59 protein-coding genes and 1 pseudogene (1 of these 60 running past the window's edge) are annotated in these 55810 nt (G+C 59.2%); 26 read left to right on the top strand and 34 right to left on the bottom strand.

What is annotated here, in order from left to right; all coding sequences use genetic code 11:
• Positions 1–433: electron transfer flavoprotein subunit alpha/FixB family protein (locus A3C3_RS0129060; RefSeq protein ID WP_022718093.1), on the top strand; the 433-nt coding region annotated here is incomplete at its 5' end.
• 149 nt (positions 434–582) lie between these two features.
• A complete protein-coding gene (locus A3C3_RS0129055) occupies positions 583–1464 on the top strand; it encodes a 3-hydroxybutyryl-CoA dehydrogenase (RefSeq protein ID WP_022718092.1) in 882 nt (293 codons plus the stop codon).
• Positions 1465–1466: 2 nt separating this feature from the next.
• Here A3C3_RS0129055 and tlpA read toward each other — a convergent pair whose 3' ends face one another.
• On the bottom strand, positions 1467–2129 hold the full coding sequence (gene tlpA, locus A3C3_RS0129050) for a thiol:disulfide interchange protein TlpA (RefSeq protein ID WP_022718091.1): 663 nt from the start codon (positions 2127–2129) through the stop codon (positions 1467–1469).
• A 41-nt stretch (positions 2130–2170) separates the two neighbouring features.
• Between tlpA and argH the strand changes: the two genes are divergently transcribed.
• The 4 genes from argH to A3C3_RS0129030 all read left to right on the top strand — a co-directional run bounded on the left by argH (position 2171) and on the right by A3C3_RS0129030 (position 7942).
• Positions 2171–3574: an argininosuccinate lyase gene (gene argH / locus A3C3_RS0129045; protein WP_022718090.1), complete on the top strand. Its 1404-nt coding sequence runs from the start codon at positions 2171–2173 to the stop codon at positions 3572–3574.
• Positions 3575–3650: 76 nt separating this feature from the next.
• Positions 3651–3845, top strand: coding sequence for an LPS translocon maturation chaperone LptM (lptM, locus tag A3C3_RS0129040; RefSeq protein ID WP_028740103.1), 195 nt, complete (start codon positions 3651–3653; stop codon positions 3843–3845).
• A gap of 12 nt (positions 3846–3857) precedes the next feature.
• On the top strand, positions 3858–5126 hold the full coding sequence (gene lysA / locus A3C3_RS0129035; protein WP_022718088.1) for a diaminopimelate decarboxylase: 1269 nt from the start codon (positions 3858–3860) through the stop codon (positions 5124–5126).
• Positions 5127–5275: 149 nt separating this feature from the next.
• Positions 5276–7942 (top strand): TIGR02302 family protein, encoded by a 2667-nt coding sequence (locus A3C3_RS0129030; protein WP_033419861.1) that lies wholly within the window; start codon positions 5276–5278, stop codon positions 7940–7942.
• Between the two features lie 149 nt (positions 7943–8091).
• On the opposite strand, the gene A3C3_RS0129025 is transcribed toward A3C3_RS0129030, so the two are convergent.
• From A3C3_RS0129025 to A3C3_RS0129015, 3 genes are all read right to left on the bottom strand, one after another.
• Entirely contained in the window at positions 8092–8451 is a 360-nt protein-coding gene (locus tag A3C3_RS0129025) for a response regulator (RefSeq protein WP_028740102.1), read from the bottom strand.
• Between the two features lie 120 nt (positions 8452–8571).
• A complete protein-coding gene (hpt, locus tag A3C3_RS0129020) occupies positions 8572–9114 on the bottom strand; it encodes a hypoxanthine phosphoribosyltransferase (RefSeq protein WP_022718085.1) in 543 nt (180 codons plus the stop codon).
• A 59-nt stretch (positions 9115–9173) separates the two neighbouring features.
• Entirely contained in the window at positions 9174–9830 is a 657-nt protein-coding gene (locus tag A3C3_RS0129015) for a membrane protein (RefSeq protein ID WP_033419872.1), read from the bottom strand.
• Between the two features lie 206 nt (positions 9831–10036).
• Between A3C3_RS0129015 and ftsE the strand changes: the two genes are divergently transcribed.
• From ftsE to A3C3_RS0128995, 4 genes are all read left to right on the top strand, one after another.
• Positions 10037–10696: a cell division ATP-binding protein FtsE gene (gene ftsE / locus A3C3_RS0129010; protein ID WP_022718083.1), complete on the top strand. Its 660-nt coding sequence runs from the start codon at positions 10037–10039 to the stop codon at positions 10694–10696.
• Positions 10689–11702 carry a cell division protein FtsX gene (locus tag A3C3_RS0129005; RefSeq protein ID WP_022718082.1) on the top strand — a complete coding sequence of 338 codons (1014 nt, stop codon included), beginning with the start codon at positions 10689–10691 and terminating at the stop codon, positions 11700–11702. The genes ftsE and A3C3_RS0129005 overlap by 8 nt, the downstream gene beginning before the upstream one ends.
• 66 nt (positions 11703–11768) lie before the next feature.
• Positions 11769–12485, top strand: a complete 717-nt coding sequence (locus A3C3_RS0129000) for a YdcF family protein (RefSeq protein ID WP_028740100.1) — start codon at positions 11769–11771, stop codon at positions 12483–12485.
• An 87-nt stretch (positions 12486–12572) separates the two neighbouring features.
• Positions 12573–13370, top strand: coding sequence for a lysophospholipid acyltransferase family protein (locus A3C3_RS0128995; protein ID WP_022718080.1), 798 nt, complete (start codon positions 12573–12575; stop codon positions 13368–13370).
• Here the strand turns inward: A3C3_RS0128995 and A3C3_RS0128990 are convergent.
• The gene (locus A3C3_RS0128990) at positions 13367–13897 is read right to left on the bottom strand and encodes a gamma-glutamylcyclotransferase (RefSeq protein WP_022718079.1); all 531 of its coding nucleotides are present in this window, start codon (positions 13895–13897) and stop codon (positions 13367–13369) included. The two genes, A3C3_RS0128995 and A3C3_RS0128990, sit on opposite strands and share 4 nt — an antisense overlap.
• A 52-nt stretch (positions 13898–13949) precedes the next feature.
• Between A3C3_RS0128990 and A3C3_RS0128985 the strand changes: the two genes are divergently transcribed.
• Entirely contained in the window at positions 13950–14951 is a 1002-nt protein-coding gene (locus A3C3_RS0128985) for a DUF2125 domain-containing protein (protein WP_022718078.1), read from the top strand.
• Between the two features lie 3 nt (positions 14952–14954).
• On the opposite strand, the gene A3C3_RS0128980 is transcribed toward A3C3_RS0128985, so the two are convergent.
• The 3 genes from A3C3_RS0128980 to A3C3_RS0128970 all read right to left on the bottom strand — a co-directional run bounded on the left by A3C3_RS0128980 (position 14955) and on the right by A3C3_RS0128970 (position 17857).
• Entirely contained in the window at positions 14955–15887 is a 933-nt protein-coding gene (locus A3C3_RS0128980; protein WP_022718077.1) for a prephenate/arogenate dehydrogenase family protein, read from the bottom strand.
• Positions 15884–16993 (bottom strand): histidinol-phosphate transaminase, encoded by a 1110-nt coding sequence (gene hisC / locus A3C3_RS0128975; RefSeq protein ID WP_022718076.1) that lies wholly within the window; start codon positions 16991–16993, stop codon positions 15884–15886. Before hisC ends, A3C3_RS0128980 begins: the two co-directional genes overlap by 4 nt.
• 87 nt (positions 16994–17080) lie before the next feature.
• Entirely contained in the window at positions 17081–17857 is a 777-nt protein-coding gene (locus A3C3_RS0128970; protein ID WP_028740099.1) for a class I SAM-dependent methyltransferase, read from the bottom strand.
• Positions 17858–17910: 53 nt separating this feature from the next.
• Here A3C3_RS0128970 and gloB point away from each other — a divergent pair, with 53 nt between their 5' ends.
• Positions 17911–18681, top strand: coding sequence for a hydroxyacylglutathione hydrolase (gloB, locus tag A3C3_RS0128965; RefSeq protein WP_022718074.1), 771 nt, complete (start codon positions 17911–17913; stop codon positions 18679–18681).
• Positions 18681–19103, top strand: coding sequence for a cupin domain-containing protein (locus A3C3_RS0128960; RefSeq protein WP_022718073.1), 423 nt, complete (start codon positions 18681–18683; stop codon positions 19101–19103). Before gloB ends, A3C3_RS0128960 begins: the two co-directional genes overlap by 1 nt.
• A gap of 3 nt (positions 19104–19106) precedes the next feature.
• Here the strand turns inward: A3C3_RS0128960 and yddG are convergent, their stop codons facing one another.
• Entirely contained in the window at positions 19107–20000 is an 894-nt protein-coding gene (gene yddG, locus A3C3_RS0128955) for an aromatic amino acid exporter YddG (RefSeq protein WP_022718072.1), read from the bottom strand.
• 28 nt (positions 20001–20028) lie between these two features.
• The gene (locus A3C3_RS0128950) at positions 20029–20805 is read right to left on the bottom strand and encodes a DUF3108 domain-containing protein (protein ID WP_022718071.1); all 777 of its coding nucleotides are present in this window, start codon (positions 20803–20805) and stop codon (positions 20029–20031) included.
• Between the two features lie 239 nt (positions 20806–21044).
• On the opposite strand from A3C3_RS0128950, the gene rpmB reads away from it, so the two are divergent.
• A complete protein-coding gene (gene rpmB / locus A3C3_RS0128940; protein ID WP_022718069.1) occupies positions 21045–21335 on the top strand; it encodes a 50S ribosomal protein L28 in 291 nt (96 codons plus the stop codon).
• A gap of 112 nt (positions 21336–21447) precedes the next feature.
• Positions 21448–22083: a queuosine precursor transporter gene (locus A3C3_RS0128935; protein WP_022718068.1), complete on the top strand. Its 636-nt coding sequence runs from the start codon at positions 21448–21450 to the stop codon at positions 22081–22083.
• Positions 22084–22113: 30 nt separating this feature from the next.
• Here the strand turns inward: A3C3_RS0128935 and A3C3_RS0128930 are convergent, their stop codons facing one another.
• The 4 genes from A3C3_RS0128930 to A3C3_RS0128915 all read right to left on the bottom strand — a co-directional run bounded on the left by A3C3_RS0128930 (position 22114) and on the right by A3C3_RS0128915 (position 26960).
• Positions 22114–23106, bottom strand: coding sequence for an esterase-like activity of phytase family protein (locus A3C3_RS0128930; protein WP_022718067.1), 993 nt, complete (start codon positions 23104–23106; stop codon positions 22114–22116).
• Positions 23107–23128: 22 nt separating this feature from the next.
• Positions 23129–25030 (bottom strand): cobaltochelatase subunit CobT, encoded by a 1902-nt coding sequence (gene cobT, locus A3C3_RS0128925; RefSeq protein WP_022718066.1) that lies wholly within the window; start codon positions 25028–25030, stop codon positions 23129–23131.
• A 12-nt stretch (positions 25031–25042) separates the two neighbouring features.
• Positions 25043–26035 carry a cobaltochelatase subunit CobS gene (gene cobS, locus A3C3_RS0128920; RefSeq protein WP_022718065.1) on the bottom strand — a complete coding sequence of 331 codons (993 nt, stop codon included), beginning with the start codon at positions 26033–26035 and terminating at the stop codon, positions 25043–25045.
• Between the two features lie 310 nt (positions 26036–26345).
• Positions 26346–26960, bottom strand: coding sequence for a J domain-containing protein (locus tag A3C3_RS0128915; protein WP_028740098.1), 615 nt, complete (start codon positions 26958–26960; stop codon positions 26346–26348).
• A gap of 104 nt (positions 26961–27064) precedes the next feature.
• Between A3C3_RS0128915 and A3C3_RS0128910 the strand changes: the two genes are divergently transcribed.
• Positions 27065–27349 carry a BolA family protein gene (locus A3C3_RS0128910; RefSeq protein WP_028740097.1) on the top strand — a complete coding sequence of 95 codons (285 nt, stop codon included), beginning with the start codon at positions 27065–27067 and terminating at the stop codon, positions 27347–27349.
• Positions 27350–27405: 56 nt separating this feature from the next.
• The gene (locus A3C3_RS0128905) at positions 27406–27777 is read left to right on the top strand and encodes a hypothetical protein (protein WP_022718063.1); all 372 of its coding nucleotides are present in this window, start codon (positions 27406–27408) and stop codon (positions 27775–27777) included.
• Here the strand turns inward: A3C3_RS0128905 and A3C3_RS0128900 are convergent.
• Genes A3C3_RS0128900 through A3C3_RS0128890 form a run of 3 tightly spaced genes read right to left on the bottom strand, consistent with a single transcriptional unit; the run spans position 27733 to position 30757 of the window.
• On the bottom strand, positions 27733–29043 hold the full coding sequence (locus A3C3_RS0128900; protein ID WP_022718062.1) for an HlyC/CorC family transporter: 1311 nt from the start codon (positions 29041–29043) through the stop codon (positions 27733–27735). The two genes, A3C3_RS0128905 and A3C3_RS0128900, sit on opposite strands and share 45 nt — an antisense overlap.
• On the bottom strand, positions 29040–30170 hold the full coding sequence (gene aroB / locus A3C3_RS0128895; protein WP_022718061.1) for a 3-dehydroquinate synthase: 1131 nt from the start codon (positions 30168–30170) through the stop codon (positions 29040–29042). The genes A3C3_RS0128900 and aroB overlap by 4 nt, the downstream gene beginning before the upstream one ends.
• Entirely contained in the window at positions 30167–30757 is a 591-nt protein-coding gene (locus A3C3_RS0128890; protein ID WP_022718060.1) for a shikimate kinase, read from the bottom strand. The genes aroB and A3C3_RS0128890 overlap by 4 nt, the downstream gene beginning before the upstream one ends.
• Positions 30758–30903: 146 nt before the next feature.
• Here A3C3_RS0128890 and A3C3_RS46260 point away from each other — a divergent pair, with 146 nt between their 5' ends.
• The 5 genes from A3C3_RS46260 to A3C3_RS0128865 all read left to right on the top strand — a co-directional run bounded on the left by A3C3_RS46260 (position 30904) and on the right by A3C3_RS0128865 (position 34724).
• Positions 30904–31080, top strand: coding sequence for a hypothetical protein (locus tag A3C3_RS46260; protein WP_022718059.1), 177 nt, complete (start codon positions 30904–30906; stop codon positions 31078–31080).
• 4 nt (positions 31081–31084) lie between these two features.
• Positions 31085–32038 carry a site-specific tyrosine recombinase XerD gene (xerD, locus tag A3C3_RS0128880; protein WP_022718058.1) on the top strand — a complete coding sequence of 318 codons (954 nt, stop codon included), beginning with the start codon at positions 31085–31087 and terminating at the stop codon, positions 32036–32038.
• A gap of 62 nt (positions 32039–32100) precedes the next feature.
• Positions 32101–33057 carry an acetyl-CoA carboxylase carboxyltransferase subunit alpha gene (locus tag A3C3_RS0128875; RefSeq protein WP_022718057.1) on the top strand — a complete coding sequence of 319 codons (957 nt, stop codon included), beginning with the start codon at positions 32101–32103 and terminating at the stop codon, positions 33055–33057.
• 198 nt (positions 33058–33255) lie between these two features.
• Positions 33256–34494 carry a L,D-transpeptidase family protein gene (locus A3C3_RS0128870; protein WP_022718056.1) on the top strand — a complete coding sequence of 413 codons (1239 nt, stop codon included), beginning with the start codon at positions 33256–33258 and terminating at the stop codon, positions 34492–34494.
• A 5-nt stretch (positions 34495–34499) separates the two neighbouring features.
• Complete coding sequence (locus A3C3_RS0128865) at positions 34500–34724, top strand: sulfurtransferase TusA family protein (protein ID WP_022718055.1); 225 nt, start codon at positions 34500–34502, stop codon at positions 34722–34724.
• Between the two features lie 2 nt (positions 34725–34726).
• Here A3C3_RS0128865 and A3C3_RS0128860 read toward each other — a convergent pair whose 3' ends face one another.
• A complete protein-coding gene (locus A3C3_RS0128860) occupies positions 34727–35866 on the bottom strand; it encodes a CobW family GTP-binding protein (protein WP_022718054.1) in 1140 nt (379 codons plus the stop codon).
• 11 nt (positions 35867–35877) lie between these two features.
• Entirely contained in the window at positions 35878–36981 is a 1104-nt protein-coding gene (locus tag A3C3_RS0128855) for a D-alanyl-D-alanine carboxypeptidase family protein (protein ID WP_028740096.1), read from the bottom strand.
• 151 nt (positions 36982–37132) lie between these two features.
• Here A3C3_RS0128855 and A3C3_RS0128850 point away from each other — a divergent pair, with 151 nt between their 5' ends.
• Complete coding sequence (locus A3C3_RS0128850) at positions 37133–38296, top strand: M20 aminoacylase family protein (RefSeq protein ID WP_022718052.1); 1164 nt, start codon at positions 37133–37135, stop codon at positions 38294–38296.
• A 59-nt stretch (positions 38297–38355) separates the two neighbouring features.
• Positions 38356–38583, top strand: coding sequence for an SEC-C metal-binding domain-containing protein (locus tag A3C3_RS48680; protein WP_084797060.1), 228 nt, complete (start codon positions 38356–38358; stop codon positions 38581–38583).
• Positions 38584–39061: 478 nt separating this feature from the next.
• On the opposite strand, the gene A3C3_RS47980 is transcribed toward A3C3_RS48680, so the two are convergent.
• The 14 genes and pseudogenes from A3C3_RS47980 to A3C3_RS0128780 form a co-directional block, all read right to left on the bottom strand.
• A complete protein-coding gene (locus A3C3_RS47980; protein WP_028740095.1) occupies positions 39062–39382 on the bottom strand; it encodes a GntR family transcriptional regulator in 321 nt (106 codons plus the stop codon).
• Between the two features lie 9 nt (positions 39383–39391).
• Positions 39392–39684: pseudogene (locus tag A3C3_RS41810) on the bottom strand (antibiotic biosynthesis monooxygenase family protein).
• Positions 39684–40100, bottom strand: a complete 417-nt coding sequence (locus A3C3_RS0128835) for a cupin domain-containing protein (RefSeq protein WP_028740094.1) — start codon at positions 40098–40100, stop codon at positions 39684–39686. Before A3C3_RS0128835 ends, A3C3_RS41810 begins: the two are co-directional and overlap by 1 nt.
• Positions 40101–40114: 14 nt before the next feature.
• A complete protein-coding gene (locus A3C3_RS0128830; RefSeq protein WP_022718049.1) occupies positions 40115–41491 on the bottom strand; it encodes an NAD-dependent succinate-semialdehyde dehydrogenase in 1377 nt (458 codons plus the stop codon).
• Positions 41492–41493: 2 nt separating this feature from the next.
• Positions 41494–42471 carry a class 1 fructose-bisphosphatase gene (locus tag A3C3_RS0128825; RefSeq protein WP_028740093.1) on the bottom strand — a complete coding sequence of 326 codons (978 nt, stop codon included), beginning with the start codon at positions 42469–42471 and terminating at the stop codon, positions 41494–41496.
• Positions 42468–43235: a triose-phosphate isomerase gene (tpiA, locus tag A3C3_RS0128820; RefSeq protein WP_022718048.1), complete on the bottom strand. Its 768-nt coding sequence runs from the start codon at positions 43233–43235 to the stop codon at positions 42468–42470. The genes A3C3_RS0128825 and tpiA overlap by 4 nt, the downstream gene beginning before the upstream one ends.
• Positions 43236–43311: 76 nt before the next feature.
• Positions 43312–43905 carry a 3-oxo-tetronate 4-phosphate decarboxylase gene (gene otnC / locus A3C3_RS41805; protein ID WP_233450667.1) on the bottom strand — a complete coding sequence of 198 codons (594 nt, stop codon included), beginning with the start codon at positions 43903–43905 and terminating at the stop codon, positions 43312–43314.
• A complete protein-coding gene (gene otnK / locus A3C3_RS0128810; protein ID WP_022718047.1) occupies positions 43902–45164 on the bottom strand; it encodes a 3-oxo-tetronate kinase in 1263 nt (420 codons plus the stop codon). The genes otnC and otnK overlap by 4 nt, the downstream gene beginning before the upstream one ends.
• 23 nt (positions 45165–45187) lie before the next feature.
• The gene (locus tag A3C3_RS0128805) at positions 45188–46123 is read right to left on the bottom strand and encodes an amidohydrolase family protein (RefSeq protein WP_022718046.1); all 936 of its coding nucleotides are present in this window, start codon (positions 46121–46123) and stop codon (positions 45188–45190) included.
• A 38-nt stretch (positions 46124–46161) separates the two neighbouring features.
• On the bottom strand, positions 46162–46818 hold the full coding sequence (locus tag A3C3_RS0128800) for an aspartate/glutamate racemase family protein (RefSeq protein ID WP_028740092.1): 657 nt from the start codon (positions 46816–46818) through the stop codon (positions 46162–46164).
• Positions 46819–46887: 69 nt separating this feature from the next.
• On the bottom strand, positions 46888–47964 hold the full coding sequence (locus A3C3_RS0128795; protein ID WP_022718043.1) for an ABC transporter ATP-binding protein: 1077 nt from the start codon (positions 47962–47964) through the stop codon (positions 46888–46890).
• Complete coding sequence (locus tag A3C3_RS0128790) at positions 47957–49642, bottom strand: ABC transporter permease (protein ID WP_022718042.1); 1686 nt, start codon at positions 49640–49642, stop codon at positions 47957–47959. The genes A3C3_RS0128795 and A3C3_RS0128790 overlap by 8 nt, the downstream gene beginning before the upstream one ends.
• 141 nt (positions 49643–49783) lie before the next feature.
• Entirely contained in the window at positions 49784–50884 is a 1101-nt protein-coding gene (locus A3C3_RS0128785; protein WP_022718041.1) for an ABC transporter substrate-binding protein, read from the bottom strand.
• A gap of 116 nt (positions 50885–51000) precedes the next feature.
• Positions 51001–52095, bottom strand: a complete 1095-nt coding sequence (locus A3C3_RS0128780; RefSeq protein WP_022718040.1) for an isocitrate/isopropylmalate dehydrogenase family protein — start codon at positions 52093–52095, stop codon at positions 51001–51003.
• Positions 52096–52401: 306 nt separating this feature from the next.
• Here A3C3_RS0128780 and A3C3_RS39520 point away from each other — a divergent pair, with 306 nt between their 5' ends.
• Positions 52402–54219 carry a methyl-accepting chemotaxis protein gene (locus tag A3C3_RS39520; protein WP_167521955.1) on the top strand — a complete coding sequence of 606 codons (1818 nt, stop codon included), beginning with the start codon at positions 52402–52404 and terminating at the stop codon, positions 54217–54219.
• 102 nt (positions 54220–54321) lie between these two features.
• Entirely contained in the window at positions 54322–55368 is a 1047-nt protein-coding gene (gene fba, locus A3C3_RS0128770) for a class II fructose-bisphosphate aldolase (protein WP_022718038.1), read from the top strand.
• A 5-nt stretch (positions 55369–55373) separates the two neighbouring features.
• On the opposite strand, the gene A3C3_RS39515 is transcribed toward fba, so the two are convergent.
• Positions 55374–55810, bottom strand: the 3' end of a protein-coding gene (locus A3C3_RS39515; RefSeq protein ID WP_233450666.1) for a GntR family transcriptional regulator. It continues 568 nt past the right edge of the window; the window shows 437 of its 1005 coding nt (coding positions 569–1005); its start codon lies off the right edge, out of view; it ends in the stop codon at positions 55374–55376.

Below are 55810 nucleotides of genomic sequence, written 5' to 3'. Positions count from 1 at the left end.
CCCGGCCGTTTCCGATCCGGGTCTTTCGACCTTCGTCAAGGACGCGCTGTCGGCTTCCGACCGTCCGGAGCTGACGTCGGCAAAGATCATCATCTCCGGCGGCCGGGCGCTCGGTTCGGCCGAGAACTTCAAGCAAGTCATCCTGCCGCTCGCCGACAAGCTGGGAGCCGCCGTCGGTGCNNNNCGCGCCGCCGTCGATGCCGGCTATGCGCCGAACGACTGGCAGGTCGGCCAGACCGGCAAGGTCGTCGCCCCTGAACTCTACATCGCCTGCGGCATTTCCGGTGCCATCCAGCACCTTGCCGGCATGAAGGACTCGAAGGTCATCGTCGCCATCAACAAGGACGAGGAAGCCCCGATCTTCCAGGTCGCAGACTACGGCCTCGTCGCCGATCTCTTCGAGGCCCTGCCGGAACTGCAGAAAGCTCTTTAAACGGGCAGAATGCCAGCTTTTCGCACTTGCGAATGACTGGAAAATTATCTCTTATGGGGCTACTACTGCTGCCGGGCGATCATTTTGCCCGGCAGTTTCATTAGAAGAAAAATACGGGCGGAGCGGGCGGCTGCCACGGGGGTTTGGAGATGAGTGCGGTGTTGAAAACGATCGGTATTGTCGGCGCGGGCCAGATGGGCTGCGGCATCGCCCATGTTTCAGCAGCTGCGGGCTATAAGGTCCAGCTCTACGACCTGACGCAGGAGCGCATCGAATCTGGTCTCGCGACGATCAATGGCAACCTTGCCCGGCAGGTAACGAGCGGCAAGATGACGGATGAGGAGCGCAAAGCAACCCTTTCCCGCATCTCCGGCTCCGCCAACCTCAATGACCTTGCTCCCTCCGACCTCGTTATCGAGGCGGCAACCGAGGAGGAAGCTGTAAAGCGCAAGATCTATGCGCAGGTCTGTCCAGTGCTGAAGCCGGGCGCGCTGCTTGCGACGAACACATCCTCGCTCTCCATTACCCGCCTGGCATCGGCAACGGACCGGCCCGAGCACTTCATGGGGATTCATTTCATGAACCCCGTCCCGGTTATGAAACTGGTGGAACTGGTGCGCGGCATCGCAACGGACGAGATCACGTTTTCGACCGCAAAGGAATTCGTCGCCTCGCTGGAAAAGACCGTCACGGTAGCTGAGGATTTTCCGGCCTTCATCGTCAATCGCATCCTGCTGCCGATGATCAATGAGGCGATCTACACGCTCTACGAAGGCGTCGGCACTGTCGATGCCATCGACACGGCGATGAAGCTCGGCGCCAATCACCCGATGGGCCCGCTTCAGCTTGCCGATTTCATCGGCCTCGACACCTGCCTCTCGATCATGCAGGTGCTGCACGACGGCCTAGCCGATTCCAAGTACCGCCCCTGCCCGCTGCTGGTGAAGTATGTCGAAGCCGGCTGGCTCGGCCGCAAGTCGGGCCGCGGCTTCTACGATTATCGCGGCGACACACCCGTCCCGACGCGGTAGCGTCAAGACCCTGTAGCACCCTTGATCAGCGCCTTCGCATCGCCGCTATCCCATGCGGCAGGGCCGTTCATCGCCGAAACCAGGCACCCTTTGTCGTCGATGAGCAACGTCACCGGCAGGCCGAAAGCAAGCCCCTCTTTCTTCAGGCTGTTGAAGACGCCAATCGTATTGTCGCGATAGAACTGCAGGGAATCGACGCCGGTTTCGCTTAGGAAAGCCTTCGGTTTCTCGTCATCTCCGGTGTCGATATTGACCGCGACGACCTGGAATTTGTCACTGCCCATCTCCTTCTCAAGCGCGTTCAAGGCCGGCATTTCCTCGCGACAGGGCACGCACCATGTTGCCCAGAGATTGAGAAGCACGGTCTTGCCCGCGAAATTCTCGAGCGTCACCGGTTTGCCGTCCGGACCGTTGAAGGCGACGGACGTGAGCTTTCGCGGCGCGTTGACAGCAACCATCGCCGCCACCGCGCCTTTGGCGAGCGGCGTAATCTTCTGGACGAGATCCTTGGCCGCGGTGCATTCGGCAGAGGCCGTTTCGCCGCCGGCATTGCCATACCCGGCCTCCTTAATGTAAACCGCTGCCGCACCGGCAATTACGCCTGCGACGGCGGCTACCGCGATCAATTTCAAGGATGGCAGCCCGAACAGCTTTCTTGTCGTCATTTCATTCTCCAGGGCATGCACCCTTAAGACAGGCATCTTTCATGGCCGACGGCACAAAGGACACCAAATCCTCCAACCAGATGTGGGGCGGACGTTTCGCATCCGGCCCCGACGCGATCATGGAGGAGATAAATGCCTCGATCGGTTTCGACAAGAAGCTCTTTGCCCAGGATATCCGTGGATCGATCGCCCACGCGACGATGCTTGCCCATCAGGGCATCATTTCCGCCGAAGATAAGGACAAGATCGTTCACGGACTAAGCACGATCCTGTCAGAAATCGAAAGCGGCAATTTCGAATTCTCCCGCCAGCTCGAAGATATTCACATGAATATCGAAGCCCGCCTTGCCGCGCTGATCGGCCAGGCCGCCGGCCGCCTGCACACCGCCCGTTCACGCAATGACCAGGTCGCGCTCGACTTCCGCCTCTGGGTGAAGGAAGAGCTGCAGAAGACTGAAGCGATGCTGACGAACCTCATCGCAGCCTTCCTCGACCGCGCTGAAGAACATGCCGAAAGCGTCATGCCGGGCTTTACGCATCTGCAGACAGCTCAACCCGTCACCTTCGGCCACCATTGCATGGCCTATGTCGAAATGTTCGGCCGCGACCGTTCGCGCGTACGCCACGCCATCGAGCATCTGGACGAAAGCCCCATTGGCGCCGCAGCGCTGGCCGGGACCGGCTACCCGATCGACCGCCACATGACGGCAAAGGCGCTCGGCTTCCGGGAACCTACGCGCAACTCGATCGATACCGTCTCCGACCGCGACTTCGCCATCGAGTTCCTGTCGATCGCCGCGATCTGCGGCATGCATCTGTCACGCTTGGCCGAAGAGATCGTCATCTGGTCGACGCCGCAATTTGGTTTCGTGCGGCTTTCCGATGCATTCTCGACCGGCTCTTCGATCATGCCACAGAAGAAGAATCCCGACGCCGCCGAACTCGTGCGTGCCAAGACCGGCCGCATCAACGGCTCGCTGATTGCGCTGCTGACGATCATGAAGGGCCTGCCGCTCGCCTATTCCAAGGACATGCAGGAAGACAAAGAACAGGTGTTCGACGCGGCCGAGAGCCTGGAACTTGCGATCGCCGCCATGACCGGCATGGTCCGCGACATGACGGTCAATACGGAGCGCATGAAGGCCGCAGCCGGTTCCGGCTATTCGACGGCCACCGATCTCGCCGACTGGCTGGTGCGCGAGGCGGGACTTCCGTTCCGCGACGCACATCATGTGACCGGGCGTGCCGTGGCGCTTGCCGAAAGCAAGGGCTGCGACCTCGCCGAACTGCCGCTTGCCGATCTCCAAACCATCAATCCGGCTATCACCGGCAAGGTCTACGACGTCTTGACTGTCGAGGCTTCGGTTGCAAGCCGCAAGAGCTTCGGCGGCACTGCACCCTCCGAAGTGAGGAAGCAGATCGCCTTTTGGCGGGCTCGCAACTGAGAAAACAATCAGGGTGCACAAGGCGGATAAACTTCGCTATGAAGATGTCCACCAGCGCCGCTCCAAGAGGAATCCCATGCAGACCAGCTTGCCGCACCTCATCCGCCTGACGGCTGTTTTTGCCGTCATCGGCCTTGCCGTTGCCGGATGTGGACGCAAAGGCGATCTCGACCCGCCGAGCGCAATGGCAACGAAGGAAGGCGACGTATCGAAGCCGACGAAACAGCCGGGCGCCGTTGACAAGCCATTCCTTCTCGATCCTTTGCTTTGATAGGCACGTCCCGTGAACCACTTCGAATATCGCGACGGCATCCTTTACGCCGAGAACGTCCCCGTTCCAGAGATCGCCAAGGCCGTCGGCACGCCTTTCTATTGCTATTCGACCGCAACGCTTGAGCGCCACTACCGGGTCTTCGCCGAAGCCTTCAGCGATATCGACTCCATGGTCTGCTATGCGATGAAGGCGAATTCGAACCAGGCTGTGTTGAAGACTCTCGGCAAGCTCGGCGCCGGCATCGACGTCGTGTCCGAGGGCGAGTTACGCCGCGCGCTTGCCGCCGGCATCCCGGCAAGCCGCATCATGTTCTCCGGCGTCGGCAAGACGCCCCCTGAGATGGACCTTGCGCTTCAGGCCGGCATATACTGCTTTAATGTCGAATCCGAACCGGAACTCGAAATCCTCAATCAGCGCGCGGTCAAGGCCGGCAAGAAGGCACCGGTCTCCTTCCGCATCAATCCGGACGTTGATGCGAAGACGCATTCGAAGATCTCGACCGGTAAGAAGGAAAACAAGTTCGGCATTTCCTGGGAACGCGCTCGCGCCGTCTATGCGCAAGCCGCCAAGCTGCCCGGTATCGAAGTCACCGGCATCGACATGCATATCGGCAGCCAGATCACCGAGCTGCAGCCCTTCGACGATGCCTTCAAGCTGTTGCGCGAACTGGTCGACACCCTGCGTGCCGACGGCCACGACATCCACCATGTCGATATTGGCGGCGGCCTTGGCATTCCCTACAAGGAAGATAACGAGCCGCCGCCGCTGCCGGATGCCTACGCGGCGATCGTCAAGAACCAGCTCCGCGGGCTGAACTGCAAGATCGTGACTGAACCGGGCCGCCTGATCGTCGGCAACGCCGGCATTCTCGTTACCGAAGTTATCTATGTAAAGGACGGTGGCGAAAAGACCTTCGTCATTGTCGATGCGGCAATGAACGATCTGATCCGCCCGACGCTTTACGACGCCTGGCACGAAATCCGGCCCGTCGTGATCTCGGCGGCGAATGCTCCGCGCATCAAGGCCGATATCGTGGGGCCGGTTTGCGAGACCGGGGACTATCTGGCGCTCGATCGCGAGATGGCGATGCCGAAGCCGGGCGATCTCTTTGCGGTCAGTTCCGGCGGCGCCTATGGCGCAGTGCAGGCAGGCACCTACAACAGCCGCCTGCTGGTGCCAGAAGTTCTGGTGAAGGGCGCCGATTTCCATGTAGTTCGGCCTCGCCGAACCTATGAAGAGCTGATCGGCCTCGACTCCGTACCCGCCTGGATCGAGTGACAGCCTCATCACTTTTTGGCGAAGAGAGGTGAAAAAACGGCTTTGCCGACCGCCTGCCCTCGCCTTCGCCACAAAGAGTGTTATCTTTTCTTCATGCGAGCATATTGCCTAGCAAGCGCCGGAAGCGCCCTCTGTTACTCCAGCATCAAATGGCGGAGACCGGATTGACGAACAGCCCCCGCAGGCAAAGACATGGTGCGTTGTTTGCCCTTCGGCCCTCCCTCGCGAGGCTCGTAGCGGTAAAACGGTTCTTTGCGCGCCTGGTACTCGTATCCGAGCAGGTCCTGCCACCGCTCGTCCCGGTTCTTTCCGTCGTTGCCTTCTATCTGGCAGCGTCCTGGTTTGGCCTCTTCCGCTCCGTTCCTGACTTCATGCGTGTCGGGCTGCTGATTGCCTTCGCCATCGCCTTCCTCGCCGCGCTGATCCCGTTTCGCAATCTTCGCTGGCCCAAGACCGCCGAAGCCGACCGCCTGCTTGAGGAGCGCAACGGCCTGCCGCATCAGCCGGTGACGGTGCAGGAAGATGAACCGGCCTTCGACACGCCCTTCGCAAAGACGCTTTGGCGCGAGCATCAGACGCGGATGGCGAAGAAGATAGCAGCCCTCGACACTGGCTTCCCCCGCCCGGACATCGCAACCCATGACCGTTTCGCGCTGCGTGCCATCCCGGCCCTCCTTCTCGTCACGGCCTTCGGTTACTCGCTTTCGACCAACGGCGGCTCAATCACCGACGCGCTGCAGCCACCCGTCGCGCCGGCAGCGACCAATCCGGCCGTGCGTATCGACGCGTGGGTCACCCCGCCCTCCTATACCAGCCGCGCTCCGGTCTATCTGACGGCAACCGGCACTGAGCAGGCGATCAACATTCCGCAGTTCTCCAACCTGACCGTTCGCGTCAGCGGCGGGCAGACGGACGAAAAGGTCGTATTCAGGAAAGAGAGCGGCGAGGTGCGGGAAATCGCAGCCGAGGCAAAGGCAAATCAGCAGCCTGATGCTGCACCGCAGGCGAAGCCACAAGCTTCTGCCACGCCGGCACTTGCCGCACAGACACATTTGATGAAGCTTGAGGAAAACGGTGCGCTGCTCGTCAATGGCCGCAGGTGGAACTTCAATGTCATTCCCGACAAGGCACCCGAGATTGCTTTCGACGGATTGCCCAGACCCAGCGTAAACGGTGCGCTGGAAATCGGCTTCACGGTAAAGGATGATTACGGCGTGCAGGAAGCGCGTGCGGAAATCCTGCCGGCCCAATCCGATCCGGAGGCAAAGCCGCTTTATCCACTCCCCGATTTCCGGCTCGACATTCCGCGCCGCAACGCACGTGATGCCAAGGCTGTGACCAGCAAGAACCTGACCGAACATCCGCTGGCCGGAAAGCGCGTACGCGTTACGCTGGTCGCCAAGGATGGAGCCGGCCAGACCGGCCGCAGCCCGCCGCATGAAATGACGCTGCCGTCACGGCCGTTCAACGAACCGCTGGCCGCAGCCGTTGCGGAAGAACGCCAGGTTTTCGCACTCGATACCCGCAAGATGCCGGAAGCGATCGCTCTCAACGAGGCGCTGACGATCCGTCCTGAAGAAACGATTCCTAAGCTCACCAACTATCTGCTGCTGCAATCGGCGCAGACGCGCATGAAGCTCGCCAAGGGCGACGAGCAGTTGAAGGATATGGCCGACTATCTCTGGGATATCGCGATCGGCATGGAGGACGGCGACCTTTCGCTTGCGGAACGCAACCTGCGCAACGCCCAGCAGAATCTCGCCGACGCACTTCAGCGCAATGCGCCGGACCCGGAGATCAAGAAGCTCATGGACGAGCTTCGCAAGGCGATGAACGAATACATGAAGGAACTTGCTCAGCGCATGCAGAATGCGCCGATGCAGCCGAACCAGAACGCGCAGAACGTCATCCGCCAGCAGGATCTGGAGCGCATGATGGACCAGATCGAGAATCTGGCCCGTTCAGGCAATCGCGATGCCGCTCAGCAGTTGCTTTCCGAATTGCAGCGCATGATGAACAACCTGCAGGCAGGCAGGCCGCAACAGGGCCAGCAACAGCAGGGCGACAACAGCCAGATGCGCCAGCAGATGGACAAGCTTGGCCAGATCCTTCGCGACCAGCAGAAGCTGATGGAGCAGACTTTCAAGCTGGACCAACAGTTGAAGGACCGTATGCAGCGCGGCGACCCGAATATGGGAATGAACGATCCGCTGCTTGACCAGATGATGCCAGGCCAGGATGGCCAGCCGCAGGATCAGCAGCAGGGGCAGAACGGCGAACAGGAGCAGTCACCTTCGGAGCAGATGACCGAGGAGCAATTGCGCGACGCGTTGAAACAGCTCCGAGCCCAGCAGGATGCGCTTGGAAAGCAGCTCGGCGAACTGCAGAAAGGCCTTGGTGAGATGGGTATGAAGCCCGGCCCAGGCTTTGGTCAGGCACAGCGCGAAATGGAAGGTGCCGGGCGCGAACTCGGCCAAGGCCGCGGCGAACCGGCCCTCCAGGGCCAGGGCCGCGCGCTGGAAGCGTTGCGACAGGGCGCCCGGGACATGATGAACCAGATGATGCAGGCGCAACAGGGCCAGCAAGGCCAAGGGCCACAAGGTCAGGTTGGCCAGGGCAACCAGAACGGCCGCGATCCGCTCGGTCGTCCGCGTCGCGCAGAGGGTCCGGATTTCGGCGATCAAGTGAAGGTACCCGACGAAATCGACGTGCAGCGCGCACGCGAAATTCTCGATGCGATCCGCGAAAAGCTCGGCAACAACCCGCCGCAGGAGATGGAGCGGCACTATCTGGAACGGCTGCTGGATATTCAGTAGCTGAACTTGGATCGCAATGCGCCATCCAAGTCCTTGGGTGCGGACGATTCTCTTTCAAACGATGGGTCGCTCACGGCGCTGACGCAGCGTGGCGGGTTCCTGTCACAAGGACAGGAATGGGGAGCACGGGAAGGTGCCGCCAACCCGTCTCACGCAGCCAGCGCCCGGGCAACCGCTTTTCGGATGTCTGGAAGTGCAAACGGCTTCGACACGACATCGACGATCTTTTCTGCAAGGTCATCGGCCCGTTCGCGCTGCTCGGCATAGCCCGTCATCAGCAGGATTTTGAGCGCCGGAAAGGCGGATTTCGCCTGATGCGCAAGCTCGATGCCGTCCATGACCGGCATGCGGATATCCGAAAGCAGCAGATCGTAGATCCCGTCCTTCAGCTTCTCTAGCCCCTCGGCGCCATCGGCGGCTTCGTCGGTCTCATGACCGTCAAGGCGCAAGGCCCGGGCGACGAAAGAGCGAAGCGAATCTTCGTCTTCCGTGATCAGAATTTTTGCCATGATGTGCATCGCTCCGTCTTCATGCCCCGGAACGGAAATTGCACGGCGTTCCTTTTCGATCGGTAAACGAAAGAAGGCGATGGAAGGGATGGTTAACAACCCGTCTTATCATCGTTGAAGTCAGGCGTCGCCGGTAACCACGCCGACGTAGGGCAGCTCACGGAAGGCATAGGCGACATCCATGCCGTAGCCGACGACAAAGTAATCCGGGCATTCGAAGCCGACATAGTCTGCCTCGAGCTTTTCTTTGCGCTTGACGCTCTTGTCGAGCAGGACGGCGATGCTGACGTTGCGCGCGCCGCGTTCATAGAGCAGTTCCTTGGCGAAAAGCAGCGTGCGGCCGGATTCGAGAATGTCGTCGATCAGCAACACGTCGCGATCTTTCACGTCGCTGTCGATATCCTTGACGATGCGGACGCCCTGAGAAACTGTTCCCGTGCCGTAGCTGGAAAGCGTGATGAATTCGACTTCAGGCGCAAGCCCGCTGTCGTGTAGCGCGCGGATGAGGTCTGCGGCGAAAATGAACGACCCCTTCAACACGGCAATGACGAGCAGGTCCTTTGTCGGGCCCGCAGCAATATGCTTTGCCATCGCGTGATTGCGTTCGGCAATCTGCTCGGCAGTGAAAAGCGGTTCGATAATTTTTCCGCGCACGACAGGCATACGGCTAGCTCCATGAAACGAAGGGTAAGCCGTTAGCACATTAGAAGGGCAGAAACACCCTAAGGCATGAACGAAAGCCGGACTTCCGGCATTTTTCCGCCGGAGTGCTGCACGCGTGCCGAAAAGCCACGGCTCTCGCCACCATAGATGACGTCTGCCGGAGGATTGATGACCGTGCTGGCCACCATCCGCTCGCCGCTCATCAGATCGGCGCGGATCGGCCTCACGGTCTGTGTCGTACCACTGCCGTTTTCGATGATGCCGTTGATAACCAGGATGCGCATACCGTTTGCCTCGCGCCGCGCCACCGTGACATGCGTGAAGTGGAGCGGAGAGGTCAACGCAGCAGTATCGCTCCCCGCTAGGCCGGAGAAACCGCCCGTCAGGCCGAAAACGAGAACGAAAAGCATGAAGACCAGGGCTACAAAGCTCTTGAGCGACGCCCGCTGCAGCCATTCTTCTGCGATCCCGAGGAATATAGTCGCTTTCGAGAAAGCCGTAGGCGTCGCAGGTAACTTGGCAGCGACAGCGGCGCGCTTACGATCATTGAAACTTTTGGCGTTGAAGCCTTGGCTCCGGTTGCCGATAACGACGAATTCGGCATCAGCGACATCAGCCGGACGGCCAGGATAGCGGGACTGACGCGCGGCAGGCTCCGGCGGCAGGAAATCGTAGGCGTTGCCCGGCGCGCGGCGCCTGAAGGTGGATGCTTCCATGTTGACGGTCTCTCCCATCTCCACATGGTTTCAGTGCACGGTTAAAATCCGGCATTGAAACGAATCCTGCCCAGTCGTAAATTTTAATGGTTAATGCTTCGCTAAGCTTGCCGTCGAACAGGCATCTTTCCGACGAAATTCACTGATTGTTAACGGTGTTGGTTAACAAGTCGATGGCGTGAAACCATGAAAGACCGGGCTACCCGTTGATCCATTTCGAGAATGTCGGTTTGCGCTATGGCATGGGCCCGGAGATTCTCCGGGACCTCACCTTCGATATTCCGAAAAAGTCCTTTCAGTTCCTGACCGGTCCCTCTGGCGCCGGCAAGACGACGCTTCTGCGCCTGCTTTTTATGTCGCTGCAGCCGACGCGTGGCTTGATCCGCATGTTCGGACGCGACATTTCCGACATCCCGCGGCCGGAGCTGCCGCTGCTTCGCCGCCGCGTGGGTATCGTCTTCCAGGATTTCCGCCTGCTCGATCATCTCACCACCTATGAGAATGTCGCGCTGCCGCTTCGTGTGCGTGGCAAGGACGAGAGCTCTTACAAGACAGACGTGCTCGAACTGCTGAAATGGGTGGGGCTCGGCGAGCGCATTAATGTGCTTCCGCCGGTGCTTTCCGGCGGCGAGAAACAGCGCGCGGCGATCGCCCGCGCGCTGATCGACCGGCCCGAGGTTCTGCTTGCCGACGAGCCGACTGGCAACGTCGATCCGCCGATGGCACGCCGCCTGTTGAACCTCTTTCTCGAACTCAACCGCCTTGGTACAGCTGTCGTGATCGCAACTCACGATCTGACATTGATGGACCAGGTGGAAGCCCGCCGCATGATCCTTTCGGAAGGGCACCTTGACGTCTATGATTGAGCCCGCATCAAAAAACCGCGCGCAAAGCGCCGCCCAAGCACAGCAGAAGCGGGCGGAGATGCGCGTGCGGCCAACGGCGCCGATCCTTCCGCCCTCGAATATCCAGGGCAACGCATTGACGGTGGTCATTGCCATCATGGCCTTCCTCGCCTGCCTGACGCTTGGCGGCGTCAGCATGGTGCGTTCGACAGCGGCCAGCTGGGAGAGCCAGATTTCCCGCGAGATCACCATCCAGATCAAGCCGGACGACGGCCTCGATATGGAAAAGGCGCTGACGCAGGCACGCGATATCGCCATGACCTTTGTCGGCACCAAGAGCGGCCAGATCGTCGATGAGGCGGCAACGGCCCGTCTGCTGGAACCATGGCTCGGCAGCGGCCTTGACATCAAGGAGCTTCCCGTCCCCCGCCTGGTGATTATTACCATCGACGAGACGAACCCGCCCGATTTTGACGCGATGCGCTCACTGCTGAAGGAGAGCATCCCTCAGGCGTCGCTGGACGATCACCGAACATGGGTCGATCGCCTCGTTTCAATGGCGCATACGACGGTCATGCTCGGCACCGGTGTGCTGCTGCTCGTCTTCATCGCCATGGTGCTGACGGTCGTCTTTGCGACACGCGGCGCACTTTCCGGCAACCGCCATATCGTCGAGGTCTTGCATTTCGTGGGCGCCGAAAGCTCCTTCGTCGCGACTGAATTCCAGAAGCATTTCCTGAAGATCAGTCTCAAGGGATCGGCAATTGGCAGCGCTTTGGCAGCTCTCTTTTTCTTAGCGGCAGGCTTCCTGCAGAGCCGTACGATTGCGACGCCGCAGACCGATCAAGCGACGGCTCTCTTCGGCACGTTCTCGGTCGGAGCCCTTGGCTACCTCGGCATTTTTGCGACGATGATCGTCATTGCATTGCTGACGACGCTGACAGCGCGGCTCACGGTGATGCGCACAATCTATGAAATCGATACGCTGCGCTCGGACCCGACGCGAAGCGATGGCATCGCGAATTGAACGGCTCAGTCTTTTTTGCCACGAAAGTGTCTGTTCCCTGCCGCAATCTGTATATATTCACGATTTATGACCATGGGCCACACTAGACGCACTCCGATTCGTCCCGACCCGGCGCTTGCCAGCTACGGTGTCGAAACCCTGCGTCGTGGTCCCCTGCGCCGGATGTTGCGATGGGGCGGATTCGCCTTCGTCCTGGCGACCGCGCTGCTTTTCGTCGGCTTCCTGCGGTTCGCCGATTCCGTAACCACCTTGAAACCTCCGGCAGAACCGAAGGCCGATGCCATCGTCGTTTTGACAGGCGGCTATCAGCGCATCGATCAAGCCGTCGAACTGCTGGAGAAAGGCGCGGGCAAGCGGCTGCTCATATCGGGCGTTCATCCGTCGACAACGCCGGGACAGATTCGCAAAACCACATCGGCGTCCGCTGATCTTTTCGATTGCTGCGTCGACATCGGCTATGACGCGATCGACACGATCGGCAATGCGCAGGAAGCCGCAAACTGGATCCATGCCAAAGGCTACAAGAGCGTTCTGGTCGTCACCAACAACTACCACATGCCACGCAGTCTCGCTGAACTCGCCTACGTCGATGCCGATACGCAGTTCATCCCCTACCCGGTCGTCAACTCCGACCTGAAGACCAGGGCCTGGTTCACCGACCCAAATGCGCTTCGCGTCATGCTCGCCGAATATGCCAAGGTGCTTCTGGCAGGCGCGCGCAACATCACCGGCTTCGGGCGCCATCCCGGCCTTCGCTCGGCAGGCATCACGGGTCCGAGCTGATTTCCATCAAGCGCTTTTTATGAGAGCCATTATCGTGTAGGCAGGGCCAGCCCGCCTTTTGCGCGGACACTGGCTTTGGAAAATTTCATGATCGCCCTGCGTTCCGTTCTCTTCAACACGATCTTCTACGCCAACCTCATCATCCGGATGATCGTGCTTTCGCCCTATTATTTCGTCGTGCCCCGCAAGACCGCCTATGCGATCCCCAAGAACTGGGCGCTTTCGAACCATTGGCTGATGGAAAAAATCGTCGGGACGACCTTCGAGATCGATGGTATAGAGAACCTGCCGGACGGCAGCTACATCCTCGCCCCTAAGCACCAGTCCTTCTGGGACACCTATGCACTGCTGCCGTGGTTGAAAGACCCGGTTTACATCCTCAAGCGCGAATTGATGTGGATCCCGTTTTTCGGCTGGTATGCGAAAAAACAGCGCATGATCCCGGTCGATCGCGGCGCACGCGGCAAGGTGATGGTCGAGGTGCTGAAGCGCACCAAGGAAGAGCTTGCGACAGGCCGTCAGTTGATCATCTATCCGGAAGGTACGCGCCGGCCTCCGGGCGCAGAACCGCTCTACAAATACGGCATTGCCCGCATGTATCGGGATCTCGGCATTCCGGTCGTGCCGGTGGCCATGCATCCCGGCCTTTTCTGGCCGCGCCGCAGCGCCGTGCGCCGTCCCGGCCATTTCAAGGTTCGCATCCTGCCTGCCATTGCGCCGGGCATGGATCCGGATGCGTTCTTCGAGCATCTCATCGATGTGACCGAGAAGGCGAGCGACGAACTGCTGGTCGATACGGTCGCGCGTAATCCGCACCTGCCACTGCCGCCGACCGCCGTCGAGAGACTGGCGCAATTGCGGAAGGCAACGGCCGCTTCTGCCTAAGCGGCCCGCAGCCGCTCGACCTCGCCGGCGACCCGTTCCAGCCAATGGTCGCGAATGCCCATCTCGTTGAGATGCGAGAGCGTATTGAAAACATAGGCGTCGTTCGAACCTGACTGACCCTTTGCCTCATGCACCGTGCGCGCAGCTACAGCGGCATCGAGTGCGCCGGCATATTGGGCGTGGTCGCGATCAACGATATAGGCAATTGCCTTGATGTTGCGTCGGCCGGGAAGCGATAGCGGCACATGCCGCTCCAGATAGACGTTGGTGACGAGCTCGCGGGCGCGCAGATAGTCCATCACCTCGTCCCGCATCTCCAAGGCCACGCGAAACGCTATGCCGCGGCAGGAGCCGCCGCGATCGAGGCCTAGCACGAGACCCGGATTTTGCTGCGTGCCGCGGTGAACCCAGGAATGGACGCAGAGCGATCGCCGGTAGCCGTAAACGAGAGCCTGTGAGCGCTCAAGAAACTCGAAGCCCGGATTCCACATCAGCGATCCGTAGCCAAATACCCAAAATTCGTCCATATCGCACGCCAGACCGAAAATCCCATTCGCGATTCACCATTGGAGAACCATCATGGCAGCGTCAAGCCAATCCGGTAGCGGCAGAAAATTCTGGTTGCTCGGCTTGGGCATCGTTCTGTTTATCGCGATTTATACCGGCGGCTGGTTTTACGCAGCCGCCCACCTCAAGGAAACCGTGCTGAAGGTTATTGCGCCGCGCAGCACGGCGGGCGTCAGCGGCGAATGCGCCGATATCGACTTTCGCGGCTATCCGTTTCGCATTGGCCTCTATTGCTCGAAAGTGGGTGTGGATGACAACACGAACGGCGTCTCCGCTTCCTTTGGCGAACTTCGTTCCGCAGCGCAGGTTTACGCGCCGGGCCGTATCGTCTGGGAACTCGATTCGCCGGCCGAAATCCGCACGGCAAACGGCCTTTCGATCTCGGCGCAGTGGGCAAACCTGCAATCCAGCCTGGTGACCAGGCTGAGGGGCATCGACCGCACCTCCATGGTCATCGACGGCCTGAAGGCGACCGCTGTCTCCTCCTATACCGGGCAAACGGTCAATGTCGATGCAGGACGCACGGAAGTCCACCTCCGCCAGAATGCAGGCGATCTGGACGGTGCCTTCTCACTCCAGGATGCAAATGCCGTCATCAAGGACTGGCCGCAGGTCTTCCCGAAATTCTCGGCGAGCGCCGATATCACCCTTGCAGGCAGAGGCGGAATGATCGACGGCAGCGATCCGCAGGGGCTTTATGGGGCAAGCGGAGAGCTGCGCAAGGCCGTGGCCGATATCGGCGACGGCAAGGTGATGACGTTGACAGGCCCCTTCTCCTTCGATGAGCAAGGCTTTTTGTCCGGAAAGTTCAAGCTGGAGATCGAGCAACTCGGCCCCTGGCGCGACAGCCTGAAACAGGCCCTCCCGGAAATCGCCAAGACCGTCGACACCGCCGCCAAGCTTCTGAAGGCGCTCGCTGTCGGTGGCGATAAGGTTTCGGTCGACCTCGTCGTTCAGCACGGCAATGCCACCGTAAGCGGCTTCATCCCACTCGGCACGATCCCGCCGATCTGAGGCTCAGTTCGTCTTCGTATCCTGCGCATGTGGGCGGCCAAAGTCTGGCGTGTCCACATCCTGTCCGGCCTGGACGATCGAGCGGCGGATTGCGCGAGTGCGGCTGAAGAGCTCGAAAAGCTTGTCGCCCTCGCCCCAGCGGATCGCGCGCTGCAGATAGGCAAGATCTTCCGAAAAGCGCGCCAGCATTTCAAGGATCGCATCCTTGTTGTGCAGGCAGACGTCGCGCCACATTGTCGGATCGGAGGCCGCAAGGCGCGTAAAGTCGCGAAAGCCGGAGGCGGAGTATTTGATGACTTCCGATTCCGTCACGGTTTCCAGATCGTCGGCCGTGCCGACAATATTGTAGGCAATGATGTGCGGCAGGTGCGAGACGATGGCGAGCACCTTGTCGTGGTGGTCGGCGTCCATCTCATCGACCTTGGAGCCAAGGCTTTCCCAGAATTTGCGAAGCTTCTTGAGCGCACCCTCGTCCGTGCCCGCAATCGGCGTGAAGATGCACCAGCGGCCTTCGAAAAGGCCTGGAAAGCCGGCGTCGGGACCAGATTTTTCCGTACCAGCCAGCGGATGGCCGGGGATGAAGTGCACATGCGGTGGCATATGCGGCTGCATCTGCGCGATGACCGACGCCTTGGTGGATCCGACGTCGGTGACGATCGCGCCCGGCTTCACGCTTCCTGCGATTTCCCTGGCAACACTTTCCGAGGCGCCGACCGGCACGGACACGATGACGAGATCGGCATTCTCGGCGGCCTCGGCCGACGAGGTCGTATAACGGCTGCCGAGTTGCAATTCCTCGGCACGCTTCAGCGTTTCGGCACTGCGCGTTGCAACGACGACTTCGTGGGCGAGCCCCAGCCGCTTGATGTCGTGGGCGATCGAGGAGCCGATCAGCCCGATGCCGATCAGCGCGATGCGATCAAACTGCGCTGTCATGCCGGGCGTCCCATGAATTCGCCGAGCGCTTCGATGACGCCGTGATTGGCCTCTTCGGGGCCAATGCTCATGCGCAGTGAATTAGGGAAGCCGTAGCTGCGAACCGCCCGCAGGATATAGCCACGGCTCGTCAGATAATCGTCAGCATCGGCAGCGCGCTTGCCCTCGACATCCGGAAAATGGATGAGGACGAAGTTGGTCACCGACGGCGTGACCTTGAGACCGATCGTTTCGAGCGCTCCTGTAACCTTCTCGATCCACATCTGATTGAAGGAGGTCGCCTTTTGAACGAAGGCCTGATCGCGGATCGCCGCGGCACCGGCCGCGATCGCCGGCGTATTCATGTTGAACGGGCCGCGCACGCGGTTCACTGCGTCGATGATCTCGGCAGGCGCATACATCCAGCCGACGCGGAGCGCCGCAAGCCCATAGACCTTCGAGAAGGTCCGGGTCATGACGACGTTCGCGTTCGAGGAGACGACCTCGATACCGGATTCATAGTCGTTGCGCCGGACATATTCGGCATAGGCCGCATCGAGCACCAGGACGACATGCTTCGGCAGACCGGCCTGTAGGCGGCGGACTTCGCTGACCGGGATATAGGTACCGGTCGGATTGCCCGGATTGGCGATGAAGACGATCTTCGTCTTGTCCGTAACGGCGGCAAGGATCGCGTCGACATCGACGGTATGATCCGTCTCCTTCACCACGACAGGCGTCGCGCCCGCGCCCATGATCTGAATCTTGTAAACGAGGAAGCCGTGCTCGGTGATGATGCCTTCGTCACCGGGGCTGAGATAAACGTGGCAGAGCAAGCCGAGCAGTTCGTCCGAGCCGTTGCCACACATGATGTTAGCCGGATTCAGGCCGTGAACTGCGGCGATCGCTTCGCGCAATTCGATCGCCTGCCCGTCCGGATAGCGTTCGAGATGGCCGGCCGCCTCACGAAAGGCTTCTATGGCCTTCGGGCTCGCACCAAGCGGCGTTTCGTTGGAGGAGAGCTTGTAGACGCGGGCGACGCCCGGTGCATGTTCCTTGCCCGGCACATAGGCTGCAATATCCAGGATACCGGGACGCGGAACAGGCTTGCTCATCTCAACGCTCATGGGATCGACCTTGAAAAAACGCCGGAAATTCCGGCCGGAAATTGCCCTGTGGCAATAAAGCGGAAAGCGGCCTTTGTCGAGTGAGACTTAACGGCTGCGTGTCGTCGGAACACCATGCGGCGCAAGAACCGGCACGAAGACGCGGCGCGAAGCCCGTGCGGCTACCGGCAGGCCCTGATAGAGCCGCTTCTGTGCCTCGACGATGATGACGCCCGAAAAGGCCGGCCAGAGTGCGCGGCCAATGCGTTCGAAGCCGCGGCGAAGGCTGAGAACCGCGCGAAGCTTCGATGGCGGGAAGAACAGCGCCTCGGCGGTCGCGCCGGGCGTGAAATTCGTCTCGCGCAGCAGATGCGTGAGTTGACCCCGCGAATAAGGGCGCCCGGAGCCGAAAGGCGTATGTTCCATGCGCGCCCAGACGCCGCGCCGGTTCGGCACCACGATGACGAGGCGTCCGCCGGGCGCAAGCACGCGCCAGAGCTCCTTCAAGGTTTCCCGCGGGCTTTCGGCGAATTCCAGCGAATGGACCATCAGCACACGATCAATGGACGAATCGGGAAGCGGCAGTTCTTCATCGAAGATCAGTGCGGTCGATGACAACGACCCCACCGGCCAGTTCACGGCGCCCTGCCCGGCTGGCATGAAGGCGAAGGTGCGCTCGGTATCGGCGCTGAACCGGTCGAGGAAGGGAACGGCATAGCCGATGCCGACGAGCCGCTCCTGCGGCAGGCGCACCCAAAGCGACGACAGCGCCATGGCAATCGAGTGCTCGGCAAGGCGGCCGAGCTCGGAATGATAGAACTGGCGCAGATCGACAATATCCGTGTGCATCGCAATAAATGTTATCAGCGGGCGATTGGACTTCAAGGCCGGAGCCTCTACATTCCGGACATGTTCGTGGGAAAGAGGCCGCTTGGACAATGAAACCTTTGGAACTAGAAGTTTTTCTCTGCCGATCCGATAATTTCGGCGTTCTCGTGCATGATCCGGAATCCGGGCTGACGGCATCGATCGACGCGCCGGAAGAGGCGGCCGTGGCAGCGGCTGCAAAGCGGCGCGGCTGGAAGATTTCGCACATCTTCACCACCCATCACCACACCGACCACGTCGAAGGCAATCTGGCGCTGAAGGAGCAATTCGGCTGCGAGATCATCGGTCCGGTCAACGAAGCCGTGGCAATTCCGGGCCTCGACAAATCGATGGCCGATGGCGACAGCTTTCTCTTCGGCGACCATATGGTCAACGTCATCGAAACGCCGGGCCATACCGTCGGCCATATCTGCTACCATTTCGCTGACGACAAGCTGCTTTTTGCCGCCGATACGCTCTTTGCACTGGGCTGCGGCCGCCTCTTGGAGCGCCCGGCGGCGGATATGTGGCATTCGTTGCAGAAGCTGGCCGTGCTGCCAGACGAGACGGCGATCTATTTCGGCCATGAATATACACTTTCGAACGCGCGTTTCGCTTTGACGATCGATCCGGACAACGAGCGGCTGAAGACGCGTGCTGCAGAGATCGAGGCTCTGCGTGCCGAGGGCAGGTTCACGATCCCGACGACGCTGGGCCTGGAAAAGGACACCAACCCTTTTCTTCGCGCTGCCGATCCCGCCATCCGCCGCAATCTCCTGATGGAAAGCAAGACGAACGAGGAAGTCTTTGCGGAGATCCGCAGGCGCAAGGACAATTTCTGATGTCTCCCGACAAAATTATAGAGGCGCTTTCGATGCAGCCGCATCCGGAAGGCGGCTGGTACGTGCAGACGTTTCGCGATGGCAATGGCGAGGATCGCGGGCACTCGACGGCAATCTACTATCTTCTGAAAGCCGGGCAACGTTCGCACTGGCATCGCGTCCACGATGCGGCGGAGGTCTGGCATTACTACGCCGGTGCGCCCTTGGCACTCCACAGGTCCGCAGACGGCACGGGAAGCGAAACCTTGATGCTCGGCATCGACCTGGCAAGTGGTGAGCGTCCGCAAGCAATCATTCCGGCAAACTGGTGGCAATCGGCAGAAACGCTTGGCGAATACACGCTCGTTGGCTGTACGGTGGCGCCCGGTTTCGAGTTCTCGAAATTCGAAATGGCACCGATGGATTGGAAACCGGGCGGCTGAGGCCTATTCAGCCGCCGCAACTTGTTTTGCGACGCTTTTACGGCGGAACATTTCCTGAGCCGCAAGCACTGCACCGCCGGTGACCAGCAGGCAGGCAAGCGCAATGCGCCAGCTTGGCTCGGCAAAGCCGAATATCGTCAGGATGAGCGTCGAAAGCAACGGCGCCGCATAACTTGCCGCGCCGAGGATCTGGATGTCGCCGTTCTTGACGCCGTAATCCCAGGCATAGAACGCAGCGCCGACCGGGAAGAGACCGAGACCGGCAACGGCGATCCATTCGAAAGCCGTTTCCGGCCAAAGGGTCGTTTCCAACCCGAGATGGCAGAAGAACGACAGAAGGGAGGTCGCAAGGCAGAAGCCGGTAACGACATCGGTCGAGACCGCATCGAAGCGCCGCGTCAGCAGCGAATAGCCGGACCAGGTGAAGGCACAAAGGAAGGCCGCGCCGTAGCCGATCGCATATGCACCGTCGAAATCGATGCCGTTGCGGCCGACGATCAGGAAGGTGCCGCAGAGCCCGGCGAGCGCGCCTGCCACATGATACCAGCGCAACCGCTCGCCCGGCAGCAGCGCCGAGCCGACGACAATCAGCAGCGGCCAGAGATAGGCAATCAAGCCGGCCTCCACCGCCGGCGCGTTCCGAAGCGCGGTGAAATAGAGGAAGTGATAGCCGAAGAGGCCGGCAATGCCGATGATCCAGACCTTTGCCGGCTGCCTCAGCAGCGCCACGCGAGACGGGTTGAAGATCAAAACGGCAATGCCCGGGATGCTGCCGATCGCAAAGCAGATCGCCGAAAGCTGGAACGGCGGCATCTTGCCGGATGCAGCGGTGAAGAGCGCCAGAAACGACCACATCAGAATGGCCGTGAACCCGATCGATGTGGCCCGAAGCTTCACCTGTCCCCCTTCACGGAGACCAGCTCCGTCAGTTTGCACTGTATTTCACCGCGGTAATCGTCACCGTTCCGTACTGCGTCGGAATGCGAACATAGACCGGAGCATATACGTTGGCCGTTTCCGCCTTTGCAAACCAGATTTCCATGTTGCCGCTTCTTCTCAGATAATCGATATCCTTGCGGCCTTTCCTGTAGCCAGACCTGGGCACGAAACGTACGCCGCAGACCGTTGCCTTGCCGGAAAACCCATCCGTCTTGAAATCCTCGGATCCCTTTGGCGAAAGCACAAGGTCCATGCGCATCTCGCCGTCATAGATCGGCAGGCGCTGCGAGCAGAGCTTCGTATCCGCCGGGAAGATCAACCCGGAGATGGGATCAAGCACGGAGCGCATATCGCCCGGCTTGACATCGACCCAGTTGCGTGGCTGGCGCCGTTCCGGCTTCACGGTCGTGGAGACGATATCGCCGTTTCTGTAGCGGACTTCATAGGTACGCGCGCGTTTGCCGCTCTTGTAATAGAGGTAGTAGCGCTGCGCCTGCAATCGGTCATTGCGCAGGACACCGGTGACGTTGGTTTTCGCAGCGATGTTCGTCACAAGATCGGCAAGGCCCGCCGAACTGATATTGCCTGAAACCTGGTAGCGCTGATCATCGTCGATCTGGGTAACGAAGGCGGCGCGCGCAATCGGCAGGATTCCGAGAGCAACTCTATATTCCGTACGATGACGGATCTCGCTTGCGCCGGCCGGGATGGACATCAGCACTGCAATTGACGATAGGAAAATCCGCCTGCCCAGATGAGCCATGAAGAGAGCCTTTTTCAAGGGCAGACAATGCCCTGCACCAGCGGTCTATACTCCTGCCGCACATAGAAGCAAACACGAGCTTTTTGACAGAATTGCGGGAAAGGCCAAGGTTTGGCTTGACGCGGGCGGCCGGCCTGACTATAGAACCGCAACTTTCCAATTATGGCCTGTTGGATTGCAGACCCGCGTTTGCCGGGGCATCGTAATCGATGGCCTAGAAAAACAAGAATAGGTGTTCAATGTCCCGCGTGTGCGAATTGACCGGCAAGGCCGTCCTGACTGGTAACAATGTCAGCCATGCCAACAACAAGACCAAGCGCCGGTTCCTGCCGAACCTGTGCCAGGTTACGCTGATCTCCGACGCTCTCGGCCAGCGCTACCGTCTGCGTGTTTCAGCTGCTGCCCTGCGCTCTGTCGAGCATCGCGGGGGCCTCGATGCCTTCCTGATCAAGGCAAGCGAAAACGAACTGTCGATGCGCGCGCGCCTGCTGCGCCGTCAGATTGTCAAGAAGACCGCCGAAGCCGCATAAGCTTCGACACCTTCTTCCATACGGCTTCAAAGGCTTGCACGGCTAATACCGGACAAGCCTTTTGCTTTGCCGGCCCGATACCCCAACTGGTGGCATCACCCAGGATAAAAAAATGCTGAAGACCCGCTATACCCTCCTCTACATCGCTCTGATGACGCTCGTCGTCGTCGCTTCCAACTTCCTCGTCCAGTTTCCTGTGAACGCCGAGGTCGCCGGCATCAACCTCGCCGATATCCTGACGTGGGGTGCGTTCAGCTATCCGGTCGCCTTCTTGATCACCGATCTCACGAATCGCCAGTTCGGTCCTCAGGTAGCGCGCAAGGTCGTGTTCGCCGGCTTTGTCGTCGGCATCGGGCTTTCCTTCTTCACATCAGTGCCGCGCATCGCGATCGCCTCTGGTTCGGCTTACCTCGCCGGCCAGCTGCTCGATATCGCCGTCTTCAATCGCCTTCGCCGCCAGACCTGGTGGCGTGCGCCGCTCCTCGGCTCGCTGATCGGCTCGGCGCTCGACACGGCGATCTTCTTCTCCTTCGCCTTTGCCGCCTTCTTCGTCTTCCTCGGCCCGAACGATCCGTTTGCGCTGGAGCAGGCCCCGATCCTCGGTGCATTGGCCGCTCAGGCGCCGCGCTGGATTTCCTGGGCGATCAGCGATTTCTCGGTGAAGATGATCATGGGCCTCGTCATGCTGCTGCCCTACGGCGCACTCATGAACGTGCTGCGGCCGATGCAGCCGGCCCGCGCAAGCTGATCGCCAGTGGCCGGCCTTCGAGCAGGCCTTTTACTCCGTGAGACGAAATTCCAGCATGAGGTTCCGCTCCAAAATGGAGTGGTTGTCATCGGAAACGATGATCACATGCGTGCTGCCATCCGGCGCCTGAAAACTGTCCAGGCCTTCCATATTGTCGATCTGGTACCCAAAATCGGCCGTCAACAAAATGTCGCCATCGGCGACGGCGTCCGGCCTGATCTCTGCCGCCGGGATGCGCCGGATTCGCATAGCGATGCCGTTGGCGATGTTGAAACGACGCTCCAGAAGCAAAAGATCGCCGTCCGGCAGAAAGGCGCCATCGGTCGGATCGAAATCACCGTTGCGCGTCACCGCGAAACGGCCCTTGAGCGGCCCGGAAAGGATCGCGCCGTAGATATTCCCCTTCCGATCCCGGCTCTCTTCCGAAATGATGACGGCAGCGCCCTTCAAAGCGCTCTCGGGTGGAGCCACCGCCAGCGTCTCGAAGCCGCGGCCGCTTCGCAGCAACCGTGTCGGCACGAGAATGGGGATCGAGCCAACCGATGACGAGGTCTCGAACCCAGGATCGGGGTAGGCTTCGACCCGATGGTCCTGTTCGAAGGAAACCAGAACCTGGTCGCTTTTGAGGGCAAGACCCTCGGCATCCATGTGTCCCTTACCCTCGAAAGTATCCCCGCTCCCGTTTTTCATAGGCGTGATTTCAACGCCGGACAAACCGGAAAGCCTTCCCTGCTGATCGCGCTCGATGCTGCCGGTAAGCCAGTGGCCGGTATCAAGCACACCAACAAAATGCTTCCGGTCCGGCACGAACCGGATCGCCGACCAAGACCCAAAAAGCCGGTTGCCGGACACCATCTCCAGCCCGCCAAGGAATTCCAGCGGCCCGAATTTCGTCTCGCTGGAGCCAATCTTGAAGGTCGAGATGATGCGGCTGCTGATATTTACGCTCTCGCGCGCAACCGCGATCGAAGCGCCCCCGGCGAGACAAAGAGCAAGCAAAGCCGCGCGGGACAGACGGATCATTAAGCGCCGGTTCCCTTCGGCATCAGCTTGCACGTCGCAAACGGCCGCCACGCGGCTGCGCTGCCTGATCTTCGAAAAGCGAGGCAAGCTGCTCGGTCATCGCACCGGCAAGCTCATCCGCGTCGACGATGGTCACAGCGCGGCGATAATAGCGCGTCACGTCATGGCCGATGCCGATCGCAAGCAGTTCGACCGGCGAACGGGTCTCGATCTGCTCGATCACGGCGCGCAGATGACGCTCGAGGTAATTGCCGGGATTGACCGAAAGCGTGGAATCGTCGACCGGCGCACCGTCGGAGATCATCATCAGGATGCGGCGCTGTTCGCGGCGAGCAAGAAGACGATTATGCGCCCAGATCAGCGCCTCGCCGTCGATATTTTCCTTCAAAAGCCCTTCGCGCATCATCAGGCCGAGATTGGTGCGCGCACGGCGCCACGGCGCGTCTGCGGACTTGTAGATGATGTGACGCAAGTCGTTGAGGCGGCCGGGCGTCTGCGGCTTGCCGCCGGCAAGCCAGCTCTCGCGCGCCTGCCCGCCCTTCCAGGCCTTGGTCGTGAAGCCAAGGATCTCGACCTTGACGCCGCAACGCTCGAGCGTGCGGGCCAGAATATCGGCGCAGGTAGCTGCTACGGTGATCGGGCGCCCGCGCATGGAGCCAGAATTGTCGATCAGCAGCGTCACGACCGTGTCGCGGAACTGCGTGTCACGCTCCATCTTGAAGGAAAGCGGCTGCATCGGATCGATGATGATGCGCTGCAGGCGGGCGGTATCGAGATAGCCCTCTTCCAGATCGAAGTCCCAGGAGCGGTTCTGTTGCGCCATCAGGCGACGCTGCAGTCGATTTGCGAGCCGGCCGACAGCGCCCTGCAGGTGCGCGAGCTGCTTGTCGAGGAAGGCACGCAGGCGCTCCAGCTCGGCAGCGTCGCAAAGCTCCTCGGCGGTGATGATCTCGTCGAACTCTTCAGTAAAGACGTGATAGTCGACCTTCTCGTTGAAATCGGCAAAGGGCGTGTTTGGACGACGGGTTTCGCCCGGTGTTTCCGAATCGTCCTCGCCCTCTTCCATCATGTCGTCGTCGGAGATCTCGGCGCCTTCGGTCTCGCCGTCCTCCATCTGCTCATCGGCAAGTTCGCTATCTTCGACCGGCGCGGCGTCGGTGCCCGCGTCGTCATCGACCTCGTCCTGATCCGACTCGTCGCCGTTCGGCTGGTCTTCCTGATCCTGCTCGTTGTCCTGGTCGGGATCGCTGTCGTCGTCGCCGTATTCTTCCGCCATTTCCATGGCGGAGAGCATGTGGCGGATCACCTTCGAGAACGCCTGCTGGTCGTTGATGACGCTTGTAAGGTCATCGAGTTCGGAACCCGCCTTCTCTTCTATGAAGGACCGCCAGAGATCGAGAACCTTTCCCGCAGAGGCCGGCGGCTTCTGGCCGGTCAGCTTCTCACGCACCATCATGGCGACGGCTTCGCCGATCGGCGCATCCTCCTGCCGCTCGATGCCGGTGAAATTCGCCTTGGAGTACTTCTCCTCGGTCATCGAACGCAGGTTGGCAGCCACGCCCTCCATGCGCAGCGTGCCGATCGATTCGACGCGCGCCTGCTCGACGGCGTCGAAGATCGCCCGCGCGTCAGAGCCCTGCGGCGCCATCGTCGCGTGCACCTTCTCATCGTGGCAGGCAAGCCGAAGCGCCATGGAGTCGCCTAGACCGCGCGTCACCGCCAGCTCATGCGCCGTTGGCCGCTTGGAAAGCTCCGGTAGCCGAATACGCTCAGCCGTCATGCCGGGGCGCTCGTTGGCAAAAGTCACCTCGACCTCGCCATCGCCTGCAATCGCGCGCACGCAGCCGGTTATCGCGCGCCGCAAGGGCTCGACGTCGACGGGGCCGTTCGGCCTTGCTTTCGAATTGTCACCACGTGATGCCATGATCGACGGGCCTTAAGCCTCCAGCACGATGTTGGCTGCGCTCTCCTTGAGCTCGACACCAAAGGCGCGCTGATAGTGCTCGGCGACCAGCGGACGCTCCAGCTCGTCGCACTTGTTGAGGAAGGTGACGCGGAAGGCGAAGGCGAGGTCACCGAAGATATCGGCGTTTTCGGCCCAGGTGATGACCGTACGCGGGCTCATGACAGTCGACAGATCGCCGTTCATGAAGGAAGCGCGTGTCAGATCGGCGACGCGGACCATCTTGGAAACGGTATCGCGGCCATTCTTGTCCTTCTGGAAGCTCTTCACCTTGGCGGTGACGATGTTCACTTCATGGTCGTGCGGCAGGTAATTCAACGTGGTGACGATCGACCAGCGGTCCATCTGCGCCTGGTTGATCTGCTGCGTGCCATGATAGAGGCCGGTGGTGTCGCCGAGGCCGATGGTGTTTGCCGTCGCAAAGAGGCGGAAGGCCGGATGCGGACGAATGACGCGGCTCTGATCGAGCAGCGTCAGGCGGCCTGACGATTCCAGCACGCGCTGGATGACGAACATGACGTCCGGGCGGCCGGCGTCATATTCATCGAAGACGAGCGCGACATTGTGCTGATAGGCCCAAGGCAGGATGCCGTCCTTGAATTCCGTGACCTGAAGGCCGTCCTTGACGACGATCGCGTCCTTGCCGACGAGATCGATACGGCTGACGTGGCTGTCGAGGTTGATGCGCACGCAGGGCCAATTGAGGCGGGCAGCGACCTGCTCGATGTGAGAGGATTTACCGGTGCCGTGGTAGCCGGAGATCATGACGCGGCGGTTGTGGGCAAAACCTGCAAGAATGGCGAGCGTCGTCTCGCGGTCGAAGAGATAGTCGTTATCCAGGTCCGGAACGTAGGCATCGCCCTTGCTGTAAGCCGGAACGCGGATATCGGAATCGATCCCGAAGACCTCCCTGACCGAAACGGTGGTGTCTGGAAGCTCGGAAATATCAAGGTCAATCTTGCTCATCATGTCTCCAAGGCGGGTGCTTCCACCCGGCCGTACTATCAGGCCATTTCGCAACCATGACGCCGCAGCTTTGTTCTGCGCCCGTTCAAGGTGGGAACGTCGGCGATACTTCTCCGGGACTGAAGCGAAACCTCGGCGGGATAATTGACCGCTTGCGAGCATTCTGGAACAAAGTCCCGGACAAGAAACGCCGCGTCCGGAAGGTTGGCAAAGGCGGCGTTGGCAAAACGCACAGATGCATGCCGCGGTTGCCTGCGGCCTCAGCCGATTTGGACCATACCCGATTGAAGGCGGAGAGCAAGGACAGGAATTAACAAAAACCGTTCTGCTTCAACAATTGATAGGCCTGGATGACGGCGCGGAAGCGCTCTTCGGAACCGCGGTCCCCGCCGTTGGCATCGGGATGATGCTTCTTGACCAGTTCCTTGTAGCGGGTCTTGATCTCAGAAGAGGTGGCACTTGCCTGCAGGCCCATCGTGTCGAAGGCCTTGGCCTCCAGGCTCTTCAACTTGCGCTGCTCGGGAAAACGCGGACCGCTGCCCTTGGCGCCGCTGACGAAGCCGAAGGGATCGCGCACACGGCTATAGGCGCCGGAGCGGATGTCCGAATGCAGCGGGCTGTCCTTCGCCGCCTTGTTGACGCCAACGGTCCAGGTCGGACGATGCCCGGTGACCGCCTCCTTCTGGTAGCGGGCGATTTCGCCGTCCGAGAGGCCGGAAAAATAATTGTAGCCCTTGTTGTATTCCTTGACGTGCTCGAAGCAGAAAAGAAAGAACTGCCCTTCGGCATTGCGTCCGACAGGAGCGCGATGCACGCCTTTTTTATCACAGCCGTCCCACTGGCAGGTCGGAGGAGCCTGCTCGGTTTCCTGCTCGCGCTTGCGGCGGGTGCGGATGCGATCGAAATATTTGGAATCGAGTCTCATGACGGCGCTAATTATGGGCCTGCCGCGAAGCGACGACAAGAATTGACAAACACGAATGTTGCTGGCTTGGTGGGAACCCCCTTTTTGCGAAGCAACTGGACGAAATCGTGACCCTTGAGACCCGCATCGAAGAAAAACTGACCGAAGCTTTTGCGCCCGAGCGCCTGAGCGTCATCAACGAAAGCCGCCTGCATGCCGGCCATCAGCCGGGTTTCACCGGCACCGGTGAAACGCACATGCGCGTGCGCATCGTCTCAGCCAAGTTTGCAGGAATGACGAGGCTCGCCCGCCACCGCGCCGTCACCGAACTGCTGAAGCCGGAACTCGACGCAGGGCTGCATGCGCTCGCCGTAGAGCTCGCCGCACCCGGCGAAGCAACCAGCTGGTAGCGGAACACGTCCCTCATATAGGCGTTTGCCCTCCTTTCACCAAGGAGGAAACAGGGATGACGAAGCCGACGATTGCCCGGATCTGGCGCGGACGTACGCCAAGAGCCAAGGCTGACGAATACGAAGCCTACAACTACGAAGCGGGCATCAAGCCGCTGATCGAGAAAGCACTTGGTGTCCAGACTTTTCGCGAAGACCGCGAAACGGAAAGCGAATTCGTGACGATCTCTTATTGGGAGAATATCGAGGCGATGAGCACCTTTGCCGGCACCGATCCCACGAAGATCCATCACCTCGAACGCGACAGCGAGTTTTTGATCGAACTGCCGAAAGAAGTGCAGATCCTGCGTCTGCTCACCAGCCATGGAGCGACCGGATCAGAGTCAGAGCGGTTTGGTCTCGTTCTCCGCAGCAGGGCGGATGCGTAGCCTGGTGATGCGGTTCTTCTCGCGCTTCATGACGATGAAGCGCTTGCCGTAAAAAGTGAAGGCCTGCCGCTCTTCCGGGATCGTCATCGATTCATGGATGACGAGGCCGGCGATCGTCGTCGCCTCTTCGTCGGGCAACTGCCAATCGAGCGCGCGGTTCAGGTCCCGGATCGGCACACTGCCATCGACAACGATCGAGCCGTCGGATTCCTGGCGCACGCCCTGCATATCGATATCGTGCTCATCGGAAATATCGCCGACGATCTCTTCTAGGATGTCCTCGAGCGTCACGATGCCCTGCACCTCACCATACTCATCGACGACGACGGCGAAGTGCTGCTTGCGGCGCAGGAACGCATTGAGCTGGTCTTCGAGATTGGTGCTGTCCGGCACGAACCAGGGTTTCTGGGCAATCTTGACGATATCGAGATTCTCCGGCTCCACGTTCGGCTCGGCCAGCGCGCGCAGCAAGTCTTTTGCGTGGACGACGCCGATGATGTTGTCGATCGTGCCGCGCCACAGCGGCATGCGGGTATAGGGGCTCTCGAGGATCGTGCGAACCACGACCTCCGGCGCGTCATCTGCATTGATCGCCCGCATCGCCGTGCGGTGGACCATGATGTCGGAGAGTTCGAGCTGGCTAAGGTCGAGTATTCCGCCAAGGCGATCCCGGTCAGCCTTCACCACCGCCCCCTCGCGATGCAACAGATCGACGGTACCGCGCAGCTCCTCGTGCGCCGTCAGCATCGGGATTTCACGCGATAGGGTGATGCCGAAGCGCCCCAGGATCCCGCGGACGACGGCATTGACGAGAGAAGAAATCGGACCGACGACAGCGACAAAGAGCTTGATTGGCAATGCCGCGCTCAATGCAAAACGGTCAGGCGACGAGATCGCCCAGCTCTTCGGCAGAACTTCCGCGAAAATGACGAGGATCACCGTCATCGCAAGCGTTGCAAGCGCCACGCCCGAGCTGCCGAAGAGACTGAGAAACAAGCTGGTCGCCAGAGACGAAGACAGGATGTTAGCAAAGTTGTTGCCGATCAGCAGCGCCCCGATCAGCCGGTCGCGCCGCTCGATCAGCTGGCGCACAAGACCGGCGCGCCTTTCGCCGTTGGCTTCCAGCGTATGCATGCGGCTGCGAGAGACCGCCGTCAGTGCAGTCTCCGAACCAACGAAGAAGGCCGATATGAGCACGAGGGCCACGATGGAAACGATTTCCGGCCAGTAAACCGCAAGAAATGCCAGCGTGCCTTCGCGTGTCATTGCGGCTGCTTTTGCTTGAGGAAGGCCAACACTTCTGAAGCCGGCACGTCATCGGCGATGAACGACCGGCCAATGCCGTGAGTCAGGATGAAGGTGAACTTTCCGTTTTTCACTTTCTTGTCCTGCGCCATCGCGTCGAGCAGCTTTTCGGCCGGCGGAAGAGCCCCCGGAATATCGGACATGCGCGTCGGCAGGCCGACCTCTTTCAGATGTTTCTCAACCCGCTTCGCGTCATCAGGGCTTGCGAGATTCATGCGCGCGGAAAATTCATGCGCGAGGACCATGCCGATCGAAACGCCTTCGCCGTGCACCAGGCGTGCACTCTCATAGGCGGTGGCCGCCTCCAGAGCGTGCCCAAAAGTATGGCCGAGATTGAGAAGCGCCCGCGGACCGTTCTCGCGCTCGTCAGCGACCACGACATCGGATTTCGCCTGACAGCTTGTGGCAATCGCCTCGATACGCGCAGAGCCGCCGGCAAAGACGGCGCTCCAGTTTGTTTCAAGCCAAGCGAAAAAATCCGGCTTGTCGATAAGACCGTATTTCGCAACTTCTGCATAGCCGGCACGGAATTCGCGCTCGCTGAGAGAGTTAAGAACATCCGTATCGGCAAGGACCAGATCCGGCTGATGGTAGACGCCGATAAGGTTTTTGCCGTGTCGGCTGTTGATGCCCGTCTTGCCGCCAACGGAAGAATCCACCTGCGAAAGCAGCGACGTCGGCACCTGCACGAAGCGCACGCCGCGACGCACGATGCCGGCGGCAAAGCCGGCAAGATCGCCAATAACGCCGCCGCCAAGCGCAATGACGTAATCATTCCGCTCGACGCGGGCCTCCAGGATCTTGTCGCAGGCGGTCATCAGATGCTCGAAGCTCTTCGTCCTCTCGCCGGCGGGCAGCACAAGCTGCGCGGACATGATACCCGAGCCTTCGAGGCTATTAACGAGCGCTTCGAGATAGAGTGGCGCTACGTGCTCATCCGTGATGATCGCAGCTTTGCGACCCTTCAGCCGTGACGCTATTTCCGCTCCAGCGCGCGCGATCAGCCCCGACCCGATCAATATATCGTAGGCGCGCTCACCGAGCGGTACGTGAACCTTTCGTTGGGAGGAGGAGGTGATCGCATTCATGGTACGGTACTTTCGGTTTGGGCTTCGATCACGGCCTTCAACACTTCGTCAGCCATGACTTCCTTACGCACATCACGCGACAACACGGTGATGTCGGCTTCGGCATAGATCGGGTATCGCGCGTTCATCAGGTTTTCGAGCGTCTGCTTTGGATTCTCGGTCTTCAGGAGCGGGCGTGTGTCGCGCTTGCTGACCCGCTCCCACAGCACGTCGAGATCGGCCTTCAGCCAGACGGAAAGGCCGCTCTTCTTGATGTGCTTTCGCGTCCGATCATTGATGAAAGCGCCACCGCCGGTAGATACCACGCGCGGCCCATTCTTCAGCAACCGTTTCATCACGCGTGTTTCCAGCGCGCGGAACTCATCTTCGCCGTAAGCTGCGAAAAGCTCCGAGATGGTCATCCGGGAGACGCGCTCGATCTCCACGTCGCTGTCGATGAAAGGAATACCCAGCTGATGGGCGACGATACGGCCGACGGAGGATTTGCCGGCCCCCATGAGGCCAACGAGGATCAGATTGCGGGATCCGAGCGTGGCGCGAGCTCTGTCTTTCAGGCTGTCTCCCACTTTCAGAACTGGGTCACTCATCGGTCCATTCACACTTTGTTTGCAAACGGTATCGACAAATGCGGGTGTAGCGTCAAGTCGCGGACCAGGGAAACATGGTTCAAAAGCCGCTTCTTGCACGCAAACCCGCTTCTTCATAAAAGAGGCAGAGCTCATGGAGTTGCGAAATGCCGACCCTCTTGCGTCTATTGGCTGTCCTGGCGATGATCGCTGGGGCGATTTATGGCGGTATGGTGGCGCTCGTGACCTTCGTGGAGCCACAGCCACGCGACGTGACGATTCGCATCCCGTCGGAACGGATCAACCCGCCGGCGACTGGCACGATCAAACCGGCGAAGAAGTGATCCGATGAAGGATCTGAGCCGCGTCCATGTGGAAGCCTTTCTCGAGATGATGAGTGCAGAGCGAGGTGCTGCCGTGAACACGCTGCAGTCCTACGAGCGCGATCTGGACGACCTCCATGCATTCCTGAACGGCAAAAGCGTGCGGCTGACCGAAGCGGCCTCCGGCGATCTCGCCGCCTACCTCTCCTCGCTCTCGAAACGGGGCTTCAAGTCCTCGTCCCAGGCCCGCCGGCTGGCAGCCATGCGGCAATTCTACAAGTTCCTTTATGCCGAAGGCCTGCGGGTTGATGACCCGACGGGCGTTCTCGACGCGCCGAAGAAAGCGCGAGCTCTGCCAAAGACAATGGGCGTCGAGGAGGTGACGCGACTGCTGACACAGGCCGAAACCGAAGCCAACAATCCCGCGGACGGCCAATTGCAGCGCCAGCGAATGTTGGCGCTTCTGGAGCTGCTTTACGCGACAGGAATGCGCGTCAGCGAGCTCGTTTCGCTGCCGGCACGCGTTCTCGACCAAGAAGGGCGTTTCCTGATCATTCGCGGTAAGGGCAACAAGGAGCGGCTCGTACCTCTATCTCAATCGTCAATCGCTGCACTCAAGGCCTATGGCCGGTCGCTCGCAGAAGAGAAGGCCAAGGCGAAGGATCCGGTTGATAGTCCATGGCTTTTTCCGGCAGCCTCCAAGGAAGGCTATCTGCCCCGCCAGGTTTTTGCCCGTGAACTGAAGAACCTCGCGATCCGTGCCGCATTGACGCCATCAATGATCTCGCCGCACGTCATGCGTCACGCCTTTGCAAGCCATCTTCTTGCTAACGGCGCCGACCTTCGCGTAGTTCAAGAACTCCTCGGACATTCCGACATTTCGACGACACAGATCTATACGCATGTCCTTGAAGAAAGGCTGCAGCAACTGGTTCAGACGCATCACCCCCTTGCCAAACAGGCGAAAAAGCACGAATAGGACCGGCGACATGGGGCAAGGCCAGCAAGCTGCCCCGGGCACAAGGAACGGAAACGCACCTCATGCACAACTATCTCGACTTCGAAAAGCCGATCTCCGACCTCGAAGGCAAGATCATTGAACTGAAGAAGCTCGCTTCCGAAGACGAGAGCATCGATACGTCCGATGAGGTCGGCAGGCTGGAGGTTCGCGTTCGCGAAGCGATGGTCGATATCTATTCCAAGCTCAACGCCTGGCAAAAGACGCAGGTTGCTCGCCATCCGCAGCGCCCGCACTTCGTCGACTATGCAAAAACGCTCTTCCAGGAGTTCACGCCGCTCGCTGGCGACCGCAAGTTCTCCGAGGACGCGGCGATCCAGGCAGGCCTTGCGCGCTTTCGCGGCCAACCGATTGCCGTCATAGGCCAGGAAAAGGGCAGCGATACGAAGAGCCGACTGAAGCACAATTTCGGCAGCGCCCGCCCTGAAGGCTATCGCAAGGCGATCCGCATTCTTGAAATGGCTGACCGTTTCGGCCTTCCGGTCGTCACCCTCGTCGATACTGCTGGCGCTTATCCAGGCGTTGGCGCTGAAGAGCGCGGCCAGGCTGAAGCAATCGCCCGCTCGACGGAAATGTGCCTTGGCGTCAAAGTACCGATCATCTCCGTCATCATCGGCGAAGGGGGCTCCGGCGGCGCGATCGCGATCGCGACCGGAAACAGGGTCTATATGCTCGAGCATTCGATCTACAGCGTGATCTCACCGGAAGGCGCGGCCTCCATTCTATGGCGCGATTCGACCCGCGCCAGGGAAGCAGCAACCAACATGAAGATCACCGCCGAGGACCTGAAGTCGCTTAGCATCATCGACGGCATCATTCCCGAACCGCTCGGCGGCGCGCATCGCGATCCGGACAGCGTCATCGCCGCCACCGGCGATGTCATCGCCAGCGCCCTTGCCGAACTTTCGCCGCGTTCTGGCGAACAGCTGCGCAGCGACCGCCGCCAGAAATTCCTCGCCATGGGCCGGAATCTCGCATAACTCCCAGCATACGTGACCGGATTGCGGCCAAACCTTGGCCACAATAATGTTATCTGTAACAGTCGCGCTTGCGGGACATCCTTGGGCAAGTCATAGGCTGGTAAGAAATTGTGAAGTATAAGCCGCCTATGATTCTGGGATTGCCCGGACTCCATGGACGCGGATCGGGTCGTATCGATTTAATGGGCTTGTTGGGAAATGCGCATTCGTCATTTTGCCTATGTTTCGCTGATGGCGCTGGCTCTTGCCGGCTGCAACGACGCTTTGGACGTCACCCATACTGACCTGTCGAAGGTCAAGAACAAGGTTGAGCAACCTCTGCCGGCGCGTATCCTCGCCGATATGAGGACGAAAGGCATGGACCGCAATTCCCCGATCATGATCCGTATCTTCAAGGAAGAAGGCGCTCTCGAAGTTTGGAAGGCCAAGACGGACAACCGCTTCGACAAGATTGCGGATTACAAGATCTGCGCGTGGTCCGGCCGGCTGGGTCCGAAGGTCAAGACCGGTGACCGGCAGGCGCCGGAGGGCTTCTACAACCTGACACGGGCGAACCTGAACCCGAACTCCAAATATTATCTGGCGATCAACACCGGCTTTCCGAACCGATACGACGCCGTCAACGGCCGCACAGGCTCCGACTTGATGATCCACGGCGCATGTTCGTCTTCCGGCTGCTATTCGATGACCGACGAGCAGGTTCTGGAAATCTACGCTTTCGCGCGTGATGCCTTCAAGGGCGGCCAGGCAACCGTTCAGCTGCAGGCGTTTCCCTTCCGCATGACCGCGGAAAACATGTTCAAGCACCGCCTGAACCAGAACTATGACTTCTGGAAGATGCTGAAGGTCGGCTACGACAATTTCGAGATCACCAAGCGTCCGCCGGAAGTGAATGTCTGCGAGAAGAAATATGTCTTCAACCAGCAGTTAGCGCAGGGCAGCGCCGCCTTTAATCCGGCAGGCCAGTGCCCAGCAATGTCAACGCCTCCAGCGCTGGCCTCAGCACTTGCTGCCTATAACAAAACATACGCGGCCGACTTCGCCAGGGCAGAAAGGAAATTCGACGGCATGGCTTGGTACGATCCAACCGAAGCCGAACGTAAAGCCGTCGTCGCCAAGCAGCGCAAGGGCCGTGAACTCGCTTATGCTCCCACCGGCACGTCGCTGGAGGCAGGCCGCATGGTCAAGGTAGCCGAACTTGAGGAACTGATGTCGAAGCCCGCTGCACCCGCGGCAAATGCGACGGCGACCGCCGCTGCGGCACCGGCACCGGCAGCAGCACCTGCCCAGAACAATGCGACGGCGGTTGCAGCGGTTGTACCTGCCAATGTCCCCGTTCCGACGCAGAACCCTCTGGCCTTCGCGCCGGAACCGCCTCCGCAGGAAACAGCAGAAGCCACCAAGAAGCCGTTCTGGAAATTCTGGGCCAGGAACTGAGCGGCTTGGACGCCTTTTCCTATGACCTGCGCGGCCTGAAATGCCCCCTACCCGTGCTGAAGACCCGCCGCAAGCTTTCTTCCATGACAAGCGGCGCGCTCATTCGGGTGGAAACGACCGACCCGCTGGCTGGGATCGACATCCCTCATTTCTGTAAGGAAGACGGCCACTCGTTACTGGAAACGGTAAAAACCGAAACCGGTCACCGTTTCCTCATCCGCAAGAGATAATCTCAGATCTTCATGCCAGGAATGGCCAGCGGATTGTCGTTGAGAGCCGCGCGATCGGGCGTGTCGACCTGCGGCTTTCCGAGGAATGCATCGAAGAGGTTCTTCACGAAATCCTCCGGCAGATCCTTGGTGATCAGTACCATGCGCGTGCGCCGGTCGACCGGATCCGGCCAGGCCGGAAGGCGCACCGGCGGGTGAAAGATGTTCTGCACGCCATGCAGGATCAGAGGCCTGTCCGGCCTGTCCGAAACGGCAACGATGGCCTTCATGCGCAACAGCTTTTCGCCATGCGCGGAGCGCAACAGGTCGATGAACATCTCGAGCGCCATCGGCTCGATCGGCTTGTCTTCGACAATCGAGAAAGACCGGATCGACGCATCGTGACGGTTCACATCATGGGGATCTTGATGGTCATGACCATGATGGTGGTGGTGATCGTCTCCATGATGGTGATGGGCATCATGCTCGTCTTCGTCGCGAAGCCAGCGGCTGACGTCGGCGATCTTCGTTGCCGGGTTGTATAGACCGTTTACGAAAATCTCCGCGCTACCGGCGGGCGCGCTGTCAGCATCCATCGGTACCGCGCGCGGATTGAGGTGACGCAGCCGCGCCTCCAGCACCGGCAACAGCTCGGCGGATGCCATCGACTGCTTCGACACGATGAGGCGATCGGCGACTGCGACTTGCCGGCGTGCCTCCTCGTGATTGGTGAGTGTGGGAAGACCATTGACTGCGTCAACGACCGTGACGACGCCGTCCAGCTCGAAATTGGTTGCGATAATCGGGTTGCCCATGATCGCCTGCATGACCGGCGCCGGATCAGCAAGGCCGGTAGTCTCGATCACGACACGTTTGACGGGCTTGACCCGGCCGGTCTGCACCGCATCCATGAGGTTTGCCAGCGTATCGACGAGCTCGCCGCGCACTGTGCAGCAAAGGCAGCCGTCAGAAAGTTCGATGATCGCATCGCCCGAGCTTTCGACGAGCAGGTGGTCGATGCCGACATCGCCGAATTCGTTGATGATAACGGCGGCATCCTTCATCGCCGGATCCTTGAGGATGCGGTTCAACAAGGTCGACTTGCCGGCGCCAAGAAAGCCGGTCAGGATCGTGACCGGGATCGTGTCGTGATGAATGCTCATTTGCTTTTGCCTTAAAAGGACGTCGGGCGCGGCAGCGGTACCGGTACATTGGCAAGGTCGCCGATGGCATCGGCCTTTGCCATCTTGTCCGGTTGGACATCCTGGCCGGGAATGAGGCCGGCAAAGACGTAACGCGGCTCGTGATCCATTTCCTGGATATAGGGCGACTGCACTTTCATGCGCCCGACCTCGTCGCGCGTTTCGCTACGCACCTTGGCGCCCTTTGCGCTGCAGATATCGGCACTCATGTCGGTGACCTGATCCTGCCCCAGTCCGTAGGGCTTCAACGAACTCAAGGTATCGACTGCGGGAAACTGTGCCGTAAAGCCCTTCTGCAACAGGTTCGCCGTCGCATCCGCACGCGCCGCGAGGCTGTCTGTACCCAGAACGACCGAAATGATGGTGCGGCCGTTACGGGTCGCCGAACCGATCTGATTGAAGCCCGACGCGCAGATGAAACCGGTCTTCATGCCGTCCGCACCGGCGAAACGGCCGATCAGCAGATTGATATTCGGCGTATTCGTCTTGCCGTTCGTAAAGCCTTCAAGAGCGAAATAGCCCGCATATTGCGGGAAGTCACGCCGTAACGCGACCGTCAGGACTGCGAGATCGCGCGCCGTCGTATATTGGCCCTTGCCCGGCAGGCCGTTCGGATTGACGAAATGCGAATCCGACATGCCGAGCTTTGCTGCATCGGAATTCATGCGCAGGACAAAGGCATCCTGGGTACCAGCGACGGCCTCTGCCACGGCAACCGCGACGTCATTCGCCGACTTGATCATGAGGATCTTCAACGCGCTGTCCAGCGTCAGCTTCTGCCCCGGCTTGTAATACATTTTTGCAGCCGGCTGAGCAGCCGCCTGCTTGCTGATGACGATCGGCGTTTCGAGGCTGATCTCGCCGGCGCGGATTGCATTGAACACAGTATAGGCCGTCATCAGCTTCGTCAGCGATGCCGGGTACCATTTGCGAAAGGCTTCCTCATGCTCCAGCACGCGGCCGCTTTGGACCTCGACGAGAATATGCGGATTGGCTTGCGCCAGCGGAACCGAGAAGAAAAAAGCGGCCGTAGCGGTGGCTGCGAGTGAAATCAAACGTTTCTGGCGCGTTGACACGGTTCGTCCCTAAGATGTCCGGAAATCTCGAAAGCTTCACCTATTTAGCTTATATGGCCATGACATGGCAAAGGTCATTGCATAAGTTATTTCCGCGGCACAGCATTGCGCAAGCCGCCGGACAACCCGATTTCGCGACAGGAAGTTACGTATGCCGATTTTGAACAGAGCCGCTGAAATGCAAGCCGAAGTGACCGAATGGCGCCGCTACATCCACGCCCGGCCGGAGCTTCTTTTCGCGGTCGAAAACACGGCGGCCTTCGTTGCCGGCAAGCTCAGGGAGTTCGGCGTTGACGAAATTGTGACCGGCATCGGCCGCACCGGCGTGGTCGGCCTGATCAAGGGCAAGGGAGAAGGCAGCCGTACGATCGGCCTCCGCGCCGACATGGACGCCCTGCCGCTGACGGAGATCACCGGCAAGCCCTGGGCCTCGACGACGCCCGGCAAGATGCATGCCTGCGGACATGACGGTCACACGGCAATGCTGCTCGGCGCCGCGAAATATCTCGCGGAGACCCGCAACTTCAACGGCAACATCGCCGTAATCTTTCAGCCGGCCGAAGAGGGCGGCGGCGGCGGCAACCTGATGGTCCAGGAGGGCATGATGGAGCGCTTCAGGATCGAGGAGGTCTACGGGATGCATAATCTGCCGGGCCTTCCCGTCGGGCAGTTCGCCATCCGCCAAGGCGCGATCATGGCGGCAACGGACGAGTTCACGGTGACGATCAGGGGCCTCGGCGGTCATGCCGCCCAGCCGCACCGGACGATCGACCCGATTGCGATCGGTGCGCAGATCGTCACCAACCTGCAGATGATCGCTTCGCGCAGCGCCGATCCCCTACGTTCTGTCGTCGTCTCGGTTACCAAATTCAATGCGGGTTTCGCTCACAACGTCATTCCGAATGACGCGCAGATTGCCGGCACGATCCGCACGCTCGACGCCGAAGTCCGTGATCTGGCGGAAACACGCCTGAAGCAGATCATCAACGGCCTAGTCGCCGCCCATGGCGCGCAGGCCGATATCAGTTTCCACCGCAACTATCCCGTCACCGTCAACCATGCCACGGAGACCACCCATGCGATTGCCACCGCCAGCGACATAGCGGGCGCGGCGAACGTCAATTCTGAAGTCGATCCGATGATGGGAGGCGAGGATTTCTCCTACATGCTCAACGCCCGTCCCGGCGCTTTCATCTTCATCGGCAACGGCGACAGCGCAGGCCTTCATAATCCGGCCTATGATTTTAACGACGAAGTCATCGCCCACGGCATCTCTTATTGGGCCCGCCTTGCCGAAAAGCGTTTGGGCGCGTGAGAATCTATACTCGATAAGAACTCAAAAAGGCTTGGCTTCCCGCCAAGCCTTTTGTATGCATGGCACGGAGTGGTCCCGTAGCTCAGCAGGATAGAGCAGTTTTTGGGGCTTACCGGTTTTACCGTTTTTCTATCCGATTGAAATATAATAAATATTTCCGATATAAAAGCCGGTATGAGTTTGCGCAGTTTTCCTTTCGCCCTAGGGAAGAAACGCTTTCGCCGTCTGATCCTTGCTACTGTGGCAGCGGTCTCAAGTACAAGAAATGTCATTTGCTGCGCGATTAATTGTGCTCAAACGCAACTGGCCGGGGCTGAGTCGATAAATTATTGGGCCTGCGGCTTCCTCGCGTTGGCCTCCTGGCTAAACTGACGGCGGAGATTCAGTCCTCCTCGTAGTCATGAACTAGGTGTTGATATTCAGGACTGCATCGGGAACGAACCTCCAAGGAACAAACGGTTTGTCCACGTAGCTCAGCAGGATAGAGCATTTCTTAGGGCAAAAAAGTTACCGGGTTGGCGATCTGCCCCGAGGACGAAGGGTTGGACATAACGGTAATCTTACCGGTCGACCTGGAGCGAAAAAACATGCTCTGCATCGAGACCTTTGCACGGGAGGTTCAGCATTGGTCTCGCGGCGGCCCGCTTATAAGTTCTGTCGGTGGTCTCAAAGAGGCTGGCGGTGGCCCATCGGCGTAGTTGCAGCGAGATAGGTCGCTACATCAGAGATCGCGGTGAAGCAGGCACCTGCTCAAACCATGATATTTCAATCGATACCACTCGCCGCGGCTCCTGAAGACCGCGCCAGCGACCAGTTGCGCTTCAAGAAGTATCCTCGGTTAGCCTCCAGTTCGACAAGTCCGTCATGATGTAGACTGCTGAGGGCCGCCGCGACGGGGGCACGGGATACCTTGAAGGTGTCAGCGAGGACCTGGGCTGGCAGATGCTGCCCACTCATCATCCGGTTCTTGCAGACGTACTCGATGATGTCGTTCGCTACTTGGGCGGAGACACTCTTTCGGGCGATGATCGCTTTGCTTTGCGGTAGTGCTGCAATATCGGCCCTAGCTCTACCGCAGCACCGCAAGAAAGCGAACTAGATTTCGACGGCCGAAGAGTGAGTAACGACCGGCGGCTTTTCGAAGTATGGACCCGCAAGACAACGCCATTCCTGGAAGTCGGCGGAGTTCCGAAACTCGACCATATGGTTTCAATGGTCTCCCATTTCACCAGAAGCCGGTACACGTTCGGGGTCTCGACCACTCGATGCAGCGCCAGGCCGCGACATCCTTTCGCCCGAAGGAACAAGGGCCGCGCTTTCGACACTCCCTCTTCAAAATGCTTCGTTTGTCCATCGCGGACGGTGATTTCGGCAACGTCGATAATCATCAGGCAGCGCCAGCGGAGCTGGTGTGTTCGGCGTCGATTGCCCGTTCCTCGCCGGTCGCGATCATCGTACGAGTCGCATCTATCGACGCGTATATCCAAAAGATACGCATCGGCTGACTATCAGATGCGTTGATGAACCGGTGCGGAACGTTCGCCGGAATCCACGTCGTATCGTTTGCACCAAGCCGATGCCGGACGCCGTCGATCTCCGCGATGGCTTCGCCATCCAAGACCATCACACTTTCCTCGCAGTTATGCCTGTGAAGCCCTATGGACGCTCCCGGGTCAAAAGCGGTAATTCCGTTGATCATGCTGGTTGAACCGCATTTCCGGGTAACGAGGGGCGTCGTTCTTGCACCACCGCCTCGGTCATTCGTATTTAGCTCTTTAGGGCGAAGTATCGCTGCCTCAGCCATCTCGTGTCCTCTGATTAGGTTGCTCTTGCGGGACCGACCCACACGGTTTTCACGTTCACGAACTCTCGGATGCCATAAACCCCAAGTTCACGACCGTATCCCGACCTCTTGATACCACCAAAGGGATACCGGGGGTCCGATGCGACCATCCCGTTGATGAACACCGCTCCGGCGTCGATCTTCCGAGCAAGGCGCTTGGCCTTCTCCGTGTCCTGGGACCAAAGAGCGGAGCCAAGACCGAATTCGGTCTGGTTGGCCAAGCGAATGGCTTCATCCGCATCCTTTACCCGGGTGATAGCGGCGACAGGGCCAAAAGTTTCCTCGCAGAAAGCGACCATATCCGGCGAGACATGATCGAGGACCGTCGGCGGATAAAAGAAGCCATCCCCTCCGATGGGCTTGCCTCCTGCTCGAGCGACCGCGCCGGCAGCAATTGTCTTCTCAACTTGAGCATGGAGACCTGCAAGCAGGTTCGCCCGCGCCATCGGGCCAATATTTGTGTCGCGCTCGTTTGGATCGCCAATCTTCAGCTTAGCGACGCCCTCGCAGAACAACTCTACGAATCGCTCTGCCACGGATTCTTCCACGATAAACCGCTTAGCGTTCACGCAGGATTGACCGACATTGATGTATCGAGCTTTGACCGCGACAGCAGCCGCCTGTTCCAAATCCGCATCGGCTAGCACGATAAATGGGTCGGAGCCACCAAGCTCTAGCACCTGTTTTTTCAGGGCTTTCCCCGCTTGCCCGGCGACGATGGCACCAACTTCGGTTGACCCCGTCAGAGTGACCGCCGCGATCCGATCATCGGCGATTAATCCGGCCACCTTGGATGCATCGATGAGAAGCGTGCGGAACAGTCCGTCAGAACATCCTGCCTCCCGCATAATGTCTTCCACGGCAAGCGCACACTCCGGAACATTGTTAGCATGCTTCAGGATCGCACCATTACCAGCGGCGAAAGCCGGAGCGGCAAAGCGGAAGAACTGCCAAAACGGGTAATTCCAGGGCATGATCGCGAGGATAACGCCCAGGGGGTCAAATGCCACGACGCTTTCCGTGGCGTTCGAGATAACCGGTTCGTCGGCGAGGTATTGAGTTGCATGCTCAGCATAGAAATCACAGTTGTACGCACACTTTTCGATCTCGGCCTCTGATTCCGCGATTGGCTTTCCCATTTCCCGGGTTATCATTTCAGCATAAGTCGACTTGCCTTTGCGAAGAGCAATAGCCATCCGCGTCAACAGTCCCACACGTTCGGTGATGGGAACCTCACGCCATTTCCGCTGAGCCCTATTAGCCGCCGTCAGCGCGGCGTCCACGTATTCATCGGAATGCAGCTCGAAGGTTGCGATCTCTTTTCCGGTCGCCGGATTGATCGAGGTGAGCATGGTTACCTCCCTGGGTTCGCTTGAATGTAAGACATGAGACTTTCCATCTCGCTTGCCGATCCCATCAAAACGCCGACACGCTGATGTAAGCCGTGCGGGATCACATCAAGGATCGGCTGGGTGCCGGTGGAACAAACCCCACCCGCGGCCTCAAGGATGAAGCTCATCGGATTTGCTTCGTAGAGAAGGCGCAATTTTCCTGGGCCGTCGATTGACTTTCCCGGGTAGAGGAAAAGACCGCCGCGCAAAAGGATACGGTGCAGCTCTGCCACCATGGAGCCCACCCACCGCATATTGTGCTTACGGGCAAGCGGACCCGTCTCCCCGAGATCGCAGTCACTGACAAATGCAGCAATACCGGGTGGCCAATCCATTTTCCGGCTAGCGTTGATGGCATATTCTGGGTTCTGGGCAGGCACCCGATGACCTTGGCTGATCAGCCTGTACTGACCACGGTGATCGGCACCAAAAACCGCGACCCCGTTGCCGAGGGTGAGGGTAAACAAGGTTGAAGGCCCATACGCGGCATAGGCTGCAAAGCGCTGTTGACGGCCCGGCTGCAGAATCTGATCCAACGTCGATGCTTCGACCACTGAGAAGATCGAACCTACTGTTATGTTGACGTCGACATTGGACGAACCGTCCAACGGGTCGAAGATCACCGCGTAACGACCAGCTGTGTTCAAAGAAACTGCCTCGTCCACCTCCTCCGAAACCGCGAAAGAGACATGCGCGAGAGGCTGAAGGGCAGCCATCATCCTGTCGCTGGCTATGACATCGAGAGGCTTTTGAACTTCGCCCTGAATGTTCACGGTACCCAAGGAAGTGTCGGCTTCCATCCAATTCGACTTACGAATGTCTTGAGCTATGGTCAGCGACGCAGCTGCCAACGCCGTTACGACTTCAGCGAGATCGGGGGAGACACCATCGTCGACAGCTTGGCTGAGGAAGCTCGCCAGGGAAGTGATACCTTTCCTCATGCTGCGGCTCGTACCGACCGGCCGTGCTCGCATATGGCTGAGAACTGCTTCGCATCGAGGCTTGCACCACCTACCAAGAGCCCACCGACCTCGGAAATTGCCAGAATCTCTGTAGCGTTCGACGGTTTGACCGATCCGCCATAGAGAATGCGGATGCCCCGACCGCTTTCTCCCCAATGCGCCAATAGCTCCACTCGGATATGCTTATGCACTACGGCAATTTCATCCAAGGTTGGGGTGACGCCGGTCCCAATTGCCCATTTAGGTTCGTACGCAATCACGATCTGGTCGACCGCAGAAGTCCGTGGAACGGAGTACAAAATCTGGTCGGACACCGCCGCAAGGGTTTTGCCGTCTGCCTTCTCCTGAGCGATCTCACCGATGCAGATTACGGCCTTTAGCCCCTCCTGAACTGCCTGGATCGCCTTCCGTCGAACTAGATCATCACTCTCAGCATGCCGCTGGCGGCGCTCCGAATGGCCAAGAATGACGAATTTCGCTCCGGCATCTTTCAGCATCGAGGCTGATATTTCGCCGGTGAACGCGCCAGAAACCTCGCTGCTGCAGTCCTGACCGCCCAATTGCACCCTAGTATCCTTGAGCAAGATCGAGGACACCGCGAGAAGCGTTGCAGGCGGAAACACCACGACGTCGACCTCTTCGTTCAAGTGCTCGCAAGAGCGGGCAGTCTCCTCAAGCACAGCCAACGAGCTGTTGAGCCCATTCATTTTCCAATTACCCGCGATGAGATAGGGACCGGTCATCGCTACTCCTGTCGTTTAATCTGCTGGAAAAATTCAGTACGCGCCGAACACGGCTTTCAGCTCGGCCACGTTCTCTTCAGTCAGCATCCGCGTCGGTGCGCCGCGCAGAAGCACCAGAAGCTTTGCTCTCCTCAAGCTCTTCGGCCGCGTAGACTGCCGAGCCGATGTCCTTGCCGGTCACGACTGGGCCGTGGTTTGCCAACAGAACAGCGGCATAGCGTCCTTTCAGTTTGCGGATCAGATCGCCTGCCTTCTCGTCTCCGGGCCGCACGTAAGGAACGAGTTTCACCTGACCGACGCGCATCACGACATAAGGGGTCAACGGAGGGATGCAGTCATCCGGATCGACGTCTGTTAGGCAAGACAGAGCGGTTGCGAAGGTAGAATGCAGATGAACGACCGCCCCTGTTTGGGGCCGTGTTTCGTAAAAGGCGTTGTGCAGGAAGATTTCCTTGGAAGGCTTGTCCCCTGAAAGATGCTGACCATCACGGCTGACCTTGCTGATGCGAGCAGGGTCAAGAAAGCCGAGGGAGGAATTCGTTGGCGTCATGAGGATGCCGTGGTCAACCGCGGCGCTGATGTTTCCCGCCGTACCGACCGAGTATCCTCGCTCGAAAAGCGACCGCGACAAACGGACAATCTCTTCGCGAACTTTAGATTCATTGCTCATTGTGACGTCAGCCTGTTCAATGCCTTTGTGAAGAAATCCTGCGCACCGAAGTTTCCGGACTTCAGCGCGAGCGCGATGGGCTTGTCGCCGTGCGAAAGGAGAACCGGTACGCCGGGGTCGATCTCCTGGCCAATGGTCAGCGCACCGAGATCGAGCGCAGAAACCACGGCCCCTGACGTCTCCCCGCCTGCGACGACCAACCTTGTCACACCAGCGGCCACAAGCTTCTGTGCTGTCTCCGCAAAGAACCCGTCGAGCTTATGGGCGACCTCGTCGCGACCGTACTTCTCTTGCATCCGGCGGACGTCCTCAGGAGTACCGGAAGAGTAGGCAAGCGGTGCCTTGCCGTGGTTTGCCTGGATAAACTTGACGATATCGTCTGCCGTGGTTTCTCCACTCATGACCTTATCGACATCGATTGGCAGTGTCGGATGACTTGCCTTGTGGAGGTCAATCTGCCCTCGCGTCGCACCCGAGCAGCTTCCGGCGAGTATAGCTTCCGGACCCGTCGTCCCAATCGAGCTGTCTCGCGAACCCTTCGCCAATCCCCGTCGGATGAAATTGGCGGGTAGGCCGATTGCGATACCGGAGCCCCCGGTGACCAGCTTGTGGTCAGCGATGGCAGCGCCAATAGTCGCCAGTTCCTCATCTGACGTGGCGTCGACGATGACCATGGTACCTTCGGCCTCAGCCAGTGCGTCTCTTATCGCGGCTTCGCCCTGGCGCACCACTCGGGCAGGGACCAGACCAACAGGTGTCTCCGTCTGATAGCCAAGCCACCGCCGGATGTCCGGGTCGTTCATTGGCGTCAGCGGATGGTTCTGCATGCCGGATTCGTTGAGCAACCGGTCATGGACAAACAGATGTCCCATGTAGACCGTGCGACCAGCTCCGGGGAAAGCCGGGCAAGCGACAACGCCTCTAGCGCCAAGTGCTTTGGCGAGTGCCTCGCCAACCGGTCCGATGTTACCCTCTTTTGTAGAATCAAACGTCGAGCAGTATTTGAAAACGATCTGCCCACATCCCTGCGAAAGTAGCCAATCGAGCGCTGCCAACGATTGCTGGACAGCGTCCGCCACACGTATCGAGCGGCTCTTCAAGGCTACCACGCCCGCTTCGATTTCCGGCGGGGCCGGCCTCGACGGAACTCCCAAAAACTGGGCGGTCTTCAAGCCACCATGGGGCGGCAAGCCTTTTGCGATCGTGTTGGCTATGTCGCTAGCGCCGGTAAAGTCGTCCGCGATTACACCCAGGAGCATTCTTCACTTCCTTCCCGCGAGCCTTAGAAGCCGTAGAGCTTGGCCGCATTGTCTACAAAAATCTTCTGGCGGGTCCCGTTGTCGCCCGCCCAGTCGGCGCACAGGTCCATCAGCGTCGCATCGTTCGGCTTGCCAAATTTGCCTGGTGATGGGTGTGGCCAGTCGGAAGCCCACAGCACCCGGTCTGGCGCTACCTTGATGTAAGCCCGCGCGAAGGCACCCATGTCTTCGTAAGTCGGTGGTCCGACGACTGTGTCCTGATAAATGCTGGAAAGCTTGGTATAGGCCTTCCCCTGCTCAAGGAGAGCGCTAACAACGGCGAATGCCGGGTGCTTGATGCCCTCGGGCTGGGGAATGCGACCAAGGTGATCGAAGACGACGGTTACCGGTAAGCGAGCGAACAGGTCGGCATTCTTGGCTATATCGCTACCAGACATATGAACCTGAATATGCCAGCCAAGCTCCGCAACCCGCTTGGAAAGCGGTTCGATCATCTCGATCGTTGTGGCCCCCGCCCTGCCCAAATTAAATCGAATGCCGCGTATGCCGGCGGCGTTCAATTCCTTGAGCTGCTCGTCGCTGACCGAGGTATCGACCACCGCAATCCCGCGAGCACGAGGCCCCAGATTTTTAAGGGCTTCCAGCAGGCAGGAATTGTCCGTCCCATAGGTGGACGGCTGGACGATCACGCTACGCTCGAATCCCAATCGAGTGCGAAGCTTTTCGTAGTCGGTCACCAGAGCATCGGGCGGCACCAGGCTTGCGTTCGGCGCGGCCGGGAAGCGCTTGTCATAGATATGGAAATGCGCATCGCAAGTGTTGGCGGGTGCCTTGAAACTCGGCTTGTTGTCACCGGATGAGTAAGGAACCGCGTCGGAGCCGTTTGCAGACGTTGAAACCGTAACGGCTGCAGCAGCACCGAAAGTGCCCGCTATGAACTCGCGTCTACTCATATGCATTGCCTTTCTCCTCCCATTTTTTCACGATTTCGTCGCGTCTATAGAAGCAACTTCTTCAATTTCGCGACTGCTGCGTCCGGACTGCTAAACACGGGGATAGACGTGACCTCGCGAACTGGCGAAAGTGCCCGTGCGGTCGAAAAATGTGCGAGCATGATTGCGTCGAAGTCACGAAGCGAGGCGGCAGCTTGTTTGACCAAGCGATTGTGGGTCTCGGCGTCGCCGCTTCGTACCGCTTCAATAGCGCCTTCAACGAGGAAACTCTGAATGCTGGCCTTCGGGTTGAGCCGCTTGGCCTCTACGTGGAATTCCTCTTCCATCCCCTCGCGAGCCGGCGGAAACGTGTACAGCATCGCAGTTCTGCCGCCTTGGCTGATGGCAGCCTCAAACATCGCCTCATTTGGCTTCAAAACGGGGATTGGAAGCTTGGCGGCTGCCGCTTCGATCGCGGTTCCAAAGGCCGAGCAGGTGAAGAGGACGGCATCGCATCTCGCGTTGAAGGCATATTCCGCTAGCGCGAATATTCGTTCCGCCAGTTCCGGCGTGATCTCGTCTGCCTTCGCTCGATCCGGTGACAGGCTATCTTCGAGAAGATTCACAGTCTCGGCTTCCGGCCAAGCGGTGGCAAAGGAGGCGTTGATCGGTTCCATCGCGATGGGCGTCGCATGGATAAGGGCAATGCGGGGGGCGGACATTTTGGCCTCTGAACTGAACTATGAAAGTCAGCGGCCGCCCGGGAGGAAGGGCGGCCGCCGGAGTGTGGCCTACTTCTGAGCGCCGGAGAAAACCCAGACACTTTCGGGCGGGATTTGCGCCCACACCTTGCCCGAAGCCATCTGTTTCGTTCCGTGCGCCTTCGCCACAAAATCACCTCGGCGGAGACGGTATTCCCAGCGATCCCCCAAGTAGATGCTGTCGTCGAGGTTCATCTCGATGCCCTCGTTCGCGGGAACGTCTGTCACCTTGATCTGCTCAACACGAATGACCGCACGAGCGTCCTCAGAACCCGTCAGACCGGCTGCTTCGCGGATCGTACCGTTCAACGACCAGCCTTCTCCGCCAATCGTCGCAACCTGGCCGCTGACCGTTTGCACCTTCCCCTTGACGATATTGTTCGCACCAAGGAAATCGGCCGAGTAGAAGCTGTTCGGGTTCGAGTAAATCTCCTGCGGTCCGCCTTGCTGGACGATACGTCCGTCCTGCAGCAGGAGAATATTGTCGGCCGCCGCCAGCGCTTCGCTCTGGTCGTGTGTGACGAGAATTGCGCAAATTTGCAGATCGAGGATCAGCTTGCGAATCCAGTACCGGGCCTCCTCGCGAAGCTTCGCATCGAGGTTGGAGAGCGGCTCGTCGAGCAGCAGAACGCGCGGTTCGTAGACAAGGGCGCGGCAAATGGCGACGCGTTGCTGCTGGCCACCGGATAGCTGCGACGGATAACGGTCAGCGAGATGTCCCAGACCCATGCGGTCGAGAATAGCCTGGACACGAGTACCGATCTCGGTGGGGTTCACACCGCGTAGCTTGAGGCCATACCCCACGTTTTCCTTGACGGTTCTATGCGGCCAAAGCGCATACGACTGGAACACGAGACCGATATTGCGTTGCTCGGGAGGAAGCGCAACCTTCTTCTCGCCGTCGAGCACCGTTTTGCCGCCGATGACGATGTTGCCGATTTCCGGCTGTTCGAGGCCGGCGATGCAGCGCAGCAAGGTAGTCTTGCCACTGCCCGACGCTCCCAGCAGTGCGACAATGCTGCCGCGCTCTGCCGTGAAGGATGCACCCTTGAGGATTTGAAGGCCGCCCAGCCATTTCTGGACGTTGTTTACAACGAGTTCAGTCATGGATTTTAGCTCCGAGTCGCAGGGCAAGGGCGAGACCCGCACCTGTCAGGACGATACTGATAAGAGAGAGGGCTGCGATGGTGTTCATTGCACCGGTCTGCAGCAGCGAGACCATCAGAGAGCCGATTACCTCGGTTCCCGCGCCCATCAGATAAACGCCCGTCGCATACTCGCGGAGGAAGATGATCATGATGAGTGCCCATGCACCAGCCAGACCAGGTCTGACGATAGGAATGACAACGTCCTTCCAGGTACGTCCGATGGTCGCGCCGGTCGTTCGAGCAGATTCTTCCAGCTCTGGCGCAACCTGCATCAGAGTGCCTTGAAGAAGGCGCAAGCCATAGGACAGACCGACGACCACGTAGGCGATGAACAAGCTGGCGAGGGTCGGACGAAGGGGTGTCAGGAACGGTACGAAGAGGAACACCCAGAAGAAGGCCAGACCGATAACCAGGCCAGGGAGCGCCCTTGGCAACAGCACCAGATAGTCGAGCACAGTGTTGGAGACACCCCAGTTCCGGTGACCGGCGAGGCCGACCAGCAGATAAATCCCAACCGCAACCGCACCACCAACGACGGACAGGAGGACGGTGTTTATGATGCCGCGAACCAGGCTCGGCACTTCAAGCAGATGATCGAAGTTCGAGAAGGTCAGCTGGTCCCAAAGATTGACGCCCTCACCCCAGGCATTGACGAATGCACGAACGGTGATGCCACCGATGGGCAGGCCGACCGAAATGAACAGCCACAGACCGATGATCGAAAGAGCAATGATCTGACCGCTCTTCCCGAGCTTCAACGTAGCGACACGAGCCCCTTTGCCACCCATAGCGGCGTAACGACGGGCGTTGCGCAGAAGGCGACGCTGAATCCACACGAGAGGCAGCGTGATGAGGATGAGAACAACAGCAACCACCGCCATCAGCTGATAGGTTGGCGTGCCGAAGAGCGTCGTAAGCTTGTAGATATAGGTCGTGAGGACCATGATACCGTTCGGGTCACCCAACACCAGCGGAATACCAAACGTCTCGAAGCCCAGGAGGATGTTGAGAGCCGCCGCAAAGATCAGAGCGGGGAGAACCATGGGCAAGGTTACGTCGCGTGAAACCTGCCAAATGTTGGCACCGCTTGTACGGGCAGCCTCTTCCAGATCGGAAGGAAGGTTCTTCATCGACGCGGAGACGTACAGGTAGACGTGCGGGACGTGGCTGAGGCCACCGATGACGATCATCCCAGCAAGGCTGTAGATGTTCCACGGCACGAAGCCTACGAGATCGCGGATGACCAGCGATAGGAAACCTGTCGGTCCGACCGAGACGGTGTAGCCGAAAGCCAAAACAATCGACGAAATGAACATCGGCACCAGGACGAGGATTTCGAGCCAGCGCTTCGCCTTGATGTCCGTCCGCGTGATCAGAAATGCGAGCAGGCCACCAAGCGGCACGGCAAGTGCTACCATTCCGAACGAGAACAGAGCGGTAGTACCAAGTGCGCGGTAGAAGTTCTTGTCAGTGAAGACATACCGATAGGCGTCAAGGCCAACGTGGGCGCGTGGGCTGAAGAATGCCGCGCTTAGAAAGCTCTGATAGATGATCAGGCCCACTGGAGCGAGAACGGCAATTGCCAGCAACGTGATTACGATAATGCGGTACGCGCTTGCGTTCCCCACTGACGGCATTTTAGGCGGATACGTGTTTGCGGCTGGCGCTGACTTTGCGGATAACGCAATCGCGCTCGGAGCCTGAGCATGTGTAGACATGATTGCCTCTCAATTTTATCTGAGAGGCTGCGGCGCGTCTTGCGCCGCAGCCGGTTGGCCTTAGCGGCCGAGCGCAGCTTTCCAGTCGTTCAGGAACTGAACACGCTTCATCTGGTCCATGTACTCTAGTACGCCTTCATCGACAGCAATCGGCTTGAGGCCGCCGCCAACGAGTGTATTTAGGGTCTCGATGTTGAGACCGGCCGTGACGTCCTTACGAACAGACGGCAACCCACCTTCGGCAAGCAATGACTGGCCTTCCTGGGAAAGCATATAGTCAACGAAGACCTTGGCAGCGTTCGGATGCGGCGCATCCTTCGTGATGAGCGCGAGACGCGAGAACGCCGGGGTATAATCGGTGGCGAAATGAACGCCCAGGTTCGGGCTTTCCTTCACCCACTGCAGGGCGTACGAGCCGATGATGTTGATGGCGATGACGTTCTCGCCCGAAACAACCGTCTCCTTCATACCGCCGGAGCTTGAGTAAATCTTCGCGCCGTCGTCGCCCATTGCCTTGGCGAGGTCCCAGAAGTCCTTGCGCTCGCGAGCGTCATTAGAGTGATGAAGGAAGCCAGAGCCGCTCTTTTCCGGATCGAAGGTGGCGACCTTCCCCTGAAGCTCGCTCTTGTCGGCCTTGAGGAAGGTGATCATGTCAGCGTACGTCTTGGGGAGCTTGTCCTTGTTCAACGCCTTCGTGTTGTAAATGACACCAATCGGCTCGACGGTCGTGCCGTAGAGAGTGTCTTTGTAGTTCGCCCACGCCGGCAAATTTGCCGCTTCAGGCGACTTGTATTCAGCGCCGTAGCCGTCCTGGATCAGCGTCATCTGAAGGTCCATCGCGGAACTCCAAACGACGTCGGCCGTCGTCTGACCGGCGGCAGCTTCCGAGATCACCTGGTTATAGGCACCGTTTGTGCCCTGGTCGTTGTAGGCGATCTTGATGCCGAACTTCTTGGTGAACGCGTCCTGCAGCTTCTGCGAGTTGGCCGCATCGGTCGATGTGTAGATCGACACCGTTCCCTCCTTCTTGGCTGCTTCCAGGATCGACGCATAGTCGGCCGGATAACCAGCAGGAACCTCCTGAGCGAAAGCTACAGAAGTCAGAAGTGAAACGAACGCAGCAGTGACCGCAACCCCCTTAGGGGACATGGAATATTTCATTGTCTCTTCTCCCAAAATGCCCGAGAATTCTCCTCCGGGCGGCAATCCCGAGGACGCACCCTTGCGCCCTCGCGAAACTTCAATCGGCCCCGAAGAGCCGGAAAACCAACTGCCTGTTAGGCGTTCGCTACCTTCCTGGCCGAGCCGCCATTGGTAATCGCCTGAGCTACGAGCGAGCCAAAAGCATCTGTGTTGACGTCGCCGCCAAGGTCGCGCGTGCGGGTGGCCGGGTTCGCGAGAACCTCGTCGACAGCTCGTTCGATTTCAGCACCAGCCGCTTCATAGTTCGGAAGCTTTCGCTGCTCACCCAGCCAGCTGAGCATCATGGCAACCGAAAGGATCAACGACGTCGGGTTGGCGATGTTCTTGCCCTGGATGTCCGGAGCAGACCCGTGCTGGGCCTGGGCGCATACGAGGCCCAGTTCCGCGTTCGCGTTGATGGAACCAGCAAGACCAAGGCTGCCGGAAAGCTCGGAAGCCAGATCGCTGAGAATGTCGGCGTAGAAGTTCGTCGTGACGATAACGTCAAAGCGTGACGGGTCACGAACCAGGTGAGCGGCCATCGCGTCGATGATGAAGTCATCGAGTTTCACTTCCGGAAACTCTTCAGCAACCTTGCGAACCTGCTTCATGAAGAGGCCGTCGGTCAGAATGAAATTGTTTGCCTTGTGTACAGCGGTGACGCGCTTGTCGCGCTTCATTGCGAGTACGAATGCCTGCCGCGCGATACGCTCACAAGCTTTTGCGGTGATCTTGCGGACCGAGAGAGCGACATCTTCGGTCGGCATGAATTCGCCAGTACCAGCGACCATGTTGCGGTCCGGATAGAAGCCTTCAGTGGCCTCGCGCATAATCACGAGGTCCATCTTTTTCGCGTTGTTCAGGAACGAACGCGAACGAGCCGGGCGTACGTTGGCATAAAGGTCGAGCTTGACGCGATATCCAGCGGAGACGTTGACGCCGCCCTTATCGCGAGCGGGGTAATCCATATGAGACTGCGGCCCAAGGATGATGCCATCCGCCTTGCGAGCGCGATCCAGAACTTCGTCGCGAAGCGTCGTGCCGTACTTCTCCAGGCTGGTGAACCCGGTGTCTTCGAATTCGTACTCCAACCCGAGACCAAAGGCCTTATCGGTTGCCTTCAGCACTTCCAACGTTGCAGCAGTGATTTCCGGGCCAATGCCGTCGCACTCTGTGACCGAAATTTTCATGTGATCTAATCTCCCTAGAAGGCGAAAGCTTTTTCCGCCGCTCATCACCACGGCCTCATATTGGCTTTTTACGCGTAAAAATGCAAATGCCATTTAGAGAAAGAAAATATTTTCTACGGGAACCTGCGATACGGCGGCTATCGGAACCGATTTTTTCGAGATCGTAACGGTCAAAGATTCAATTTCTTCGAAAAACCAATCTGGTCGCCACAAGATGAAGCATCACGTCTGTGATTATTGGTTTTTTAAATATATAAAAGCAAAACTTGCTGGATTTTTCCCCGCGGAGGACTTTCGATGTCATTCTTGAAGAACAGCAGCATCCGGCTAAAGATTTTAGCCATTACAGCCAGCATCAGCGTACTTGCAGCCGGTAGTCTCGCCTACACGTCTTTGCGCTTCGAGCAGGCAGATGGACGTTACATCCGTTTCGTGAACTCGGAGGACCAGGCGAATACTCATATTGTGGCAGCAGCCCGTCACATGCAGTCAGTTGCATACCGTGCCTATCAACTCACCGCCTATTCGCCGGATGCCAAAGACTTCGAAGACGTTGCGAGCAGCTACGAGAAAAACGCACAACGGATGTTCGACCGCTTGAATGCGGCCATAGCGGCCTATCCGGACGGCAGAACTGAACTTGAAGCATTTCTGGCCAAGGCCACCGCGATCAAGGTTGGTCTCGACAAGGCCATTGTCGCGGCTAAAGGCAATCGCGATTTGAACGCCTTGGCTGTGCTGGGAGCTATCGATCCAAAAATTGACGAGTTGGCAACAAGCCTTCGCGAATGGAACGAGAAAATGGACAAGCAGGTTGCGGACGGTGTTCGCGACCTTTCGGAAGCAAACCACCAAACGATTTTCCGGAGCGCTACCTTGCTGGCGCTGGCTATCGCCTTGACGATCGCAGCATCCATGGCCGTGGCGTCGTTTGGCATCTTGAGGCCGATTGCTCGACTGCGACAGCAGATGATGCGACTAGCTGAAGGCGACCTTAGTGTGACCGTGGAAGAAGCGACCCGTGGCGACGAAGTCGGCCAGATGGCCAAGAGCGTCATCACCTTCAAGGAAAACGCGAAACACCGCTTGAGACTGGAGCAAGATGCGCAGGAGTCGGAGCGTGTGACTCAAGAGGCTCAACGCCACCGCACTGCCGAGAAGGCAAGGCATGACGCAGAGGTCGACTTCGCGGTCAACACATTGGCTACCGCGCTCAACGCACTGTCAGCCGGCGACGTCACTCACCGGATTTCCACCCCCTTTGCGGGAAGCTTCGACAGAATACGGCAGGACTTCAACGCCAGTGTCGAGAAACTCGAATACACTCTAAGTGCCGTCTCCGCCAACGCTCGCTCTATCTCTGCCAGCGCCGCTGAGATTCGGTCGGCTGCCGATGACCTTGCGCAGCGAACAGAGCAGCAGGCTGCTTCCGTCGAAGAAACGGCCGCCGCCCTAGAGCAGATTACGACGACCACGCGCGATGCGACGCTCCGAGCGCAGGAAGCTGAGGACCTGGTCCGCAAGGCCCACCAGGCAGCGCAGACGTCGGGGTCAGTCGTTTGCGACGCGGTCAGCGCCATGCAGGCCATCGCCACCTCATCGAGCGAGATCAATAATATCATTGGCGTGATCGACGATATCGCCTTCCAAACGAACCTACTGGCTCTGAACGCCGGTGTCGAAGCGGCGCGTGCCGGTGAAGCCGGAAAGGGCTTTGCCGTCGTCGCCCAGGAGGTCCGCGAGCTGGCGCAACGGTCTGCACAGGCCGCGCGGGAAATCAAATCGCTCATCACGACCTCCGGTGAACAGGTAAAATCCGGTGTCGATCTGGTCGGTCAGACTGGCACAGCCCTTCAGGAAATCGTCGACCACGTTGAGGAGATCAATAACCGGGTGCGGTCCATTAACACGGCTTCGCGGGAACAAGTCGTCGGCTTGCAGGAGATCAATGGAGCCATCACGACGATCGATCAGACGACACAGCGGAACGCCGCAATGGTCGAAGAGTCGACCGCTGCCAGCCACGGCCTCGCTACAGATATTGCGGAGCTAAACCAGCTCCTGCAGCAGTTCGTTGTTTCTGAGAGACCAACCAAGGCCGCCCCATACTCGCGAGCTGCGTAAACGACTGCTGGGTGGAGCGGAAAGCTCTCCCTTAAATTTATATTGCTTTTTTTAGCATTAAAATCCAATTGTGGGGCATTGTACGCTATTTGAGGATGTTCGATGCCCCTAGTTTCTCTCCGACAGATACTCGATCACGCCGCAGACCACGACTACGGCCTTCCAGCCTTCAACGTTACGAACCTAGAGACGGTCCACGCGGTGCTCCAAGCGGCGGACAAGACTAAAAGCCCCGTCATTATCCAAGCCTCGCAGAGCGCCCGGGCCTTTATAGACGACGTGTTCCTGAAGCACCTCATCCGTGCATCGGTTGAACGTTATCCGCATCTTTCGATCTGTTTCCACCAGGATCACGGCAGCAGTCCTGAGGTTTGCGAGAAAGCAATGGACCTCGGTTTTTCGTCCGTCATGATGGACGGGTCGTTGAAGGCTGACGGGAAGACCCCTTCCGACTTTGCCTACAACGTGGATGTAACGGCACGCACAGCACGGTCTGCGCACCTGAAAGGGATATCCGTCGAGGGCGAGATCGGGGTCTTGGGGTCACTGGAAACCGGTAGCGGTGAACAGGAGGACGGTCATGGGTTCGAGGGCAAGCTCGGCAAGGAAGAGCTACTTACCGACCCGGAAGAGGCTGCAAGGTTCGTGGAGGCGACCGGCGTCGACGCGCTGGCCGTTGCCATCGGCACCTCTCATGGAGCGTATAAGTTCTCCAAGAAGCCTACGGCCGAGACCTTGGCGATGGCCGTGATCGGCGCGATTCATCGAAGGCTACCGAACACTCATCTCGTCATGCACGGGGCGTCGTCAGTGCCCGAGGAACTGCAACAGTTGATCAACGAGTTCGGAGGCGAAATCCAACCGACTTTCGGCGTCCCACTCGAAGAGATCGTCAGGGGCATCAAGTCTGGCGTCCGCAAGGTAAACATCGACACCGACCTGCGAATGGCCTTTACCGGAGCGCTGCGTCGGTATCTGTCCGAGAACAAGGCTTCCTTTGACATCCGAGGGATTCTCAAGCCCACTATCGCTCGGATGCGTGCCGAGTGTGAACTTCGCTTCGAAATGTTCGGGTGCGCTGGGCAGGCCGAAAAGATCAAGCCGCTCACTCTTGAGCAGATGGCGAAATCCTATCAGTCAGCCCGGTAGGGGCGTTAGTCGACGGCGGCGGAACCTAGTAGTTCCGCCTGCTTTCCCCCTGCGACCTCTTGCGACCAGAGCAAAGGTGACTTCCGCGTAAGCGCTCCGCCCAGATGTCTGCGCATCGCATAGGAGGCTTCAACGATTTCACCGCGTTCGAGAAGGGAAAGGATCGCAAGGTGTTCTTCACACTGAACGTGAAGTCGGTCACGATCGACCCTCGAGCGATATTCCAGCAAGCGGCGCATGCGGTTTACTCGTACCAAGGACAGGTGGAAGAACGGATTACCGCTCATCTTGATCAGCTCTTCGTGGAACAGCGAACCGTTGTAGAGCAACCTTTCCGCCGGAAGCGTACGGATGTCGGTTTCGAGCATCCTGGACTGTATCCGGCGTTGCTCATCGATGATCTTTCTGTCCAACGCAAAGGTTGGCTCCAGCATTGCCGCAG

The sequence above is a fragment of the Rhizobium mongolense USDA 1844 genome (assembly GCF_000419765.1).
GTDB classification, from domain to species: Bacteria; Pseudomonadota; Alphaproteobacteria; order Rhizobiales; family Rhizobiaceae; genus Rhizobium; species Rhizobium mongolense.
The sequence above is the reverse complement of the archived record's forward strand: the minus strand, read 5'-3'. Positions and strand labels throughout refer to the sequence as shown.

Excerpts from the sequence above, each read along its gene's own strand:
- A3C3_RS0128915 (WP_028740098.1), bottom strand. The coding sequence starts at position 26,960 with ATGAGACTCGATTCCAAATATTTCGATCGCATCCGCACCCGCCGCAAG.
- A3C3_RS0129000 (WP_028740100.1), top strand. The coding sequence starts at position 11,769 with ATGACCATGGGCCACACTAGACGCACTCCGATTCGTCCCGACCCGGCG.
- A3C3_RS0128950 (WP_022718071.1), bottom strand. The coding sequence starts at position 20,805 with ATGGCTCATCTGGGCAGGCGGATTTTCCTATCGTCAATTGCAGTGCTG.
- cobT (WP_022718066.1), bottom strand. The coding sequence starts at position 25,030 with ATGGCATCACGTGGTGACAATTCGAAAGCAAGGCCGAACGGCCCCGTC.
- argH (WP_022718090.1), top strand. The coding sequence starts at position 2,171 with ATGGCCGACGGCACAAAGGACACCAAATCCTCCAACCAGATGTGGGGC.
- tpiA (WP_022718048.1), bottom strand. The coding sequence starts at position 43,235 with ATGACCGGTCCCTATCTCATCGCGGGTAATTGGAAAATGAATGGGCTC.
- cobS (WP_022718065.1), bottom strand. The coding sequence starts at position 26,035 with ATGAGCAAGATTGACCTTGATATTTCCGAGCTTCCAGACACCACCGTT.
- A3C3_RS0128870 (WP_022718056.1), top strand. The coding sequence starts at position 33,256 with ATGCGCATTCGTCATTTTGCCTATGTTTCGCTGATGGCGCTGGCTCTT.
- A3C3_RS0128905 (WP_022718063.1), top strand. The coding sequence starts at position 27,406 with ATGACGAAGCCGACGATTGCCCGGATCTGGCGCGGACGTACGCCAAGA.
- A3C3_RS0129005 (WP_022718082.1), top strand. The coding sequence starts at position 10,689 with ATGATTGAGCCCGCATCAAAAAACCGCGCGCAAAGCGCCGCCCAAGCA.
- aroB (WP_022718061.1), bottom strand. The coding sequence starts at position 30,170 with ATGAATGCGATCACCTCCTCCTCCCAACGAAAGGTTCACGTACCGCTC.
- rpmB (WP_022718069.1), top strand. The coding sequence starts at position 21,045 with ATGTCCCGCGTGTGCGAATTGACCGGCAAGGCCGTCCTGACTGGTAAC.
- A3C3_RS0128960 (WP_022718073.1), top strand. The coding sequence starts at position 18,681 with ATGTCTCCCGACAAAATTATAGAGGCGCTTTCGATGCAGCCGCATCCG.
- A3C3_RS0128930 (WP_022718067.1), bottom strand. The coding sequence starts at position 23,106 with ATGATCCGTCTGTCCCGCGCGGCTTTGCTTGCTCTTTGTCTCGCCGGG.
- A3C3_RS0129015 (WP_033419872.1), bottom strand. The coding sequence starts at position 9,830 with ATGGAAGCATCCACCTTCAGGCGCCGCGCGCCGGGCAACGCCTACGAT.
- A3C3_RS0128835 (WP_028740094.1), bottom strand. The coding sequence starts at position 40,100 with ATGGCTGAGGCAGCGATACTTCGCCCTAAAGAGCTAAATACGAATGAC.
- A3C3_RS0129025 (WP_028740102.1), bottom strand. The coding sequence starts at position 8,451 with ATGGCAAAAATTCTGATCACGGAAGACGAAGATTCGCTTCGCTCTTTC.
- A3C3_RS0128860 (WP_022718054.1), bottom strand. The coding sequence starts at position 35,866 with ATGAGCATTCATCACGACACGATCCCGGTCACGATCCTGACCGGCTTT.
- A3C3_RS0128985 (WP_022718078.1), top strand. The coding sequence starts at position 13,950 with ATGGCAGCGTCAAGCCAATCCGGTAGCGGCAGAAAATTCTGGTTGCTC.
- A3C3_RS0128980 (WP_022718077.1), bottom strand. The coding sequence starts at position 15,887 with ATGACAGCGCAGTTTGATCGCATCGCGCTGATCGGCATCGGGCTGATC.
- A3C3_RS0128935 (WP_022718068.1), top strand. The coding sequence starts at position 21,448 with ATGCTGAAGACCCGCTATACCCTCCTCTACATCGCTCTGATGACGCTC.
- A3C3_RS0128890 (WP_022718060.1), bottom strand. The coding sequence starts at position 30,757 with ATGAGTGACCCAGTTCTGAAAGTGGGAGACAGCCTGAAAGACAGAGCT.
- A3C3_RS0128995 (WP_022718080.1), top strand. The coding sequence starts at position 12,573 with ATGATCGCCCTGCGTTCCGTTCTCTTCAACACGATCTTCTACGCCAAC.
- A3C3_RS0128850 (WP_022718052.1), top strand. The coding sequence starts at position 37,133 with ATGCCGATTTTGAACAGAGCCGCTGAAATGCAAGCCGAAGTGACCGAA.
- otnC (WP_233450667.1), bottom strand. The coding sequence starts at position 43,905 with ATGAGCAATGAATCTAAAGTTCGCGAAGAGATTGTCCGTTTGTCGCGG.
- A3C3_RS0128785 (WP_022718041.1), bottom strand. The coding sequence starts at position 50,884 with ATGAAATATTCCATGTCCCCTAAGGGGGTTGCGGTCACTGCTGCGTTC.
- A3C3_RS46260 (WP_022718059.1), top strand. The coding sequence starts at position 30,904 with ATGCCGACCCTCTTGCGTCTATTGGCTGTCCTGGCGATGATCGCTGGG.
- xerD (WP_022718058.1), top strand. The coding sequence starts at position 31,085 with ATGAAGGATCTGAGCCGCGTCCATGTGGAAGCCTTTCTCGAGATGATG.
- A3C3_RS0128875 (WP_022718057.1), top strand. The coding sequence starts at position 32,101 with ATGCACAACTATCTCGACTTCGAAAAGCCGATCTCCGACCTCGAAGGC.
- gloB (WP_022718074.1), top strand. The coding sequence starts at position 17,911 with ATGAAACCTTTGGAACTAGAAGTTTTTCTCTGCCGATCCGATAATTTC.
- lptM (WP_028740103.1), top strand. The coding sequence starts at position 3,651 with ATGCAGACCAGCTTGCCGCACCTCATCCGCCTGACGGCTGTTTTTGCC.
- hpt (WP_022718085.1), bottom strand. The coding sequence starts at position 9,114 with ATGCCTGTCGTGCGCGGAAAAATTATCGAACCGCTTTTCACTGCCGAG.
- A3C3_RS0129055 (WP_022718092.1), top strand. The coding sequence starts at position 583 with ATGAGTGCGGTGTTGAAAACGATCGGTATTGTCGGCGCGGGCCAGATG.
- A3C3_RS0128795 (WP_022718043.1), bottom strand. The coding sequence starts at position 47,964 with ATGACTGAACTCGTTGTAAACAACGTCCAGAAATGGCTGGGCGGCCTT.
- A3C3_RS0128780 (WP_022718040.1), bottom strand. The coding sequence starts at position 52,095 with ATGAAAATTTCGGTCACAGAGTGCGACGGCATTGGCCCGGAAATCACT.
- A3C3_RS0128790 (WP_022718042.1), bottom strand. The coding sequence starts at position 49,642 with ATGCCGTCAGTGGGGAACGCAAGCGCGTACCGCATTATCGTAATCACG.
- A3C3_RS0128800 (WP_028740092.1), bottom strand. The coding sequence starts at position 46,818 with ATGTCCGCCCCCCGCATTGCCCTTATCCATGCGACGCCCATCGCGATG.
- tlpA (WP_022718091.1), bottom strand. The coding sequence starts at position 2,129 with ATGACGACAAGAAAGCTGTTCGGGCTGCCATCCTTGAAATTGATCGCG.
- A3C3_RS0128825 (WP_028740093.1), bottom strand. The coding sequence starts at position 42,471 with ATGAGGAAAGGTATCACTTCCCTGGCGAGCTTCCTCAGCCAAGCTGTC.
- A3C3_RS0128990 (WP_022718079.1), bottom strand. The coding sequence starts at position 13,897 with ATGGACGAATTTTGGGTATTTGGCTACGGATCGCTGATGTGGAATCCG.
- otnK (WP_022718047.1), bottom strand. The coding sequence starts at position 45,164 with ATGCTCCTGGGTGTAATCGCGGACGACTTTACCGGCGCTAGCGACATA.
- hisC (WP_022718076.1), bottom strand. The coding sequence starts at position 16,993 with ATGAGCGTTGAGATGAGCAAGCCTGTTCCGCGTCCCGGTATCCTGGAT.
- A3C3_RS48680 (WP_084797060.1), top strand. The coding sequence starts at position 38,356 with ATGGCACGGAGTGGTCCCGTAGCTCAGCAGGATAGAGCAGTTTTTGGG.
- fba (WP_022718038.1), top strand. The coding sequence starts at position 54,322 with ATGCCCCTAGTTTCTCTCCGACAGATACTCGATCACGCCGCAGACCAC.
- A3C3_RS0129030 (WP_033419861.1), top strand. The coding sequence starts at position 5,276 with ATGGCGGAGACCGGATTGACGAACAGCCCCCGCAGGCAAAGACATGGT.
- A3C3_RS0128805 (WP_022718046.1), bottom strand. The coding sequence starts at position 46,123 with ATGCATATGAGTAGACGCGAGTTCATAGCGGGCACTTTCGGTGCTGCT.
- A3C3_RS0128830 (WP_022718049.1), bottom strand. The coding sequence starts at position 41,491 with ATGCTCACCTCGATCAATCCGGCGACCGGAAAAGAGATCGCAACCTTC.
- A3C3_RS0128900 (WP_022718062.1), bottom strand. The coding sequence starts at position 29,043 with ATGACACGCGAAGGCACGCTGGCATTTCTTGCGGTTTACTGGCCGGAA.